This window comes from Microbulbifer maximicatervae (SeqCode) (assembly GCF_052468295.1).
The window spans coordinates 3,536,542-3,594,212 of sequence record NZ_CP174340.1 but is presented as its reverse complement, the minus strand read 5'-3'; the positions used below and the strand labels follow the sequence as shown (position 1 = coordinate 3,594,212).

51 protein-coding genes and 3 tRNA genes (2 of these 54 only partly in view) are annotated in these 57,671 nt (G+C 51.1%); 26 read left to right on the top strand and 28 right to left on the bottom strand.

Annotated features, from left to right (window positions below):
* The 4 genes from ACJJIQ_RS16045 to ACJJIQ_RS16030 form a co-directional block, all read right to left on the bottom strand.
* Positions 1 to 827, bottom strand: partial view of an autotransporter outer membrane beta-barrel domain-containing protein gene (locus ACJJIQ_RS16045; RefSeq protein WP_445362421.1) — the 5' portion only. Its footprint begins 478 nt before the window's first position; 827 of the gene's 1,305 nt are visible here — the first part of the coding sequence; it begins with the start codon at positions 825 to 827; the stop codon falls past the left edge of the window.
* A 476-nt stretch (positions 828 to 1,303) separates the two neighbouring features.
* A complete protein-coding gene (locus ACJJIQ_RS16040) occupies positions 1,304 to 2,728 on the bottom strand; it encodes a hypothetical protein (RefSeq protein ID WP_445362420.1) in 1,425 nt (474 codons plus the stop codon).
* 75 nt (positions 2,729 to 2,803) lie between these two features.
* A complete protein-coding gene (locus ACJJIQ_RS16035) occupies positions 2,804 to 3,745 on the bottom strand; it encodes an IS1595 family transposase (RefSeq protein ID WP_445362153.1) in 942 nt (313 codons plus the stop codon).
* A gap of 577 nt (positions 3,746 to 4,322) precedes the next feature.
* Positions 4,323 to 5,618, bottom strand: coding sequence for a hypothetical protein (locus ACJJIQ_RS16030; RefSeq protein ID WP_445362419.1), 1,296 nt, complete (start codon positions 5,616 to 5,618; stop codon positions 4,323 to 4,325).
* A 582-nt stretch (positions 5,619 to 6,200) separates the two neighbouring features.
* On the opposite strand from ACJJIQ_RS16030, the gene ACJJIQ_RS16025 reads away from it, so the two are divergent.
* A complete protein-coding gene (locus ACJJIQ_RS16025; RefSeq protein ID WP_445362418.1) occupies positions 6,201 to 6,359 on the top strand; it encodes a hypothetical protein in 159 nt (52 codons plus the stop codon).
* 585 nt (positions 6,360 to 6,944) lie between these two features.
* Positions 6,945 to 8,333, top strand: coding sequence for an MFS transporter (locus tag ACJJIQ_RS16020; RefSeq protein ID WP_413663192.1), 1,389 nt, complete (start codon positions 6,945 to 6,947; stop codon positions 8,331 to 8,333).
* Between the two features lie 35 nt (positions 8,334 to 8,368).
* On the opposite strand, the gene ACJJIQ_RS16015 is transcribed toward ACJJIQ_RS16020, so the two are convergent.
* Positions 8,369 to 9,730, bottom strand: coding sequence for a hypothetical protein (locus tag ACJJIQ_RS16015; protein WP_445362417.1), 1,362 nt, complete (start codon positions 9,728 to 9,730; stop codon positions 8,369 to 8,371).
* Positions 9,731 to 10,390: 660 nt separating this feature from the next.
* Here ACJJIQ_RS16015 and ACJJIQ_RS16010 point away from each other — a divergent pair.
* A complete protein-coding gene (locus tag ACJJIQ_RS16010; protein ID WP_444907373.1) occupies positions 10,391 to 11,551 on the top strand; it encodes an NnrS family protein in 1,161 nt (386 codons plus the stop codon).
* 82 nt (positions 11,552 to 11,633) lie between these two features.
* Here ACJJIQ_RS16010 and ACJJIQ_RS16005 read toward each other — a convergent pair whose 3' ends face one another.
* Together ACJJIQ_RS16005 and ACJJIQ_RS16000 are read right to left on the bottom strand one after the other, a co-directional pair.
* The gene (locus ACJJIQ_RS16005; RefSeq protein WP_445362416.1) at positions 11,634 to 12,056 is read right to left on the bottom strand and encodes a GFA family protein; all 423 of its coding nucleotides are present in this window, start codon (positions 12,054 to 12,056) and stop codon (positions 11,634 to 11,636) included.
* Between the two features lie 86 nt (positions 12,057 to 12,142).
* Complete coding sequence (locus ACJJIQ_RS16000; RefSeq protein ID WP_445362415.1) at positions 12,143 to 12,934, bottom strand: PhzF family protein; 792 nt, start codon at positions 12,932 to 12,934, stop codon at positions 12,143 to 12,145.
* Between the two features lie 195 nt (positions 12,935 to 13,129).
* On the opposite strand from ACJJIQ_RS16000, the gene ubiM reads away from it, so the two are divergent.
* The 14 genes from ubiM (at position 13,130) to ACJJIQ_RS15930 (ending at position 26,423) form a co-directional block, all read left to right on the top strand.
* A complete protein-coding gene (ubiM, locus tag ACJJIQ_RS15995; RefSeq protein ID WP_445362414.1) occupies positions 13,130 to 14,296 on the top strand; it encodes a 5-demethoxyubiquinol-8 5-hydroxylase UbiM in 1,167 nt (388 codons plus the stop codon).
* 288 nt (positions 14,297 to 14,584) lie between these two features.
* Positions 14,585 to 14,661: transfer RNA gene (locus ACJJIQ_RS15990), tRNA-Met, on the top strand.
* Positions 14,662 to 14,702: 41 nt separating this feature from the next.
* Positions 14,703 to 14,779, top strand: a tRNA-Met gene (locus ACJJIQ_RS15985).
* 37 nt (positions 14,780 to 14,816) lie between these two features.
* A tRNA-Met gene (locus ACJJIQ_RS15980) sits at positions 14,817 to 14,893 on the top strand.
* A 136-nt stretch (positions 14,894 to 15,029) separates the two neighbouring features.
* Positions 15,030 to 15,494 (top strand): ribosome maturation factor RimP, encoded by a 465-nt coding sequence (rimP, locus tag ACJJIQ_RS15975; RefSeq protein WP_108734364.1) that lies wholly within the window; start codon positions 15,030 to 15,032, stop codon positions 15,492 to 15,494.
* A gap of 42 nt (positions 15,495 to 15,536) precedes the next feature.
* Positions 15,537 to 17,039 carry a transcription termination factor NusA gene (nusA, locus tag ACJJIQ_RS15970; RefSeq protein ID WP_413663186.1) on the top strand — a complete coding sequence of 501 codons (1,503 nt, stop codon included), beginning with the start codon at positions 15,537 to 15,539 and terminating at the stop codon, positions 17,037 to 17,039.
* A gap of 64 nt (positions 17,040 to 17,103) precedes the next feature.
* Positions 17,104 to 20,004: a translation initiation factor IF-2 gene (gene infB / locus ACJJIQ_RS15965; RefSeq protein ID WP_445362413.1), complete on the top strand. Its 2,901-nt coding sequence runs from the start codon at positions 17,104 to 17,106 to the stop codon at positions 20,002 to 20,004.
* 90 nt (positions 20,005 to 20,094) lie between these two features.
* Positions 20,095 to 20,493, top strand: coding sequence for a 30S ribosome-binding factor RbfA (gene rbfA / locus ACJJIQ_RS15960; protein ID WP_108734361.1), 399 nt, complete (start codon positions 20,095 to 20,097; stop codon positions 20,491 to 20,493).
* 3 nt (positions 20,494 to 20,496) lie between these two features.
* Positions 20,497 to 21,438 carry a tRNA pseudouridine(55) synthase TruB gene (gene truB / locus ACJJIQ_RS15955; RefSeq protein ID WP_282931410.1) on the top strand — a complete coding sequence of 314 codons (942 nt, stop codon included), beginning with the start codon at positions 20,497 to 20,499 and terminating at the stop codon, positions 21,436 to 21,438.
* A 146-nt stretch (positions 21,439 to 21,584) separates the two neighbouring features.
* Positions 21,585 to 21,854, top strand: coding sequence for a 30S ribosomal protein S15 (gene rpsO, locus ACJJIQ_RS15950; protein WP_252083174.1), 270 nt, complete (start codon positions 21,585 to 21,587; stop codon positions 21,852 to 21,854).
* A gap of 263 nt (positions 21,855 to 22,117) precedes the next feature.
* Positions 22,118 to 24,241, top strand: a complete 2,124-nt coding sequence (pnp, locus tag ACJJIQ_RS15945; RefSeq protein ID WP_444911446.1) for a polyribonucleotide nucleotidyltransferase — start codon at positions 22,118 to 22,120, stop codon at positions 24,239 to 24,241.
* A gap of 114 nt (positions 24,242 to 24,355) precedes the next feature.
* The gene (locus tag ACJJIQ_RS15940; protein WP_444891926.1) at positions 24,356 to 25,006 is read left to right on the top strand and encodes a hypothetical protein; all 651 of its coding nucleotides are present in this window, start codon (positions 24,356 to 24,358) and stop codon (positions 25,004 to 25,006) included.
* Positions 24,999 to 25,403, top strand: a complete 405-nt coding sequence (locus tag ACJJIQ_RS15935; RefSeq protein ID WP_413663182.1) for a GFA family protein — start codon at positions 24,999 to 25,001, stop codon at positions 25,401 to 25,403. Before ACJJIQ_RS15940 ends, ACJJIQ_RS15935 begins: the two co-directional genes overlap by 8 nt.
* 51 nt (positions 25,404 to 25,454) lie before the next feature.
* Positions 25,455 to 26,423 (top strand): zinc transporter ZntB, encoded by a 969-nt coding sequence (locus ACJJIQ_RS15930; protein ID WP_445362412.1) that lies wholly within the window; start codon positions 25,455 to 25,457, stop codon positions 26,421 to 26,423.
* 55 nt (positions 26,424 to 26,478) lie between these two features.
* Here ACJJIQ_RS15930 and ACJJIQ_RS15925 read toward each other — a convergent pair whose 3' ends face one another.
* From ACJJIQ_RS15925 to dksA, 12 genes are all read right to left on the bottom strand, one after another.
* On the bottom strand, positions 26,479 to 28,041 hold the full coding sequence (locus ACJJIQ_RS15925; protein WP_444896205.1) for a hypothetical protein: 1,563 nt from the start codon (positions 28,039 to 28,041) through the stop codon (positions 26,479 to 26,481).
* 164 nt (positions 28,042 to 28,205) lie between these two features.
* Positions 28,206 to 29,243 (bottom strand): endonuclease/exonuclease/phosphatase family protein, encoded by a 1,038-nt coding sequence (locus ACJJIQ_RS15920; RefSeq protein ID WP_445362411.1) that lies wholly within the window; start codon positions 29,241 to 29,243, stop codon positions 28,206 to 28,208.
* 397 nt (positions 29,244 to 29,640) lie between these two features.
* On the bottom strand, positions 29,641 to 30,432 hold the full coding sequence (locus ACJJIQ_RS15915) for an acyl-CoA thioesterase (RefSeq protein ID WP_445362410.1): 792 nt from the start codon (positions 30,430 to 30,432) through the stop codon (positions 29,641 to 29,643).
* A 78-nt stretch (positions 30,433 to 30,510) separates the two neighbouring features.
* On the bottom strand, positions 30,511 to 31,323 hold the full coding sequence (panB, locus tag ACJJIQ_RS15910; RefSeq protein ID WP_413663177.1) for a 3-methyl-2-oxobutanoate hydroxymethyltransferase: 813 nt from the start codon (positions 31,321 to 31,323) through the stop codon (positions 30,511 to 30,513).
* Between the two features lie 5 nt (positions 31,324 to 31,328).
* Complete coding sequence (locus tag ACJJIQ_RS15905) at positions 31,329 to 32,015, bottom strand: deoxynucleoside kinase (RefSeq protein WP_444915629.1); 687 nt, start codon at positions 32,013 to 32,015, stop codon at positions 31,329 to 31,331.
* Between the two features lie 101 nt (positions 32,016 to 32,116).
* Positions 32,117 to 32,593 carry a 2-amino-4-hydroxy-6-hydroxymethyldihydropteridine diphosphokinase gene (folK, locus tag ACJJIQ_RS15900; protein WP_445362409.1) on the bottom strand — a complete coding sequence of 159 codons (477 nt, stop codon included), beginning with the start codon at positions 32,591 to 32,593 and terminating at the stop codon, positions 32,117 to 32,119.
* Positions 32,593 to 33,969: a polynucleotide adenylyltransferase PcnB gene (pcnB, locus tag ACJJIQ_RS15895; RefSeq protein WP_444934069.1), complete on the bottom strand. Its 1,377-nt coding sequence runs from the start codon at positions 33,967 to 33,969 to the stop codon at positions 32,593 to 32,595. The genes folK and pcnB overlap by 1 nt, the downstream gene beginning before the upstream one ends.
* Positions 33,970 to 34,781: 812 nt before the next feature.
* Positions 34,782 to 36,173: a sigma-54-dependent transcriptional regulator gene (locus ACJJIQ_RS15890; RefSeq protein WP_445362408.1), complete on the bottom strand. Its 1,392-nt coding sequence runs from the start codon at positions 36,171 to 36,173 to the stop codon at positions 34,782 to 34,784.
* A 129-nt stretch (positions 36,174 to 36,302) separates the two neighbouring features.
* Positions 36,303 to 39,266: an ATP-binding protein gene (locus ACJJIQ_RS15885; protein WP_445362407.1), complete on the bottom strand. Its 2,964-nt coding sequence runs from the start codon at positions 39,264 to 39,266 to the stop codon at positions 36,303 to 36,305.
* The gene (locus ACJJIQ_RS15880; protein WP_169337099.1) at positions 39,256 to 39,432 is read right to left on the bottom strand and encodes a hypothetical protein; all 177 of its coding nucleotides are present in this window, start codon (positions 39,430 to 39,432) and stop codon (positions 39,256 to 39,258) included. Before ACJJIQ_RS15880 ends, ACJJIQ_RS15885 begins: the two co-directional genes overlap by 11 nt.
* 142 nt (positions 39,433 to 39,574) lie before the next feature.
* Positions 39,575 to 40,498, bottom strand: coding sequence for a tRNA glutamyl-Q(34) synthetase GluQRS (gene gluQRS, locus ACJJIQ_RS15875; RefSeq protein ID WP_445362406.1), 924 nt, complete (start codon positions 40,496 to 40,498; stop codon positions 39,575 to 39,577).
* A 29-nt stretch (positions 40,499 to 40,527) separates the two neighbouring features.
* The gene (gene dksA / locus ACJJIQ_RS15870; protein WP_108734345.1) at positions 40,528 to 40,965 is read right to left on the bottom strand and encodes an RNA polymerase-binding protein DksA; all 438 of its coding nucleotides are present in this window, start codon (positions 40,963 to 40,965) and stop codon (positions 40,528 to 40,530) included.
* A 258-nt stretch (positions 40,966 to 41,223) separates the two neighbouring features.
* On the opposite strand from dksA, the gene sfsA reads away from it, so the two are divergent.
* Positions 41,224 to 41,925: a DNA/RNA nuclease SfsA gene (gene sfsA / locus ACJJIQ_RS15865; protein WP_445362405.1), complete on the top strand. Its 702-nt coding sequence runs from the start codon at positions 41,224 to 41,226 to the stop codon at positions 41,923 to 41,925.
* 18 nt (positions 41,926 to 41,943) lie between these two features.
* Here sfsA and ACJJIQ_RS15860 read toward each other — a convergent pair whose 3' ends face one another.
* From ACJJIQ_RS15860 to ACJJIQ_RS15840, 5 genes are all read right to left on the bottom strand, one after another.
* Positions 41,944 to 42,288 (bottom strand): Rieske (2Fe-2S) protein, encoded by a 345-nt coding sequence (locus ACJJIQ_RS15860; protein ID WP_444896214.1) that lies wholly within the window; start codon positions 42,286 to 42,288, stop codon positions 41,944 to 41,946.
* Between the two features lie 48 nt (positions 42,289 to 42,336).
* Positions 42,337 to 43,392 (bottom strand): S1C family serine protease, encoded by a 1,056-nt coding sequence (locus tag ACJJIQ_RS15855; RefSeq protein WP_445362404.1) that lies wholly within the window; start codon positions 43,390 to 43,392, stop codon positions 42,337 to 42,339.
* Between the two features lie 265 nt (positions 43,393 to 43,657).
* Positions 43,658 to 44,005 carry a hypothetical protein gene (locus ACJJIQ_RS15850; protein ID WP_445362403.1) on the bottom strand — a complete coding sequence of 116 codons (348 nt, stop codon included), beginning with the start codon at positions 44,003 to 44,005 and terminating at the stop codon, positions 43,658 to 43,660.
* 54 nt (positions 44,006 to 44,059) lie between these two features.
* Positions 44,060 to 44,944, bottom strand: coding sequence for a protease HtpX (gene htpX, locus ACJJIQ_RS15845; protein WP_282931439.1), 885 nt, complete (start codon positions 44,942 to 44,944; stop codon positions 44,060 to 44,062).
* Positions 44,945 to 45,118: 174 nt separating this feature from the next.
* On the bottom strand, positions 45,119 to 45,403 hold the full coding sequence (locus tag ACJJIQ_RS15840) for a TfoX/Sxy family protein (protein ID WP_108735343.1): 285 nt from the start codon (positions 45,401 to 45,403) through the stop codon (positions 45,119 to 45,121).
* Positions 45,404 to 45,649: 246 nt separating this feature from the next.
* Here ACJJIQ_RS15840 and ACJJIQ_RS15835 point away from each other — a divergent pair, with 246 nt between their 5' ends.
* From ACJJIQ_RS15835 to ACJJIQ_RS15825, 3 genes are all read left to right on the top strand, one after another.
* On the top strand, positions 45,650 to 46,369 hold the full coding sequence (locus tag ACJJIQ_RS15835; RefSeq protein WP_445362402.1) for a M15 family metallopeptidase: 720 nt from the start codon (positions 45,650 to 45,652) through the stop codon (positions 46,367 to 46,369).
* Positions 46,370 to 46,525: 156 nt separating this feature from the next.
* Positions 46,526 to 47,332, top strand: a complete 807-nt coding sequence (gene cysE / locus ACJJIQ_RS15830; protein WP_445362401.1) for a serine O-acetyltransferase — start codon at positions 46,526 to 46,528, stop codon at positions 47,330 to 47,332.
* 18 nt (positions 47,333 to 47,350) lie between these two features.
* Positions 47,351 to 47,827, top strand: a complete 477-nt coding sequence (locus ACJJIQ_RS15825; protein ID WP_444940860.1) for a hypothetical protein — start codon at positions 47,351 to 47,353, stop codon at positions 47,825 to 47,827.
* A 337-nt stretch (positions 47,828 to 48,164) separates the two neighbouring features.
* On the opposite strand, the gene ppa is transcribed toward ACJJIQ_RS15825, so the two are convergent.
* A complete protein-coding gene (gene ppa, locus ACJJIQ_RS15820) occupies positions 48,165 to 48,701 on the bottom strand; it encodes an inorganic diphosphatase (protein ID WP_282931443.1) in 537 nt (178 codons plus the stop codon).
* 162 nt (positions 48,702 to 48,863) lie between these two features.
* On the opposite strand from ppa, the gene ACJJIQ_RS15815 reads away from it, so the two are divergent.
* From ACJJIQ_RS15815 to ACJJIQ_RS15795, 5 genes are all read left to right on the top strand, one after another.
* The gene (locus ACJJIQ_RS15815; protein WP_445362400.1) at positions 48,864 to 50,237 is read left to right on the top strand and encodes a glutamine synthetase family protein; all 1,374 of its coding nucleotides are present in this window, start codon (positions 48,864 to 48,866) and stop codon (positions 50,235 to 50,237) included.
* 18 nt (positions 50,238 to 50,255) lie between these two features.
* A complete protein-coding gene (locus ACJJIQ_RS15810) occupies positions 50,256 to 51,662 on the top strand; it encodes an aldehyde dehydrogenase family protein (protein ID WP_445362399.1) in 1,407 nt (468 codons plus the stop codon).
* A gap of 105 nt (positions 51,663 to 51,767) precedes the next feature.
* Positions 51,768 to 52,952, top strand: coding sequence for an iron-containing alcohol dehydrogenase (locus tag ACJJIQ_RS15805; protein WP_444915641.1), 1,185 nt, complete (start codon positions 51,768 to 51,770; stop codon positions 52,950 to 52,952).
* 62 nt (positions 52,953 to 53,014) lie between these two features.
* Positions 53,015 to 53,608 (top strand): peptide-methionine (S)-S-oxide reductase MsrA, encoded by a 594-nt coding sequence (msrA, locus tag ACJJIQ_RS15800; protein WP_445362398.1) that lies wholly within the window; start codon positions 53,015 to 53,017, stop codon positions 53,606 to 53,608.
* Positions 53,609 to 53,633: 25 nt separating this feature from the next.
* Positions 53,634 to 54,677 (top strand): alpha/beta fold hydrolase, encoded by a 1,044-nt coding sequence (locus ACJJIQ_RS15795; protein WP_445362397.1) that lies wholly within the window; start codon positions 53,634 to 53,636, stop codon positions 54,675 to 54,677.
* A 279-nt stretch (positions 54,678 to 54,956) separates the two neighbouring features.
* On the opposite strand, the gene ACJJIQ_RS15790 is transcribed toward ACJJIQ_RS15795, so the two are convergent.
* From ACJJIQ_RS15790 to pdxR, 3 genes are all read right to left on the bottom strand, one after another.
* Positions 54,957 to 55,889: an ADP-ribosylglycohydrolase family protein gene (locus tag ACJJIQ_RS15790; protein WP_444940865.1), complete on the bottom strand. Its 933-nt coding sequence runs from the start codon at positions 55,887 to 55,889 to the stop codon at positions 54,957 to 54,959.
* Positions 55,890 to 56,089: 200 nt separating this feature from the next.
* The gene (locus tag ACJJIQ_RS15785; RefSeq protein WP_445362396.1) at positions 56,090 to 56,899 is read right to left on the bottom strand and encodes a right-handed parallel beta-helix repeat-containing protein; all 810 of its coding nucleotides are present in this window, start codon (positions 56,897 to 56,899) and stop codon (positions 56,090 to 56,092) included.
* 260 nt (positions 56,900 to 57,159) lie between these two features.
* Positions 57,160 to 57,671: the 3' end of a MocR-like pyridoxine biosynthesis transcription factor PdxR gene (pdxR, locus tag ACJJIQ_RS15780; protein ID WP_445362395.1), read on the bottom strand. 943 nt of this gene lie beyond the right edge of the window; the window shows 512 of its 1,455 coding nt (coding positions 944–1,455); the start codon falls outside the window, past its right edge; the stop codon is at positions 57,160 to 57,162.

Below are 57,671 nucleotides of genomic sequence, written 5' to 3'. Positions count from 1 at the left end.
ATCGATATGCTACCTAAATTGTCAGTACCGGTTTGCTGGATAAATGTATGGCTCTGTGTGCTATCAATTTGGCTTGAACTTCCTAAATTTAAACTTCCCACTTGATTAGAAAAGGTACTGCCGAAGCTACTATTTAAATTACTGGCTCCCCCTAGATTATCATCGCCACTTTGAATGACCGTGCTCGTCATAAATTGAGAGCCACTAACTTGCCCAACTCCCCCATTGTTCAGCGATCCATCCTGTAAGATGACAATACTGTTGTTCTCCGCATCGAAACTTGCGCCTGGAGAACTCGTATTTTGAGATCCGCTTTGGTTTACCAATATGGAATTGTTACTTGAATTGAAGGCATGAGCAGTAAAAGTTTCATTGTCTGTTCCTATCTGTATAACATTGGTAATATTAGACATGGAATTAAAATTATTGGTAGAGGTGAAATTCAATTCACCACTTTGAAAAATGAAATTGGTGCTCGCGGTATCATTTTGCATAAAGGAATCAACTTCGTTATTGTTACCTATCTGTATGACTGAGTAGATTGTGTTGGTGCTATTTTCTTGGCTTGCTGTGGCTAAGTTTCCATCTCCAATCTGGGTCTGACTGATCACTGCATTATTGCTATTTATGATTTGTTCTGCCTCAGCTGTATTATTATCACCATTTTGGGTTTGCACAATTAGGTTGTTGGCAACGGTGGGATCACTTTGATCCCCCATGGCAGTGTTATTGTTGCCAGTTTGATTGACTATGTAGGTGTTGCTCGCTTGTGCTAGCTGTATCACAGCAAGGGTGGATAATCCGGCAATTGTGGCTTTGAATTTCATTGTTGAGTTCCTTTCAAACTACGTTGTGACTGAGGTTTGGTTTAGTGGGTGACTTGGATTTATAGCTCATTGTTAAAGCTAAACTTAAAATCATCGTTGGTGCTGCCTTTTTGTATTGGCTTTAAACCATATTTTTGGCATTAAAACTTGACTATGCCAGGGGGACTCTTCGTTTATTTGGGATAAAGCTTAGAATCTCCAAACGTACACTGTACTGTTTTGTACTAAATTAAAGCCCATGATGTACTGCACTCATAAAGCAATAGTGACAATTGAAATGTTTGTTGCTGATATCTACCTTTAAATTGTCCCAAAAAATTATTGTCAATGAGCGGTGAGATGTATATAGGATAAAAGCACTGAGAAAGTAGTAAGAAAAACTCAAGCCGCTAATTACAAAACTGTCTTGTCAGTATTTGAAAGTCTAATAAGGTCTGATAGGGCCTGCAAAGAGGTTTGCAAGGCCCTTGGTTTTTTTACTGCATATAGGTGGCGCTGTTGTTGTCACCTAGTTGGGTGACACTGATTGTATCGCTAAAACCGGTCTGCGTTACCATTAGGAAATTACTATTGCCATCCTGAGACAATGTAGCAATATCTGAAGATCCACTCTGAGTCAGATCTATTTCGTTGAGATTGCCGCTCTGGTTAAGGGTGGCTGAAATACTGTCTCCGTCTTGGAGGGAATTAATCAAGTTGTCCTCGCCATCTTGTGAGGCGTAAAGGTCGGCATTGAAGTTAGTTTGCTCAGCATTTATTGTGTTTAATTCACTCATTTGAATTATCTCAGTCGAGTGGTTGGAGCCAGTCTGTGTCAATTCCACATCATTGCCATTACCAATTTGGCTGATGGAGTAGTTATTATCAGATACCGATTGCAGGCTAACAAAAATGTCATTGCTATCACCTTGTTGTAGGTTGGAGCCGACACTGTTATTAGCATTGTCATCTGAGGAGCTAAAGGAATTGTCATTTCCATATTGCTCAACTGTGGTAAATTGATCAGAACTTTGTCCTCGTACGGTAAACCCTGAATTGAAATTGCCGATCTGTGTTAATTGGACAGAAGTGTTTGAGCTGCCATCATCATCTACCCCTCCGCCGGTATTATCGTCACCCATTTGAAAAACACTGATACTGCTATTGAAGCTATCCGTTTGACCCGATGTGCCGACGTTTCTGTCGCCAATAGAAACTACGTTCAGAAATGCTTCATCCATATTGGTCTGTCCCGATGAACCAATATTATCGGTGCCAATCATGGTAAATTGCATCGAGCTATTGGTAGAGTCTCTTTGCAGTGAACTGCCAACACTACTTGTGCCGCTAATAGTGTAAATCATTGAAGTATTAGAAGTATTTTCCTGTAAGGAACTACCTATATTGTCTGTTCCCATAATGGTAAAACTCATTAAGGTGCTCGTTGTATTTTCCTGAATAGAGCCAGCACCATTATTTGTACCCATAAGGGTATTTATCATAGTTGTACTAGTAGTGCCTTCCTGCCTTGAGCTGCCAGAATTATCGGTACCGATAAATGTCTCTTGCATTACACTATTGCTGGTTGATATTTGGTCCGTTCCCGTTCCGTTATTGTCTCCTATTAAAGTAATTACTGCTGAAGAATTACTGCTTCCGTCTTGTTCACTATTCGCAAAATTGTTGTTTCCCTGTTGTATTTGAATAATAGTTCCATTGCTGTTGGCATTGAATTGTGTTGCTTCAGCATCGTTATTGTCGCCAATCTGAGTCTGCGTGATTAAACTATCAGTGGCACCAGTTTGGTCTCCCATGGCCATATTTCCGGTTCCCTCTTGATTGACAATATAAGTATTGTCACCGTATGCAATACCGGAAATGGCTAACGCTAAGGCAGTGATTGCAAAGATTGATGTTTTCATAAATGATTCCTTTCATTTAATGAGCTATGGATGGTGTTAAGAGTGATAAATCTCTTGGTTCTACCTAATTACCACTTATGCTAAGCCAATTTTTAGCAACCTTTCTGGCATCGGTGGTGTCCGAAGAGAGACGTAAATCAATCTTGGAATGAGTGCCGACAAATCAAACCTCCGATTAAAGCGATATTGAAATTCTGCCAAATAGCGCTGTGCATATTTCGGCCTAATAGCATGGTAAGTGCTACGTAGCGCACTCTTTAAATTACCAAGTACTGTATTTACCCAATAGAACTCAGGCTCTTCAACAGAAGCTCGGCCACCACCACAAACAATTTTGTCATGTACACAACCGGCCTCCTTAATGGCATTGAAGCATGGAAGACCATCTGAGATGACTGTGCTGCCACTGCAAAGGTACTTTTTACTCCAGGTTGAAATTTCACTGCTTTTGAAGCCCTTGATAATTGAGAGCTTAATACGGGTTGGGCGTCCCTCCTTGGTTGTTTCAACGGCCGCCACAAAGGGAGTTTTACCCTTGGCTCCGCGCCCGGGCTTGCATCCAGTACGCTCACCACCGAGATAGGCATCATCTAGTTCAATAAAACCGGACAGTTTGTATCGTTGGTCTCGCTCCATCATCACTTGCATGAGTTTCTGCTTCATACGCCATGCTGCGTTGTAAGAGATACCTAGATGTCGAGATAGCTCCATAGAGGAAATGCCCTTCTTATCCTGAGTAATCAGGAAAATACCGAGAAACCAGGTGGTGAGGGGGAGCTTCGTGGAGTCAAAAATTGTACGAGAGGTAATCGATGTCTGACGCCGACAATGGTTACATTGCTTAAGCTTGCGATAAGCGAGGTCGCAATGCTTGTCATGCCCGCAGTGAGGACAACTAAAGCCATTGGGCCAACGCCACTGCGACAGTGCATCGAAGCACTGTTCCTCGCTGCCGTACATTTTGAGGAATTGGGTCAAACTAATACCCTTCTGAAACTGTACCTTGTTGCGAGCCATGGCGTATTCCCTTGCAGATCAACGAGATAGCTGTATTTATATACAGTTACGCATAACTTAGCAAGAGTGGTAATTAGGTGGTTCTATATCGGTAATTAACGAATGAAACTTCTGTAGCTCAGTTAGGTTTTAATGAGCGCCAGGTAAGAAGTTTAAAGGCCATAAATGGTAAGAGAAGTAGTGAGAATGCTTGCTTGCACTGATCCCAAGCCATTTTTTGGCATTAATGCTTGGAGATGCCGAGGCTATATTCATTTTTGCTTCGATTGATATGAAATATTTATTCCAAATTTTTCACCTGTATTGGGTGATTTTACTATTCATTTAATTTGCTCCTGTTTGGTTTGTTGGTCGGTCAAAATGTAGTGAAGTGATAAATGACCCCTACTTACGGTATCGCTTTTAGTATTATTAATAAATAAGATAATTGGTATGAGATAAAAGCACTGAAATGCTAGTAAAAAAGTCTGATTTAACCAGTATTTTCATTGCAGAGTTATATTGATATTTGATAGTGGATAGAAGATGTATGGTTAGGAGGAGTCCATATATGGGTATACGGACTCCTATCAACTATTTACTGTGTAAAAGTGGCGCTATTATTGTCACCAAGCTGTGTAACATTAATGCTGTCGTTGAAGCCTGTTTGCGTGACCATCAAGAAATTATTATTGCCATCCTGAGATAAAATAGCGGTATCCTGCTGTCCACTCTGAGTTAAATCTATTTCATTTAAACTTCCTGTTTGGTTCAGAGTAGCTGACTCTGAGTCTCCATCTTGCAAGGAGCTAATTAAGTTGTCTTCACCACTTTGCACCGCGTATAGATATGCATCAAAACTGCTTTGTTCAGCGTCTATAGTATTCAAATCATCGATTTGTATGATTTCTGCATAGTGAGAAGACCCACTTTGAGCAAGTAACGAGTCGTTGCTATCTCCTGTTTGGGTCACTGAGGAATTACTATCAAAGGCTTGACTTAATAATGTATCAGCATTATTACTTGAGCCCTCTTGAATGATTGAGGCAGTGATATTTGCCGAGTCATTATATAGGATAAAGGAGTTATTTTGATCGCCTACCTGTAACAAATAACTTGTACTACCACTGGTGTTATTTGAAGATGACCCAGAAAAGTTGTCGTCTCCATATTGTTCAATTGTATCATTTTGGTTAAAGCTTACATCGTGAACAAAATTGATAGTATTTGAGTTTCCTTGCTGGATATTCACAACGCTATTATCAGCACTTCCGTCATCATCAAAACCACTAACAATATTCGAGTCACCAGTTTGTTGTATTACAATACTGGTATTGGAGCTATCTTCCTGAAAAGTTGATGCAATATTATCGTTACCATTGATATCAACTACCAAAGATACAGAGTCAGAGTTTTGTTGAAAGGAGCTACCAATGTTGTTATCTCCTGTTATCGTGAATTCCATTATGCTGTTTGAAGTTAAAGTTTGAAATGATCCGCCGGTATTATTGGAGCCAGTGATGGTATATTCCATCGTGGTATTACTAGTAGAGGTTTGCTGGGTTGCTCCCTGATTGTTATCCCCAACAATGGTCATGATTCCGCTGGAGTCAGTTGTTCCATCCTGAAAGGCAAAAACATCATTGGTATCGCCCTCTTGATACTGAATGATCACTCCATTAGTATTGCCATTAGATTGTGACGCTTCAGCAATATTATTATCGCCGATCTGGGTTTGCTCAATCAGGTTATTGGTAATAGTGGGATCACTTTGATCCCCCATTGCGGTATTTCCCGTACCCTCTTGATAGAGGATATATTCATTGTCATCTGCATGAACCAGACCACTGATGGCAAGGGATAGAGCGGTAACGGCTATAGGTAAAATCTTCACAAGTAACTCCTTTACTTCAACTCGTTATGGGGCATTGACTGCGCCCACAGTACTTCCTGTACAACACAGGTGAAATCTGTATCCAATCCCGGTGTAAACGAACGGCGACTACATTCCGCCTCTACCGTCCGCCGGGCATGGGGGATGATTTGATCGGCCCTAAATGGTGAGTGAAGTAGTGAGACTGCTTACTTGCACTGGCTCCAAGCCATTGTCATTGGCATTAGTACTTGGATATGTCGGGGCTAAGATCATTGGCGGATTTCTAAAAAAGACTCAATGATTCCAAATTCTGGTGGGCATAAGTGCTCACCGTTTGTCATAGATATTTCTCCTCTGTAATCCGTTTGATTGGGCTCTCCAAAAGTCGAAATCCAGCTCGTTTCAGATATTGGAACCTTGGAAAAAGTATTGACAATGAGACTCCTCAGGGGAATGAGATAAAAGCACTGAGATACTGGGACTAAAGTCGGGAAATACCTGATATTTTGAGTGTGTTCGGATGTGGCTGCTGGGAGGAGGGTTGGATGATAGATTCTGGGAGATAGCTGTCTGAACATACAAGTTCCTAGAGATTGGCACATGGCTTTACTGCAGAGAAATCGCAGTATTATTACCAAATTAAGTAGTGGTGATGCTATCGTTAATTCCTGCCTGCGTGAGCATTATTTAATTGTTGTTGCCGTTAAATTGTGTTGCTTCAACGTTATTATTGTCGCCAATCTGAGCTTGATTTATTAAGTTGTTAGTGGTTGTTTGTTCAATTTGATCTTCAGTAGCAGTGTTGCCAGTTCTTACTTGGTTGATGAGTAAGTACTGTTCGCCAGGGCCTGATGGCCATGATTGATCGAGAGAATGGTAATGGCTAAAGATAGCACCTTCATGGGAAAATCCTGTCAGTCTTTGATTTTTGATTTATAAGAATTGGAGAAGGGGCCCCGCTCAAGCCTGTCGATCAATCCTGGTTGATCATCGGCTGATAGCTTTAAATACTTCTGCTACCGGATACTGCTTTTGGACTGATTCGATCTGCTAAACATGGAATGAGGATTAGTGAGACTGCGGACTTACACTGACATCAAGCCATTGTTGTTGGCATTAATGCTTGTCTATGCCTGAGCTGGGGCCTAATCAGAGTATTGCGGAAGAAAGTAATTCTGGATATAGGAGAAAAGCACCGAGATTCTAGTAATAAAGTTTATGAGAACCCCATTGGTTCTAGGCTGTTACTTGGTGTTGCCTGATAATTTGCGCTGCAGTTGGTCCTTCATTGGTCCAAGCTTATATATCCATTGCATAACTTGCAAAGTGTGAAGTTTGGCATTTATGGCAGCCTCAAAGACCCCGCTATCGCGATCACAGATTATTGGCTTAACAGCATTGTCGTTGGCAGTCTTTTTGGTGGCCAATGATTTTACGGCCTTCTCCGTCGCTATCCCTGCAATGGAAAAACATTTTAACGCAGATATCTCCACCCTTCAGTGGGTGATTAACGGTTATGCATTGGTGTTCGGGATTTTTATAGTTACTGGCGGGCGCTTGGCGGATATGTTTGGTCGGCGCCGGCTATTTTTTGTTGGAACCTCAATCTTCGTCTTTTTTTCAGTTTTGGGTGGTCTGGCCGTCAATGAATGGATGCTGCTGGGAAGCCGGGCATTAATGGGTGTTGGTGGTGCTCTGATGTGGCCCGCTGTGCTCGGCATGACCTATCAGATCATGCCTGATGACCGCGCCGGTCAGGCAGGCGGTTTGATAATGACGGTGTGTGGCTTTGCGAACTCTGTAGGGCCACTGTTGGGTGGTTTTTTTACAGATTTTCTTAGCTGGCGCTGGATTTTTTTTATTAACTTACCCATCGCTTTGGCGGCAATGTTGGTGGGTTGGAAAGTAATTGAGGATGATAAGCCCGATGAGAGCAATGAAAAGGTTGACTATTGGGGGATGGCCTCATTATCAATTAGCCTTTTGGCTTTAATGTTATCTCTGGATTTTGTTATCGATGTAGGATTTAGAAGTCCTTTAGTGATTGGACTTTTAGTAACATCGGTGATTTTCTTTTTGGTATTTGCCTGGGTTGAGCCTCATACTCGCTCTGACCCACTTATTCCCCCGGATGTAGCTACTAATTGGCGCTTTTTTTCTATCTGTGTGGTGACTTTGCTTCTATCGGTCACTTTTGTATCTATGTTGCTTTATATTCCTCAATTTTTAATTAAGGAGTTGAGCTATTCTGCAGTTTGGTCTGGTGCGGGTTTATTGCCGGTGATGATTACCTATGCGGTAGTCTCATATATAGCAGGGTGGTTATATGAATTTTTGGGGGCTCGCCTAATTTTAGCGGGAGCGGCACTCTTTTTAGGTTTGGGTATGTTTTTACTTTCTGGCCTAGTGGTTCGCGATCACTATCTGCACTTGGTACCGGGAATGCTCACTCTCGGTATAGGATTAGGCTTATATTTTCCTACGATAACGACTACTGCGGTTACGGTATTGGGGCCTGCCAGGGCAAGCTTGGCGGCGGCCTTAATTTATATGTTCCAAATTATCGGCGGTGCTATTGGTCTGGCGATGAATACAACGGTTGTTGCGATGGCTCCGGAATTATCTGAAGGTATTGATCGGGCATTTACTGTTAATGCGTGTTTGGCTGCTGCAGCACTGATTGTAAGTTTGCTGTTTGTGAAAGGGGATGTTTCCCAGAAAGAAAAAATCTGAGCAATAAATAATATGGTTTTTCTTAGCCTCTTTCTCTACTGTATGTATATCGCAGAATTGTTACTGCCAATCTGTGAAATGGAGATAGTAGCACCAAAACTCAATTGAATTACCTGGAGAAAGTTGTCTGTACCTAGTTGTAGTAGCTCTGCACTATTAAAGCTGCCGGTTTGAGTGAGATTGATAGTGTTTAGCTCACCCAGTTGAATGATGTCCGCATCATCAATATAACCAGACTGCGTTGAACTTACTTGATTCTGTAGGCCTTGTTGCAGCAACTGTAGTCTTGCACTAAAGCCATCTTGAATGGCTATTAATGTGTTTTGATCAAATTCCTGGTCTATAGCTGCCTCAGAGACTGATCCACTTTGACTAATATCAGCACTATTATCCGATCCACTTTGTGTGACAACACTACTGGCCCCTTCAATAGCGAGTTGTATTGACGTGGCGCTATTACTTGTTCCTGTTTGTGTTATCTCGGAAAAATTATTGATGTTTATCTGGTTGATTGTGGACCCGTTGTTTGTTCCACTTTGAGATGTAAAGGCCTGGTTGTTTTGAGCAAGATTAACAATTATAGAAGCGCGATTACTCTGTCCTTGCTGGATGGAACTGTTAAATCCCTGAATAGAGTTGCTTGTTTGGATGCTAGTAGCACTGGAATCTGTAAGTTGTACTATTGAGTTGGTATTAAAGGCGCCGTTAGTATTTGTTATCCGGGCAGTGTTGTTATTGCCAAATTGTTGAATTTGATTATTGGTTCCCAGAGACTGTATCAGGATAATTCTAGTATCAATATTCTGGCTTCCACTTTGGATAATACTGGCAGAGTTTGCTATGCCACTTTCTTTATCGATAATCTCAGCTCTATTAAAATTACCTAACTGGCTAATAGAGACATCACTAAGAGCAACATCATCTTGGATAGATTCCGAAAAATTTAGGGTTCCTATCTGCGAGATGTTAGCAGTTGTACCAGTGGAAAGGTTTTGTATGCTCGTAATTTGATTTAGGGATTGTTCCTGACTGATGCTTATAGTGCTAAACAGTGTACTTGTCTGTGAGGTTTCGGCCTTGTTGAGAACATTAAGCTGGGAGACTGATGTCGTGCTGCCCAGGCTGCTGGATTGAACTGACATTAGCTCGTTTGATACGCCTCTCTGCAACTGGATAATAGATCCTTCAGTATTGCCGTTGGATTGCTGAGCCACCACATTATTAAATTCACCACCTTGTGTTTGCATGATGAGATTGTTAATGATGGTTGGGTCGCTTTGGTCCCCTATAGCCCGATTGCCAATACCCTGTTGTGACAGGATATAAGTGTTGGTTGCGAGGGCCTGGCAGCAGAATAGTAAGGTTGATGCCGCGATAAGATGGCCTGATATGGGCATAATTCCTCCACTGCACAGGCTGGCGTAAATCTCTAACTTAGGCTGTATCTTACCGGCACTGGGCACCGTGTGATGATTGCCATATAAAATTATGGTGAAAACTTAATGGATTTTATATGGGAGATAAGTACTGAATTACTAGGGAAATAGGTTCAAGCTTTATTCCTGGTTGAGTGTTTGTTTATTGGTGGCTCCGTGTATATTTCTGTAAATGGAAGTGCTTCCCAATCTGAGTAAACTTGTGAGATACTTCAAGTCCACTTCACCTTTGCCCAGTTTTTCCTGAAAATAGAAATAACCCTATAAAACGTGTGGTTTTTTCAGGTTATCTACACAGAAAAAGATTCTTCACCCCAGTTAGAATAATTCACAGACTACTCATTTTTTTGTTAACTATTTTTGTTAATTGAGTGAGAATAGGGCTCTTTCCCAATCCCTGGAAATGGAATCTCGGGCGATATCCCGCACTGATGCGGATGACTGAAAAGTCGGCGCTTTTGCCTAGGTTGCGGCGCCGCCGGACAGATAAACCCCTGTGTCCTGCTTTTTTTAGGACGCCTTTGATTCTCCAAGCAAAGCAGGCCTGTCGGGGTGGTCTTGTACTGCGAATTATTTGTGTAGGGAGCCCGGTGTTCCCGTAGTTGGTAAGGAGAATGGATTTTGATACCTATCGTTGACCGCGCGCGCGCGGAGTCTATTGCACCTATTTGGCGTATGCCGTTTCGCCCTTTTTTCTGGGGAGCTGCTCTGTGGAGTATGGTTGCCCTGGTTATCTGGCAGGGGCAGTTATTCGGTTGGCAGATGCCGGCTTTTCGAATGGGGGTAGTCTGGCACTCTCATGAGATGCTGTTCGGGTTCGCGGCTACTGTTGTTGTAGGTTTTCTCGGCACTGCCATGCAAACCTGGACCGGAATCCCCTCGCCAAAGGGAACCCAACTTATTGCTTTGGTCGGCCTGTGGCTCTTGGCCCGTTTGGGTTACCTGTTGGCGGCGGTCCCTATTTGGATGCCGGTGATTGCTGAAGTCTCCTTTTTCCTGTTCTCAGCGTTTTTGCTCGGAGCCAGGGTGTTGCGAACCAAGCAGTGGCGAAATATGTTTGTATTGCCTGCGATGCTGATGTTTGCTGCATTGTCCGCTAGCCACTGGTTGCTGCCAGGGGCACAGAGCCGAATCGCCTTGCTGGCTCTGCTGTTGGTGACGGCGATTATTTTGATAATCGGCGGGCGGGTTATACCGTTCTTTACGGCGCGCCGCTTTCACTTGAGCCCAAGGGATAAGATACCGGCTGTAGAGTGGGGTACCCATATTGCCGCGGTGGGCTTGTTACTGTCGGTGGCTGTTGGTTTGCCGCAAATGGTTTGGGCCTTTTTTGCGGTCTCTCTGGGTATTTTGCAGGTGATCCGGGTAGTTCGCTGGCACCCGACAAAAATATGGGCAGAACCGATGGTTTGGTCTCTGCATGTGAGTTACTGGTTGGTTATTTTGGGATGTTTTCTCGCGGCTCTGGCCTGGAGCCAAATCGCCCCTTCCTGGCAGAGTCCCGCCTTGCACGCATTTGCCGTTGGCGGTATCGGCGGGTTGATCTTGTCTATGACCAGTCGCGTCAGTCTCGGCCACACAGGTCGGATATTGAAGGCGCCGCGCTTGATGCCCCTGGCTTTTATGGCCCTGGCGCTGTCTGCTCTCGCACGTGTTTTTTGGGCTCCGGCCCCAAGTGGTTTGCTCGCAGCAATTATTGCCTGGGTAGTCGGTTATACGCTTTTCCTGCTGTATTACACCCCGGTGCTATTCCAGCCGCGCGTTGACGGTCATCCCGGCTAATTTTCTCTATGTGATCTTCAGTTGCTGCGAGAAACCTTATCATCGCAGCAACTGTGGTCGAGTAAAGCCATCATTAATAGGTCTATTCAGAGTCCGCACTGGCCACCTGGGGTAGTTTGTCTACTTTAGGTACGGTTTCCAGTTCCCGGTCCCACTCGGCTTTACTGGCCATAAAGATATGGGCGTTTGGCCTTACATCTATTGGGTGATCCAGACTGCCAGCGGGAACAGCTAAGAGGCCGACTTCAGGATCTTCTCGTGGCACTGCGGAACCGCATTGATTGCAAAAGCTTTTGCTGTGCCTTGTCCCTGCCAGCTTAAAGGTTTTGACTTGTTCTGCACCGGATAGCCATTCAAGTTTGGCTGATGCGAAGAATAGGTTTGCGGCATGAGCTGAACCGGTATCTTTGCGGCAGTAACTACAGTGGCAAAGGAAGAAGCCACCAAAGTCACCTTCAATTTCGAAGTTAATAGTGCCACATAGGCACGATCCTTTTTGTTCCATTGTTCAACGCTCCTCTGTTTAGTTGTACTTATCGTAATTGGGGAAATTGTGATTTACTTTGGATGTTTCGGTGGGTATTTGGGGTATCAAACCCGTATGCTCCCACTCAAATAGGGTACTGCTTTGCCTGAGATAATGACCCTGTCCCCGGCGATGGTGCAATTCAGCAGGCCGCCGCGCTTGGAGGCTTGATAGGCGATCAGCTCTTTCTTATCCAGAATTTGTGACCAGTAAGGGGCGAGCCCTGTGTGAATAGAACCGGTCACCGGATCTTCGGCGCCACCATTGGATGGCCAGAAATATCGGGAGACAAAATCGTACTTATCGGATTTTGCCGTGACGACCACATCGTAGGGGGCGAGCTTTCGCAGGCTGCTCGCATCCTGCTGTACATCCAATACTTCTCGCTCACTATTGTAGATGGCAAAGTAAGCTTGGTTGTTAAGTAACACTTGACTTGGTGTTATTGAAAGCCCCTCCAGTAATTCCGGCGGTATGCGATCTATGGGTTGTGGCTCCCTTCGTGGGAAGTCCATGGAAATAATTCCATTTTCTCCTCGGTTTATTGTCATTTTGCCCACAGCTGTCGCATGGAGCTGCAGTTGCTTGCATTGAGGGGTTTGAGAAAAAAGAACCTGGGCTGAGGCCAGGGTGGCATGTCCACAAAAATCAATTTCCGTTAACGGTGAAAACCAGCGAATTCCATAACTGGTATCTGGGCGTTTTACCAGGAATGCGGTTTCGGAAAGATTATTTTCTGCAGCGATGGACTGCATTAAATTTTCTTCCAGCCAATCCTCGGTAACAACAACTCCGGCTGAATTTCCGTGAAAGACTTTGTCGGTAAAAGCGTTAATGAAATGAATTTTAAGTTCCATATTTGAACTCCATGGTGCTCCAGTTTTTTCGGAAGCGCTGGTGGCGGGCGTGATATTTTATACCCCTAAAGTTCACCAATTTATACCTCTGTAGAGCGGCTTGGGATTGGCTTTAACCTGATCTGGATCAGTTTATCCCGGGTGTGAGTCACTAGAGTGACTTGTATTTGTTGCGTGCAAATCAGGGGTGTGAAAATGACGGAGTCCGATGTAGCTATCGTAGGTGCTGGACCGGCGGGGCTTTCCTTGGCGGTGATGCTCGCCCGCAAAGGGTGTCAGGTGGCAATTATTGAGCGTCAGGATAAGTCGGCGCTGTCCGCTCCCGTTGATGATGGCCGCGAGATTGCCCTGACACACAAATCCTACAAGCTGCTGCAGGAATTGGGGGCTTGGCAGAGATTATCCCCGGAAGAGATTAGCCCGCTAAATGCTGCCGAAGTAGTCGACGGCAATTCCCCTTCGACACTCCACTTTAGCCCGGGAGAGAGGGGGCCTCTGGGTTTTATTGTCTCCAACTCTGCAATCCGGCGAATCTTATATGAGACAGTTTTGGAGACTGAGAATATAACGCTGCTCGATAACTCGACTGTTACTGGGATGACATTGAGCGGTGCTATGCGTCATCTTGAGTTAGCAGAGGGGGAGGGCATGCGCGCTTCCCTGGTGGTTGCAGCCGACAGCCGTTTTTCTGAAGTGCGGCGCATGGCGGGCATTGGCGCCGATATGCGCGACTTTGGCCGAGTGGCGATTGTCGGCCCTGTACGCACCGAATTACCCCATGATGGTATTGCCCGGGAGTGTTTCCGCTACGGCTCGACACTGGCGCTGTTACCTTTGCCCAAGGCAAATATTTCATCGGCCGTGGTTACTGTTCCCGCCAGCCTCTCTGCCCAGATTATGGCGATGGGTAATGAAGAGTTTGCCGGGCACGTATCCCGCGAAAGCGCGTCCCAGCTCGGCGGTGTCGAAGCTTTTGGTGAGCGCCACTGTTATCCATTGGTTGCGGTATACGCACATCACTTTTTCACTGAGCGCTTTGCCTTGGTGGGAGATGCCGCTGTGGGGATGCATCCAGTGACCGCACATGGATTTAATTTGGGCTTGGCCGGTGCGGATACTTTGGCCCGCCAACTGGATAGTGTTAGCCGTCTATATAACCCGGCCAAGCTGACTCGGGCCTTGGCCCGTTACCAGATGCTGCACCGGGTTGAATCCAAGCCGATTTACTCTGGAACTAATAGGGTGGTGGATTTGTTTACCGACGATCGCCTGCCGGCCAAGTTGCTGCGCAAAATGGTGTTGCGAGTCAGTGATCGCTTTCCCCCAATTCGAAAAGCAATAGTGCACCAGTTAACTCGCTAGCTTATTCAGAGGCTTGTTAAGAGAGTTTTACTCTTCGTTCTTTTTATAAAAAGTACATGTGCAAGAAAGAAGACGGTATATGGAAGTGGCCTGCTTGCGGGATTTTCTTCCTTTTCTATACTGATTTGCGAGATGGTAGAGACGGCTTTAACCCCTCGGTGAAAACAAATGCCAATTACGGCTTGACTCACCGGGTCAGCACCAATAGAATGCGCAGCCTCTTGAGTGGTTGGGCAGGTCCCACCGCAGGGAAACAAAGATCAACCAGGCTTTGTTTCTTGGAGTTGTTGCGGGGTGGAGCAGCCTGGTAGCTCGTCGGGCTCATAACCCGAAGGTCGTAGGTTCAAATCCTGCCCCCGCTACCAATTTTACCTTCGGGTAAAATATTTGATTGCGCATTTGTTGTTGCGGGGTGGAGCAGCCTGGTAGCTCGTCGGGCTCATAACCCGAAGGTCGTAGGTTCAAATCCTGCCCCCGCTACCAACTTTCCTTAGGGAAACTTTGATTGCGCTTTCGTTGTTGCGGGGTGGAGCAGCCTGGTAGCTCGTCGGGCTCATAACCCGAAGGTCGTAGGTTCAAATCCTGCCCCCGCTACCAAATTTTGCATTCGTGCACACTGACTGCGCGAATGTGCGGTCAAAGCCCCGTCAGGGGCTTTTTCGTATCTGCAAGAAAAGTTGCAGATATTTTTCGAAGTGGGCCGTAGGCCCATTTTTTGTATGTGGTGACGAGAATGGCGAGCAAACGCGAATTGCTGGAAGAGCTTCTGGCGCCGGTGGTGGCATCGCTGGGGTGTGAGTTGTGGGGTATTGAGTACCAAACCCACGGTCGCAACGCGCTGCTGCGCATTTATATCGACTCCGAAAACGGTATTTCCGTTGAGGATTGCGAGAAAGTGAGCCGCCAATCCAGTGCTGTACTGGATGTGGAAGATCCCATCAGTAGTAAGTACACACTTGAAGTCTCTTCCCCAGGGCTCGACCGCCCTCTTTATAAGCTGGCCCAGTACGAGCGCTTTATCGGCGCCCAGATTGAAGTTCGCCTGCGTATGCCTCTGGATGGGCAGCGTAAGTGGCGCGGACTGCTGGCCGGTGTAGAGGGTGATGAAGTGGTTCTGCGTGTAGATAGTGAAAACGAATACCTTTTGCCGATCGACAGTATCGAAAAAGCAAATATCATTCCCCAATTTACCAAATAACCTGTAGGAGCCTGAGCTCAGGCGATTTTGAGGCACAGTTGCATGAACAAAGAGATCTTGCTGGTAGCCGAGGCGGTATCCAACGAGAAGGGCGTTGACCAGGAGATTATTTTCCAGGCCATCGAAGCGGCATTGGCAACGGCCACGAAGAAGCGCTACGACGAAGATTCAACCATTGAGGTTATCATTGATCGTCGTTCAGGCGATTACGAGACTTTCCGCAGCTGGGAAGTGGTCGGTGATGAAGTCTTGGCTGAGTTGGGTACCCAGTTCACCCTGGAAGAAGCCCACGAAAAAGATGCTGACCTGAAAGCAGGTGACGTTTTCCGCGAGCAGGTGGAAAATGTAGAATTTGGACGCATCGCCGCACAGACCGCAAAGCAGGTCATCGTACAAAAGGTACGTGAAGCCGAGCGCGCCAAAGTTGTAGACGAGTACCGCGATCGCGTTGGCGAAATGGTTAGCGGCACTGTGAAGAAGGTGACCCGCGACTTTATCGCTGTAGACCTGGGTAATAATGCCGAAGCGCGCCTGCCCCGCGATCAGCTGGTTGGTCGCGAAATTTTCCGACTCGGTGATCGCGTGCGCGCAATCCTGTTGGAAATCCAACCGGAAGCCCGCGGCCCCCAGCTGATGCTGAGCCGCTCCTGCCCGGAAATGATTGTCGAATTGTTCCGCATTGAAGTGCCGGAAATTTCCGAGCAGGTAATCGAAATTAAAGGCGCGGCCCGCGATCCCGGTCTGCGTGCAAAAATCGCTGTAAATACCAACGACGGTCGCATCGACCCGGTGGGTGCTTGTGTGGGCATGCGCGGCGCGCGTGTTCAGGCGGTATCCAACGAGCTGTCTGGCGAGCGCGTAGATATCGTTCTATGGGACGAAAACCCCGCTCAGTTCGTTATCAATGCGATGGCGCCAGCAGAAATTGAATCCATCGTAGTCGACGAAGACACTGGTTCTATGGACGTAGCCGTGGCAGAGGAAAACCTCGCAATGGCTATCGGCCGCAGCGGCCAGAATGTGCGCTTGGCCTCCGAGCTGACCCAGTGGCAGATCAATGTCATGAGCAGTGACGAGTGGCAGAGCAAGCAGGAAGCCGAGTCCAGCTCCATCATGCAGGTGTTTATGGATCGCCTGGATATCGATGAAGACGTTGCTGGTGTACTGGTTGAAGAGGGCTTCGCCTCTCTGGAAGAAGTAGCTTATGTACCCATCGAAGAGATGCTCGCAATTGAGGGCTTCGATGAGGATATCGCTGAGGAGCTGCGCGCCCGCGCCAAGGACACCCTGTTGACCCAAGCGCTGGCATCCGAAGAGAAGCTGGATGCGTCTGAGCCCCAGGAAGACCTTTTGAATATGGACGGTATGGAGCGCCAGCTGGCATTCCAACTGGCCAGCCGTGGTATTTCCACGATGGAAGACCTGGCAGAGCAGGCTGTCGATGACCTGCTGGATATCGAAGGTCTCGACCAGGAGCGCGCTGCAGCGCTGATTATGAAGGCGCGTGAGCCCTGGTTTGCCGATGACAGCGGCGAAGAAGCTTAAGTGCAGCGAAAAATAACTTACGTATAAGTAACCCCCTCCGACCAAGTGACTTTTAGGAGAGAGAATGGCCGAAGTAACAGTTAGTGAACTCGCCAAATCGGTTGGTGCCACCGAAGACCGTCTGCTCAAGCAGATGAAAGAAGCGGGTTTGCCTCACACCTCTGTGGATGCAGTGGTGTCAGACGAGGAAAAGCAGGTCTTGCTCAGTTTCCTGAAAAGCAGTCACGGGGAGCAGGGCGCCGCGCCGCGCAAGATCACCTTGAAGCGCAAAACCACAAGCACGCTGAAGACTGGCTCTGGCACCGGCCGCAAGACTGTGAATGTGGAAGTGCGCAAGAAGCGCACTTATGTGAAGCGCCCTCAAGCTGAGCTTGAAACCGTAGCGGCAGGCGAAGAATCGAGCAGCCCCGAGCAGGAAGCGGCAGTCGATGCCCTGCAAAATGAGCAGGAAAGACTGGAGGCCGAAGCCGAACGCGCTCGCGCAGAAGCCGAGGCAGAAGCTGCACGCCTAGCGGCGGAAGAAGAGGCGCTAGCCAAAGCCAAAGCCGAAGCCGAGGCGAAAGCCAAGGCTGAAGCCGAAGCGAAAGCCAAGGCCGAAGCAGAAGCAAAAGCCAAGGCTGAAGCCGAAGCGAAAGCAAACAATGAAGTAAAAGCCGATCAAGATGCGGCTAAATCAGAGGATAAGACCGCGGAAAACGTAGTGAAAAAGGCAGAGCCCGCCGCACCAATCCGCTCAAGCTACTCCGACGATATCGAGGCAATGCGTATTGCCGCGATGGAGCGTCGCAAGCAGCAGGCTGAGCAGGAAAAGCGTGAACTTGAAGAGAAGAAAGCTAAAGTAGAAGCTGACCGACGCGCAGCCCAGGAAAAGAAAGAGAAAGCTGCACAAGCTGCACAGACAGCCAAGGCTAAGCCAGCACCGGCAAAAAGTGCTGAGAAGACCACTGAGGTCAAGCCAGCTCTGCGTCGCAAGCTGGAGGCAGCATCCACTGCCCCCGCTGAAGCTGATCGCTCTGAGGACGAGCCGCGTAAGCGTCGCGGTCGCCGCTCCAAGTCCGGCCCGAAAAAATCCAGCAAAACCGCTCTGTACGAACAGGCGCTGGAAGTATTTGAGGAAGACGAAGCATCCAAGCGCAGCACGCGCTCCCTGTCTCGTCCGACCTTGAAGGTTAAACCTACGCACGGCTTTAAAAGGCCCACGGAGAAACAGGTGTACGAAGTACAGTTGGGCGAAACCATCACTGTTGGCGAGCTGGCCAAACAGATGAATGTGAAAGCCGGTGACCTGATCAAGCGCCTGATGAAAATGGGCGAGATGGTTACTATCAACCAGAGCCTGGACCGTGAAACTGCGCAGCTGATCATCGAAGAGATGGGCCACAAGGTGGTATTCCGCTCTGAAAGCGAGCTGGAGGAAGCGCTGGTTGCCGAGACCCAGTCCAGTGAGGGCACTGAGGTGTCCCGCGCACCGGTAGTTACCGTTATGGGTCACGTTGACCACGGTAAAACCTCCCTGCTGGACTACATCCGTAAGACCAAGGTGGCTTCCGGTGAGGCCGGTGGTATTACCCAGCACATCGGTGCTTACCGTGTGAAAACCAGCCAGGGCGAGATCGCTTTCCTGGATACCCCGGGACACGCCGCCTTTACCGCAATGCGCGCCCGTGGGGCCCAGGCAACTGACGTAGTTATCCTGGTAGTGGCTGCTGACGACGGTGTGATGCCGCAGACTGAAGAAGCTGTGAACCACGCCCGCGCTGCCGGTGTACCGCTGGTTGTTGCAATCAACAAGTGCGATAAAGAAGCTGCCGATCCCGATCGTGTTAAAAACGAGCTGGCTGCGAAAGATGTAATTCCTGAAGACTGGGGCGGTGATACCCAGTTTATCAATGTGTCTGCACACACTGGTGAAGGCATCGACGACCTGCTGGAAGCGATTTCTCTGCAAGCAGAGATGCTGGAGCTGAAGGCCAAGGTCAAGGTACCGGCAACAGGTGTTGTGATCGAATCCCGCCTGGAAAAAGGTCGCGGTGTTGTGGCGACCCTGCTGGTACAGAACGGCGAGCTGAAGCGCGGCGATATCGTACTGGCAGGCCAGAGCTACGGCCGTGTTCGCGCCATGACCAACGAGCTGGGCAAGCAGGTTAAAGAAGCTGGCCCTTCAACTCCGGTTGAGCTGCTGGGTTTGGACACCACACCCAACGCCGGTGACGAGTTCATGGTGGTTGCGGATGAGCGCAGAGCTCGTGAGGTAGCTGAACAGCGCGGTGATAAAGAGCGTCGCGAGCGCATGCAGCGCCAGCAGGCAGCCAAGCTGGAAAACATGTTTGCGAACATGGAAGCCGGCGAGCGCAAAGTACTGCCGGTTGTTATCAAAGCGGACGTTCGCGGCTCCCTGGAAGCTATCCTGGGCGCATTGGCGGATATCGGCAACGAAGAAGTTTCTGTCAACGTCGTGTCCAGCGGTGTAGGTGGTATCGCCGAGAACGATATCAACCTGGCCCTGACCTCCGGCGCTATCGTACTGGGCTTCAACACCCGTGCTGATGTGGCTGCCCGAAAGGTTGCTGAGACAGAAGGCGTAGAGATTCGTTACTACAGCGTGATCTACAACCTGCTCGACGAAGTGAAGCAGGCGCTGTCCGGTATGCTTGATCCAGAAATACGTGAAGAAATCGTGGGTATTGCCCAGGTTCGCGATGTATTCCGCTCACCGAAGTTTGGCGCCATTGCCGGTTGTATGGTTACTGAAGGTACCGTCTACCGCAACAAGCCGATCCGCGTACTGCGCGACAACGTTGTGATCTATCAGGGTGAACTGGAATCCCTGCGTCGCTTCAAAGACGATGTGCAAGATGTGCGCAACGGCATGGAGTGTGGTATCGGGGTTAAGGACTACAACGACGTTAAGTCCGGTGACCAGATCGAAGTTTACGATATCGTTAAGGTTGCTCGCGAACTCTAAGGAGTTCCGCAGCGGATCGAGGATAAACCCGCGCGGCGTTAGCCGTGCGGGTTTTCCTGTCTTTAAACCGCCATTCTCAATAGGTAAACAATGGCAAGAGAATTTCATCGCGCAGACCGCGTCGCCGACGCCATGCGCCGCGAGCTGGCCCAGCTGATCCAACACGAGATTCGCGATCCTCGCCTGGGTATGATCAACGTCAATGATGTTGAAGTCAGCCGCGACTTAACCGTTGCTAAAGTTTTTGTCACCCTGGTGGGTGAGGATGATCGCAGCAAAATTAATACCTCTATCGAAGTGCTGAACAAAGCCGCCGGCTTTTTGCGCACGCAGCTCGCGCGAGCAATCCAGATTCGCACTATTCCCCGTTTGCACTTCCGCTACGACGAGACCTCGGTGCGCGGCCAGGCGCTGTCTGCCCTGATCGACAAGGCGGTTAAAGAAGATCGCAAACACCAAGACGACGATAGCGACTCCAACGAAGATTAATCCATGGGCCGCAGACCAAAATGGGGCCGGCCGGTTCACGGCGTGCTGTTATTGAACAAGCCCGCCGGGATTACCGCCAATGACGCCCTGCAAAAAGCCAAACGACTCTTTTTCGCCAATCGCGCCGGTCACACCGGAGCGCTGGACCCCCTGGCAACCGGCGTGTTGCCGATCTGTTTCGGCGAAGCGACCAAGTTTTCCCAGTACCTACTCGATGCGGACAAGCGCTATCGCAGTACTTTTGTTTTCGGTATGACCACTGCTAGTGGCGATGCCGATGGCGATGTACTGGAAACTAAAGATGCTTCCGGTTTGACTGAAGAAGCCGTGCTGAAAGCGATGGAAGCCTTTCGCGGTCCTATCAAGCAAGTGCCGTCCATGTACTCGGCCCTCAAGCACAAGGGGCAGCCGCTGTATAAGTTGGCGCGCCAGGGCTTGGAAGTGGAGCGCGAGGCGCGGGAAGTAGAGATTTTTGAATTTGAACTGCTGAGCTTTACACCGGGCGCCCAGCCCCGTGCAGAAGTTGAGGTTCACTGCTCCAAGGGCACTTATATTCGCAGTATTGCCGAAGACCTGGGTCAGGCCCTGGGTGTCGGTGCCTATGTGGAAGAGTTGCACCGCAGCGCCGCCGGTCCCTACGTCGAGGCCGATTCAGTGACTCTGGATGAGCTCACCGAGGAGCGCGGTGAGGGAATGGCGGAGGAGTTGGATCACCACCTGTTATCGGTGGATTCTCCCGCCTCTTCGCTGCCCAAACTCACCCTTCCGGACGAGTCTGGTTACTATGTGCGTCAGGGGCAGCCGGTAATGGATTTGCAGGTCTACCGTATCGGTGAAGAAGGTGATATGGTGCGCCTCTTCCTGGAAAATGGCGATTTTCTGGGCGTAGGAGAAATTACTGACGACGGGTGTGTAGCGCCTCGGCGTCTGGTAAGTAGTACTTAAGCAGAAAACGCTATATTGGTGAGAGCCGATAGCGGTTGATGTGAGAGTATTGCAGTGGACTAAGTCCACAACAGTGAGTAGCTGGTCTGTAAATATGCACGGGCCAGCCGAATCTTTTAAAGCATATTACGACGAGGTTAATCGTTATGGCACTGTCTGCAGTAGAAAAAGCAGCAATCCTGAAAGAGCACGGCCAATCTGAAGGCGACACCGGTTCTCCGGAAGTCCAGGTAGCCCTGCTGACTGCCAACATCAACAAACTGCAGGGTCACTTCTCTGCGCACAAGCAGGATCACCACTCTCGCCGTGGTCTGATCCGCATGGTAAACCAGCGTCGCAAGCTGCTGGACTACCTGAAGCGCAAGGATCTGAACCGTTACGCACAGCTGATCGCTAAGCTCGGCCTGCGTCGCTAAGACCCTGGAATGCCCGCCTCTGGCGGGCTTTCTTCTTTAATGCTTGCTGAAAAGTGGCGCTGTTGTCACTTTTCGGCAGTTTCGCAACACAACCCCAGGGGCAAATATCCCGGCGGATGTGCTGCGTTTGCACCGGCCACCCGGGTCGGTAGCGGTACATCCCCGTATCGCTCTGGATTGAAGGTTTGGAACTTCTATCCAGGCAACCACTGTAGGGGTTACTGGAATGGGCCAGTAACCGTAAGGAAATAGGAAAAAAACTAGTGAATCCAGTAAGCAAAACTTTCCAATACGGACAACACCAAGTCACCATCGAGACCGGCCGTATCGCGCGCCAGGCTACCGGTGCTGCCCTGGTTAGCATGGGAGAGACTGTCGTCCTGTGTACTGTTGTCGGCGCTAAAGAAGCCAAGCCAGATCAGGGCTTCTTCCCGTTGTCCGTGCACTATCAAGAAAAAGCCTACGCGGCTGGCAAAATTCCCGGTGGTTTCTTCAAGCGTGAAGGCCGCCCGTCTGAAAAAGAAACCCTGACTTCCCGTCTGATCGATCGCCCGATCCGCCCGCTGTTCCCGAACGGCTTTATGAACGAAGTTCAGGTGATGTGTACTGTTCTCTCCGCTGAGAAGGACATGGACCCGGATATCGCTGCCATGATCGGCACTTCCGCAGCGCTGTCTGTTTCCGGGATTCCTTTCGCAGGCCCAATCGGTGCTGCGCGCGTGGGTTACACCCAGCAAGACGGCTACCTGCTGAACCCGGGCTACGAAGCTCTGAAGACCTCCGAGCTGGACATGGTCGTTGCCGGTACCAAAGACGCCGTACTGATGGTGGAGTCCGAAGCCCAGGAGCTGCCGGAAGACATCATGCTGGGTGCCGTACTCTACGCACACCAGGAAATGCAGGCCATTATCAAGGTTTGTGAAGAGCTGAAAGCGGAAGCGGGCAAGCCCCAGTGGGACTGGCAGGCTCCGGCGGAAAACACCGAGCTGAAAGCTGCCCTGGACGCTCAGTTTGGCGAAAAGGTTGCCGAAGCCTACCGCATCACCAACAAGCAAGAGCGCAGCACCCGCCTGGCGGAACTGCGCAGCGAAGCCGCTGAAGCCCTGGCTACTGAAGAAATTAGCGCCGATCTGGTAAAAAGCTACTTCGGCAAGCTGGAGAAGAAGCTGGTGCGCGGCGCTGTCGTTCGCGGCGAGCCCCGTATCGACGGTCGCGACAGCAAAACTGTACGTTCGATCGCTGTGGAAGTTGGCGCTCTGCCCAAGTCCCACGGCTCTGCGCTGTTCACCCGTGGTGAGACCCAGGCTCTGGTAGTGGCTACCCTCGGTTCCACTGGCGATGCACAGATCATCGACGCCCTGGAAGGTGAGCGCAAAGACTACTTTATGCTGCACTACAACTTCCCTCCCTACTCTGTAGGTGAAGCGGGTCGTGTAGGTGCTACCGGTCGTCGCGAGATCGGTCACGGCCGCCTCGCTCGTCGCGGTATCGCTGCAGTTCTGCCGAGCCCGGATAGCTTCCCCTACACCGTGCGTGTAGTTTCCGAGATCACTGAATCCAACGGTTCCAGCTCCATGGCTTCCGTATGTGGTTCCAGCCTGGCGCTGATGGATGCGGGTGTTCCGCTGAAGGCACCGGTAGCCGGTATCGCTATGGGTCTGGTGAAGGAAGAAGAAGGCTACGCGGTTCTGACCGATATCCTCGGTGACGAGGACCACCTCGGCGATATGGACTTCAAAGTAGCGGGTACCGCCTCTGGTGTGACCGCGCTGCAGATGGACATCAAGATCGAAGGTATTACCGAAGAGATCATGGAGACCGCTCTGGAGCAGGCTCTGCACGCGCGTCTGCACATCCTCGCGGAAATGAACAAGGTGATCGACTCTTCCCGTACCACCGTGAATGAGAACGCACCGCGCTACGCGACCCTGAAGATCCATCCGGACAAGATCCGCGACGTGATCGGTAAGGGCGGTGCGACTATCCGCTCCATCACTGAAGAGACCGGCGCCTCCATCGATATCGAAGATGACGGCACTATCAAAGTCTTCGGTGAAGACGGTGAGAGCCTGGAAGCGGCGGTAACCCGCATCGAGGAGATCACTGCGGAAGCTGAGATTGGCGCCATCTACGAAGGTACCGTGGTACGTATCGTAGACTTCGGTGCGTTCGTTAACTTCCTGCCGGGCAAAGACGGTCTGGTGCATATCTCCCAGATCGCTGAAGAGCGCGTAAATGCCGTAACTGATTACCTGAGTGAAGGTGAGAAGATTAAGGTTAAGGTACTCGACGTTGACCAGCGTGGACGTATCAAGCTTTCTATCAAGGAAGCCAAGGCCGATGCAGCTGCCGCTGAAGAAGCCAAGCAAGCTTCCGACGAAGCTTAAGTCTACGGACTGAAAAAACCCGGCTTTTAAGCCGGGTTTTTTTGTATCTGCCGAAGCGGAATTGTCGCTTATTACCGGTTTTCTATTAGAATTCTGGAAAAAAAGGGCAAAACATTGGACAACTTCTGGCTGATCGACATTCTCCTCACCCTCGCCGCACTGCTGATTGCCAATCAGTACTGGCGTCTTACCAATGCTCGCTTCCAATCAGCTGCACTCTTGGTGATGGCGGGCCTTCTATTTATCGCTGTCTCCGCGATTGTCGGTGCCTATCGCTACGGTATTGATCCCGGGGCAACCCAATTACACCGGGCTTTACTACAACTATCCGGGTTTAGTTCGCTGTTGCTAATTGGAATAGGGTTGGTTTGGGCACGTTTCGAGATAGGTATTGGACAGAGTACCCGGGGACCCGCTTATGTAGTGCTGGTGCTGGTATTGGCCTCGTCTATTGGCATCTCGGAAAGTGGCAGGTTATCGCCGCAGGAAGTGACAGAGGTATTTTCCGCCCTGGGGCTTCTATTGTGGTTGTGGGTTGCAATGATGGAATTGATGTCACCGCGACGACTATCGCCACCGGGTCCTTTGTTACTGGGGGCAGGGGCAGTAGTCATTGCAATGGATGGATTGTTTGTGGGTACCGGCGCTCCGCGAGTACTGGGCTTGGCGCGTACAAACTGGTTCCATCTGCTGCTGGGCCTTTCGCTGTTTTCACTGTTGGCTGCCCGCCCGTTATTTGAAAAGGAAAATAATTCAAATGAGTAAAGTTACTACTGAACTTCGCGGAGGTTGCCACTGTGGCGCTATTCGCTATCGGGCGCGGCACGAGCGCGACTCAGAGGAGAAACTGGTAGCCCATGCGTGCAATTGCTCGATGTGTGAGAAAGTGGGTTTTCTGCACGTCATTATTCCCGCTGAAAACTTTAAGCTGGAGTCTGGGGAAAAAGACCTGGATTGTTATACGTTTAATACGGGAGTGGCCAAGCACCTGTTTTGTCGCCATTGCGGCGTTAAGTCTTTTTATGTGCCGCGCTCAAACCCGGATGGCTATAGTCTTAATGCGCGCTGTTTTGATGAGAGACCCGGAGACTTGGAGGTGGAACCTTTCGATGGTCAAAACTGGGAGCAGAACGCCGCAGAGCTGGCCCATCTCAGTAAATAAGTCGCGCAAAGAAAGTGATGTTCCAATCAATATCAGGTGATATGAGAGCCTATGGAAACTGGTCTGGTCTACGCTGTCTTACTCGATCGCAAAGGCTCGGGCCGAGAGCTTTCCTGGGCAGAGGTGATATCCTGGCAACCTGATCAGGGAATTCTCTGGTTGCATTTTGACTACGACAGCACCAACACCGTCGAGTGGCTGCAACAGGATAGTGGACTCACAGCTACGGCGATAGAGACCCTGTCTGCGAAGACAACGCGCCCCTGTGTAATGACTGTGGATCAGGGGCTGATGTTGGCTATGTACGGCATTGAGCGAAAATCCAAGCCGCGCGCAAAGGATATGATCGCCATTCGCATTTGGGCCGAGGAAAACCGTATTATCAGTACCGGCCGACGGAAGTTGCTGTCAGAGGATGACTTGCTTTCTCGCTTGCGCAGTGGCTTTGGTCCCCGTGGAACTGCGGCTCTTTTGATGTCCCTGGCAGATCTGTTGGTCTTGCGTATGTGTGATCGGGCCGAAGACTTCGAAGAAAAAATCGATGACCTGGAAAACCTGTTATTAGATAAGGGAGGTTCGGAGCTCTCTTCCCTACTGGTTCGGCTGCGCAAGAGAACTATCGTATTGCGACGCTACTTATGCCTGCAGCGGGAGGTGCTCGGGCGTTTGCAGCAGGAATCCCTATCCTGGTTTGATGAGCACAGCCACGCCCTCTTGGGAGAGGTAAATGATCGGTTACAGCGCCATGTTGACGATATCGATGCGGTAAGGGAGCGCGCGGCAATCGCTCAGGAGGAATTGTTGAGTCGCACTTCGGATCAGTTGAATAGTCGTATGTATGTACTATCAGTGGTGGCAGCAGTTTTTCTGCCGCTGAGCTTTCTCACTGGATTGTTTGGGATTAATGTCGGCGGTATTCCCTGGGGACAGTCGTCCTTGGGCTTTATTGCTTTTTGTATCTTGCTGGTGGTGGCATTGGCTGGGCAGATCGCTTTGTTTTACTGGAAAAAGTGGTTGTAGTTATCTTTTGAAGTATCCTAGCTAAATAGGTTATTTCAGTTATCTGGGCTGCCAATCAGCCACGAAACCCTATAGACCTTACGATTCGATCAGCATTCGCCATAATGGTAAAGGTGATGGTTGAGCCTGCAATATTGGGAAAGTTGGCAGAATCCACAATATGGACATTTTTAAAGTGTGCCGGCCTTCCTAAGAGGTCTGAGCGGAATATCTCATGTTTTCCTCCCATCGGGAAACTGCCACCAAGGTGGAAGCTTTTGCCTGGTGGTAGTACGGTGAGAAAGAAGGGGGGGACCATACCAAGCCTTATCAGTGAACGCCTTATTAAAGACTGTGTTCTTTGGGCGATTTCTCGGGCTCTCGTATTTTCAATTCCTCTTATTTCTATTGAAGAGCTATCTGCTTGTTTGTCGGTTAAAGTTAGTTCCAATGAATCAGAATCCTCAGAGGACATAAAACCCTGAATTACGTATAAGCGATCCAAGGCGACTTGCTTTGGGAAAAGGGGGGGAAGTAGAGATGTTAATTGTTCTTCAATAATTTGGCTTCGACCATAAAGTTGGAGGTGTATTTGTTCAGGACTTATGTTTGGATTGTCAACTTCTAGAAAGATTTCTGCGAGGGTAAACTCAATCTCATAACGATACCCTTTGTAGAGAAAGAGGGGGAAGAAAAAATACTGGCTGTTTTTGATTTTGATTGGAGTATTTAATAGATTGAGGGATCTTGCCAGTATTGTAGTGGTGGCAAACTGGCCGGTTGCGAGAAAAACTTTCTGTGCGGTAATTTTTTTTATTTTGCTATTGGTTATATCAACTGCAATCACGTCTACGCCTTGACTTGTTTCATGAATCTCCAGGACAAGAAGACCTTTATGTATGGTGAGTTTGTCTTTTTGTAGTTTTTCAAACAAGTATTTAGGGTTGAAAATAGATTGGTATGGGCATCCGTCAAAGCAGTGGCCGCAATATCTACATCCATGCTCCCCCTTGCTTGCATCTACCGCTAAGCGGGCTCGACCAAATTCAATGCCATTCCTCTGGAGATTACTTTCAATAGCCTTCATTTTTTTCAATAAGAAATCTGTCGGCGCATTTCTTTTGATGGCAGTAAAGTTGTTAGGGAATAGTGGATACTCGTTGTTGAGATTGTCTATCTCCGCACTTATAGGCATATAGCGGAGTACATTTTTGTAGGATGGCGTTAGTTCATTTAAGGAAATAGGCCAATTTGCTAGCTGATTTTCACTGTAGGGCATGATAGCTGCACCCCATACGTTCCCAAGCCCACCAAAGCCATGGGAAAATTCTGTATTACAGTTTTTTGTCGTAATGCTGAGAGGTTTTGGTACTCTGTATGGAAAGTCAGACCCAAATAGATATCTTCTTTCCAGGCCTTTTCGGGAGGCTACTGGAGCTGGAAACAGTTTATCTTTGTCCTCCTGAGTCCATGCATCAATGTTTTTTTTGGATAAGATATTAACTTGGTATTTGATATCGTCTTCAAGGTCATATGAAACATCAACGACTTCAACTTCTTGCCCAATATCTTGCAATGCCTTGACTGTAGCGATACTCGCAGGACCACTTCCGACAACTAGGTTCTTAATCCTGTCCACTGAAAGCCCTTCCCGCCAAGCATGCGGTTTATGCGTGGGTTAAAGTTCTCCTCAATAAGCAAAATTGTAGCTGGATTGGGTTTTCAGTCCGGTGTCGTTCACTTTGTCGGTAAATTGGTTAAGCCCCTTCCGATCCCCTGCGGAAGAGGCTGTGTGCCGCTCGTTTAGTGTTTAACCCATGAGAAGTCTACAAATACTGGGTCGTGGTCGCTCAGCCCTGTGTACTCCGCGGAGCCAATGTAGTAATTGGTTACGTCCAGCGTGTAATTGGGGTTGTTATTAATAACGACGACATGATCGGTATCGTCCTGAAGTTCATCAGCACAGGCTTCCAAGCTGGTGTCGCTGCCAGATAGCATATATTGGCAGGCATGCTTGCCGCCGGTTTTGGCAAAAAATGCTTTCCAGGTTTGGTAGTTTGTACCGCGCCAGCCGTCGTCATTTTCATCAAACGCCATATTGAAGTCACCGGCCAATATGACTGTGGCATTACTTGAGTGGGCGACGATCATATCGGCAATCTGGTCGAGTTGCTTGGCTTTGGCATTTAGGTCATCGTCTTGGTGTCCTGCATCCATATGGGTGTTGTACACATGAACATGGAAGTTTTTGGTCACTTCAACTTTTGCTACGGTAAAGCCTTTTTCGGTATCACAGTCATTACCTGCGCACTTATCAAAAGTTTCCTCCTCATAAGTGGCGAAGGTGTAGTCGTCGTCATCGCGATTATCTCGGTCAAACGGAAACTTGGAAAAGGTCAGCAGGCCATTGCCAAAGCTGGTACCAGTGCCTTTCCAGTGTTTGGAGCGATAGGGGACTGTGTCGTTATCGAGCTTGTCGTCGTCGTCCAGATAATTGGCTTTGGTTTTGCTCCAAGCTTCCTGCATCAACCAGAGGTCTTTGGGGTTATTATCAAAAGTGTTAATAATCTGTTTGAAGTCAGATTTGCTGTTGCCGCCTATACACTCCAAAAATCCATCCATGTTGTAGACGATCATGTCAAAGCTGCCTGAATTGGCATCGGCAAATTCAGTGTCACCGTATTCATAGCCATCCAGGTCTTTTGAGCCGGTATCATCGACATCATCAATAAATTCAAACCAGTTACAAGAAGTAATTGCATCCCAAACGTCTTCAAAATCTACTGCTGCGGCGGAATGGCTGAATAGAAGTGTGAGTGAAAAAAGTATTCTTTTTATCATTATTGCTCTCCAACTTTGTTTTACCGACGGTTTTGTAGTGGGGTCGAAAATTGAGGCGTTTCTCTGGCGGCCCCTTTGTTTTCGAAGGAGGGGATGATGGATAGCGTAGATTACAAATTGGAGTAAAGGAGGTTTTTTTTATTTTATTTTTCTGTAAGGGCGGCGCGAATTATTTTTCCCATAAAAAAATAATAAAAATCACGAAAGTTGTATATTTTTATGCGGGTAATAATTGGTTCGTTAGGCGGGTTAAGCAGGATCGGGAAGTATTATTTAGAGTGGTCTGAAGGCCGCAGAAAAGTTACAAAATTCTTTAGGACCGCTTAAATGGTTCCATCCGTGGAGCCAAGGCACTCAATGAGTGGCGGAAAAGGGATAGTTGATCGACGAGTACAGGTTAACCAAAGATAGTGACCATTTGGCGGGAGAGGGCGGTTAAACGTCCATCGGCATCCCACAAGCGGGCCTGTATTACTGCGTAGCCATCCTCAGCCTGTTCCACTTCGGCCTCGTATTGCCACCAGTCAGAAGCGGTGCGCTCTGGGAGTGGCTCCATAAACTCCACTGTCCATGTTAATGAGCTGGCGGGGGCCGGCTCTTTCATCATCGGGAGTGTCGCCGGTGGCCAGGCATCGATCAGTGCGAGTAAGTGGCTGATACCAGTACGGCTCTCACTGCCATCCTTAAATCGTACCCAGCCACCTAAAACTCTCTCTTTCGCGCCGCTGAAAGGCAGGCCCCCACATGCGATACGGTAATCGAACTTCTGTGTAAATTCCGGCACTACACCTTCGATATAGGGCAGGGGCAGGCATTTATCCGGGGTGGGGTACTCCGGTGCTGAGGGACCTTTGGCGAGAACTGATGACTCCCTGCCGCGGCCAAAACTGGCGAGGCCCGCCAGCATAACGGCATCATCCTGATCGAGGTGCCCCTGCACCTGGGTGACAGAGCGGCCTGCGCGAAGGACATCCGCACGGGTGTTAATCGCCCCTGGGGCAACCGGGCCTACGAATGAGGTGGTAAAAGAGCGCAAGCTGCTGTCAGAAGGCAGCTCTGAAGCTATCTGCTCATACAGCATTGCGGCTACAAGGCCGCCAAATGTAGCCCGCCCCTGGGTCCAGCCTTCGGGCACAGAAGTGGCGCCATTGGTCGAGAGCCAATCCTGGATTAGTTGGTCGAAAGTCATAGTGATACCGCTTGAGAGCGGCAGGTGGGACCTGCCGCAGAAAAATACCGGGTGAGAAGCACCCGGATGAGGGGAGTATTATTTAAATATGTGTTCCTCGCCGGGGAAAACGCCTTGCTTGACGTCCTCGGCGTATTTGCGCAGGGCCCCGGGAATATCCTCGGCCTCTACCAGGAAGTTTTTGGAAAACTTGGGGGGCTGTTGGGTGAGGCCCAGGATGTCATTGATTACCAGTACCTGGGCATCGCAGTCGCGGCCCGCGCCTATGCCGATGGTGGGCATGGATACGGCTTCGGTAATACGCTTTGCCAGGTCGGCGGGAACACATTCCAGCACCAACAGATCAGCTCCGGCTTCGTCGAGTTGTAGGGCGTCTTCGAGAATTTGCTTGGCGTGTTCTTCGTCGCGCCCCTGAACGCGATAGCCTCCCAGTTTGTGTACTGATTGAGGGGTGAGGCCCAGGTGGGCGCAAACGGGAATACCGCGATCAGTAAGAATCTTCACGGTGTCGGCTAGCCAGGCGCCTCCCTCGATCTTCACCATATGTGCACCGGCCTGCATGATCCGGGTTGCATTCTGGAGTGCCTGCTCTGGGGTGGCGTAGGTCATAAACGGCATATCCCCCATAATCAGGGACTTCTTATTGCCGCGCGCGACCGCCTCGACGTGGTAAATCATTTGCTCCATCGTCACTGGCACGGTGCTGTCGTAACCCAGCACGGTCATGCCCAGGGAATCTCCGACGAGCAGTGTCTCAACCCCGGACTTTTGTGCCATCGCAGCCATAGGGGCATCGTAGAGAGCAACGGTAATAAACTTCTCACCATTCGCTTTCATTTTTCGCAGGGTTTGAACGGTTACGAGCTTTTCTAATTCAGAGGGTGCATACATAACGATTAACTTCCTGGGTTGTAATAGTGCCGGCCACTGGTGATCGTGAACAGATATTCGACCAGCTGTTGGTAGTCCTCTGGGCTATCGACAATGTCGATCTCCTCGGTATTGACGATGAGTAGAGGCGCCTCATCGTAAAAATGGAAAAAGCGGGTGTAGGCGTTGTTGAGGGTGGCGAGGTACTCATTGCTTATCGCCTGCTCAGCTGGGATTCCCCGATTGCGGATTCGGGCTTGCAGCACATCGAGGGGGGCTTGCAAATAGATCACCAGGTCCGGCTTGGGTGCTTCCAGGGTGAGATGTTTGTACACCTGTTGGTAGAGGTGCAGCTCATCCTTATCCAGGGTGACTTCAGCAAACAGCTGGTCCTTTTCGATCAAAAAATCCGATACCCGCACCGGCTCAAAGATATCGTCCTGCCGCAGTGCCTGGATTTGCTGTGATCGCTGTAGGAGAAAGTGCAGCTGGGTGGGCAGTGCGGCGTTTTGGGGGTCCCGGTAGAAACGCTCCAAAAAGGGGTTCTCCTCGGGTAATTCCAACAGCGTGTCGTAATTGAATGTGGAGGCCAGCTTCTTTGCCAGTGTGGTTTTTCCCACACCAATATTGCCTTCCACCGCGATAAATTTAGGCGGTGTTTTATTAGACAGGTTGAGTTCAGCTGTGCTGGTCTCGGGTTTTTCGATAACCACTTGAGCGACTCCTCTTTGTCTGGGGTCTTCCCTGATGAGTTGCAAACGCAAAAGTACTATTGAGAGGGCCGCCCGTCGAGTAGTTGGGGAGCCTCAGTCGATCAAACCTTTTCCAGGCGGTTTTCCGGGCAGCCCTGTAAGAGTGCTGGAAGGGCTCCCAATCCGGGCAGTTCCATCGCGGGAGCCAGTTCAGAAAGGGGTAGCAGTACGAAGTTGCGCTCGGCCATGCGCGGGTGTGGGACCTGTAGGCGGGGCTCATCGATTTGAGATTCCCCAAACAACAGGATATCCAGGTCCAGGGTGCGGGCGCCCCAGCGGATGGAGCGCTCGCGCCCGTGGGACAGCTCGATAGATTGGAGCTGGTCCAGTAGTGCAAGCGGGGACAGTGCTGTTTTCAATGCTGCGACGGCATTGATGTAATCAGGTTGATCGCCGGGGCCGAGCGGGGCGCTTCGGTAAAAGCTCGAACACCCCAATAATTCTGTACTGGGGATTCGTTCCATGGCCGATAGGGCGCTGCGCAGTTGTTTGCCGGGCTCTGCCAGGTTACTGCCCAGGCCGATGTATACCGTTTCCATTACTGTTCTGCTCTCGGCTTGCGACGGCGGCCGCGAGAGTTACGGTTGCGGCGCCCACCGCTGCCTGTGCGCTGTAGCTTGCGCACCATTTGCTGGCGCTGCTCATCGTCTGCCTGTTGGAAGTCGGTCCACCATTTGCCCAGGCCCGCTTCAATCTCGCCACTTTCTTCCCGCAGCAACAGGAAGTCGTAGGCGGCGCGGAAACGGGGGTGCTCCTGTAAGCGCTGGGCCCGACTGCCACCGCGCTGGGGCAGGCGCTGTTGCAGGTCCCAGATTTCCCGCATGGGGATTGAGAAGCGCTTGGGAATAGCGGTGTGGGCCAGCTGTGAACTGGTAACTTTTTGCGCCGCTTGGGCCAGCGCTGGCGCTGGTGGGGTGCCCTTGGCAATCAGCTTTTGTTGCTCGGTGCTCACCGCAGGCCAGAGTAGGGCGGCGTAGAGGAACGCTGGGGTAACACGCATATCGGCGCGGATACGTTGGTCCGTGTTCCGCAGGGCTTGTTGGGATAGTTTCAGGGCCGCGTTGTTGGCCTCAATTTGTGCGGCGTTATCCGGGAACAGGTGTTGCCAGAGCTGGTACTGGCGCAGCAGCTCAAAGGTGCGCTCTCCGTGGCCACTCATCAGCAGCTTGAGAATCTCATCGAACAGGCGAGCCGGGGCAATATTGCGTAACAGTGGCGCCAGCTCGTGCAGGGGAGCCTCGGTCTTGCCTTCAATAGTGAAATCCAACTTGGCGGCGAAGCGCACCGCGCGCAGCATGCGCACCGGGTCTTCCTTGTAGCGGACCTCTGGGGAGCCGATCATTCGAATCAGGCGCTTTTCAATATCCTCGACACCGCCGGTGTAGTCGTGGATTTCAAACCCTTTGGTGGTGTAGTAGAGCGCGTTGACCGTGAAATCCCGACGCATGGCATCACTTTCTAGGTCGCCATAGACATTGTCACGCAGCAGCATACCGTGTTCGGACTGCTTGGCCTCGTGGGTCTCGCCATCGCTGTGGTGACCGCGGAAGGTAGTCACTTCGATAACTTCACGGCCTATACGGGCGTGCAGGATGCGAAAGCGACGGCCGACAATGCGTGCGCCGCGAAAAAGCACCTTGGCCTGCTCTGGAGTGGCGTCGGTGGCCACATCAAAGTCCTTGGGGTGACCGCCGAGCATCAGGTCGCGTACACCTCCACCTACGATATACGCCTGGTATCCGGCATCCTGAAGGCGCTTCATAACTGTTAAGGCCGCGCGGCTGATTTCTCGGCGCGAGATGCTGTGGTCGTTGCGGGCGATAACCCTGGGGCCTTTACTCGCCGGCCTGCGCCAGCGTTTGATACTACTAATCAGGTTGTTGAGCATACGGCTGTCTATGTTGACTGCTGCCATTTAGGGATGGCCGGGAAAGCCCCGCTGTGCTTGGCCACGCATTAGTTGGCGGCCTGTATAAGTGGTGGTCCCTCTGGGGAGATTCACGATGGCACTGCTGGAGCCTCTATACCTGGGCTACCCCAGGAGCGAGTCCGGAAAGGAGCCTCAGCGGCTGTTTATCCTCAGAGATCGGGACTCGCGGGCGCGATTCTAACACACGCAAAGGAATGCGCCCGCAATATGCGGGTGCCTGTAAGTTCGGGGGAAAAGAAATATGGGAATTATTATTACCAGTATGAAGGCAGCGGCTTCCTTGCGCTCTCAATTTGCTTTCAAGCAAACACCCTCTCCCAGGTACAGTTCAGTCAGTTTGCAACGCGCTTGTTGTTATTCTTATTCTTCTTGAGTTTTATTGTTATTGTTTATTGTTGTTCTTGCGGTTTTGGCCACTCATTGCTTTTATTGTCGGCCGCCCCATTATTTTTATTATGTTTCGCCCCACTTATTGTTAGTTGTTATAGGGCTTTTAACAGTCATTTATTTTTATTGTTGGCTGTTTTCAATTTTTGTACTAAGAGTAAAGCACTTAGTATGCCAACTTTTAAAAACCTTTATAAATCAATAAGTTAAGATCTTTACGAAATTTGACGGAACTTTTCTGAGAGCTATTGCGTTACGGAAGGTGCGAGAGTTGTTACTTCTGGGTGGGTGTGGGTAACACTCTGGTTGGTAACCCCTGTGGGGGTGGGGTAACAAAGTGGTCGAAGGAGTTTGACAGGTGAGGACGGATTGGGAGCAGGGGGCGAAGCCCCCTGGGGATAGCGTTAGTTTTAAGCTTCTGCGGCGGCGCTGCGACGGCTCTTCTTGCGGGGGATGCCCAGCTTTTGGCGTCGTTCCCACAGGCATTTGCGGCTGACGCCGAGCTTCTTGGCCAGGTCTGTCTCACTCATGGTGTCCTGGTGCTCAATAACGAAGCGGGCGAAGTAGTCTTCCAGGGACAGGTCCTCACGGGGGTCGGTGTGCAGGCTGCGGGGGCGCGGGATGCCGTCGGTCTCTTCGATCGGCACCAGGTCCAGGTCGATATCCAAGGTTTTGTGGTCGATCTCGCGGCTGTTCTTATCCGTCAGGATTACAGCGCGCTGGATGGCGTTCTCCAATTCACGCACGTTACCGGGCCAGGTGTAGGTGGTAACAGCCTGGATGGCCTCCGGTGACAGGCGCAATAAGGGGCGCTCGATCTTGGTGCAGAACTTTTCCAACAGGTGCTCTGCCAGTGCTAGGACGTCTCTGCCTCGCTCGCGCAAGGGGGCAAGCGTCATTTGCACCACATTGATGCGGTAGTAGAGGTCTTCCCGGAATTTACGCTCCGCTGATAGCTGGCGCAGATTGCGGTGGGTGGCTGTTACCAGGCGCACATCCACTTTGCGGGATTCGATCGAGCCAATTGGCCGCACTTCGCCCTCTTGCAATACACGCAGCAGGCGGGCCTGAGCCTCCAGGGGCAGCTCACCGATCTCGTCGAGGAACAGGGTTCCTCCATCGGCTGCCGCTACCAGTCCCTCCCGGGAACTCTGGGCACCGGTAAATGCGCCTTTCTCGTAGCCGAACAGCTCCGATTCAATCAGTGTGTCGGGAATTGCGGCACAGTTGACGGAGATCAGGGGTTTGTTGGCTCGGCGGCTCTCCTCGTGAATAGCCCGGGCAACCAGTTCCTTACCGGTACCGGTTTCACCGTGGACCAGGACGGTGGCATCTGTGGGGGCAACTTTATGGATGCGACCGTAGAGCTCCCTCATTACAGGGCTGCTGCCAATCATGCCGGCGATAGTGCCGGTATTTTCTTTCTCGTTGACGGGCTGGGCGCGATTCTGCTCCGCTTTGCCTATGACTCGGCGGACGGTTGCGAGCATTTCGTCGTGGTCAAAGGGCTTGGCGATATAGTCGGCGGCGCCCATACGCATGGAGTCCACCGCAGAGCGGAGGCTGGCGTAACTGGTCATGATTAGCACCGGAATATCACCGGCGTGCTTGAGTAGGTCGGTGCCCGGTGCGCCGGGCAGGCGCAAATCGGAAATAACCAGGTCAACTTCATTGAGGCGGTACTTGGTGAGCGCCTCCTTTACCGAACCCGCTTCACTGATTTTGTAGCGGTGCCGCTCTAAAAGCTTGCGCAGCGCTGTTCGGATAATGGCTTCATCTTCGACGATGAGGATGTGGCTCATATGTTACGCCTGGTTACAAAATGCTCAGTAAGCGCCTAGTTTTACCCGGGCGCCGTTTCGATGCAACTCAAAAACGGTTAATCGGGTTATTTTTGCACAAATAATGATCGATTTGGGTGTCCAGCCATCTCAGTCTCCCAGGGGGAGTTGCACAATAAAGCGGGCGCCAGTCCCGGTTTCAGGATTTGCGGGACTGACCAATTCCAGCTGGCCGCCGTGCTCCTCGACAATGCTGTAAACCATTGCCAGCCCCAGTCCTGTGCCTTCCCCGGGCTCTTTCGTTGTGAAGAAGGGCTCCAGAATCCGTTCACGATGTTGAGCCGAAATTCCCGGTCCGCTGTCGGTGACAGAGACACAGGCGCTGCCGCTCTTGCGATAGCCCTCAATTACAATCTGGCCGCTATCGGGGCTGGCATCGCGGGCATTGCTGAGCAGGTTGATAAATACCTGGATCAAGCGCTGGTTGTCTCCCGGGGCGATCAGGTCTTCAGGTACCCGGTTCTCAAACTGGACCTCGGTCTTATCCCGTTGCAGGGACAGCAGGTTGACCGCCTCCTGTACACAGGCATAGAGATCTACCGGGGCCCGCTCGCTGTCTTCCTGGTTGCCGCTGTGAGAGAAGTTGACCAGGGAGTGGACGATACGGCTGATACGCTGGGTCTGGCTTAAGATCTGGTCGGCGGTTTCCAGGACTTCGGGGTTGTCACAGTCGTACTGGAGATTTTGCGCCAGGCAGGCGATCCCCGTGACCGGGTTACCCACTTCGTGGGCTACACCGGCGGCCAGGCGACCCACAGAGGCCAGGCGCTCGCTGTGGATAAGTTCCTGTTCCAAGACCTGGGTTTCGGTAATGTCTTCCAGCAACAACATTTGTGCATCGCCGCGCTCGTCGCGGGAGCGGTCGCTGCGGCTGCGTTTTTGCCGCGCCTTGTGCAGGTTGAGCCAGTGGCTATTGCCGTCGAGGCTCACCTGTTGCTTAAAGCGGCTGGCATCGGTGGATAGGGCAAATTCCCCCAGCAGGCTGCGCCAGGGTTCTGCCAAGTATTCCAGTTTAGAGCCGATTACCTCGCTGGCACTGATACCGGTGAGGTCCTGCATGGCGTAGTTCCACAGCAGGACTTCTCCGTCGCGCCCCAGGGAGCAAGCGGCCATTGGCAGCTCTTCCAGCATTTGGCGGTGATACAGACGCAGGTTATTGAGTTCTGCGGCCAGGCCAGTGAGCTGGTGCTTATAACGGCCCAATCGGGTCTCGATCAGGTGAATGTCCTTGTTCGCCGGCTGGTCGCTGTTCTGGAACGGGAAGTGTCGATCAATAATTTGCACCGCCAGAACCCGCCCCAACAGGCCGGAGAGATTGGATTCCAGCTTGTTGCGCAGTTGGCGCAGGGCGTAGGGGCGGCGCTCGTTGTCCGGCAGGTTGAGGGCGGCGAGGGCGCGTTTAACTTCTTTATTCGCAGTAGCGGCTCCGAGGCTTTCAGCCAAGCGCAGGCGAAAATCTGCGGCGGATTCCACATCCAGTCCCAGGCGCAGAGCCTGGGCGATGGTGTCGTCGCTACACAGATCAGCGGCGTACTGCTCCAGGCTGCTGGTGCGGGTGAACAGAGACAGGCCGACAAATAACAGGACATTGACTCCCAGTGACAGGGTGGTGATCTGTGTCCAGATAGACATTCCCAAGGGAATTTGGAGGGAAGTGCCGGGCAGGGTGATGCCGGTAATCCCAAAAATTGACGGAATTAACAGGCCGCCCCCCCAAAGCAACATGCCCGCCAGCAGGCCACCGACAAATCCGCGTCGATTACCTCGCGGCCAGTGGATTACAGCAAAAATCCCCGGCAGAAATTGGAGTGATCCGATAAATGCCAGCAGGGCCAGGTCCGACAGGGAGAGTCGGTTGTTGAGTAACAGGTAAAAGGCAAAGCCGGCAATAAATAGAGCGGCGATCAGCGCGCGGCGCAGCCACACCAGCTGCCGGTACATATTGTCTTCAGAGTGCCAGCGGGTGCCGGGCAGCAGCCAGTGGTTCATCACCATGGTGGCGAGGGCCAGGGTGATCATAATCAGTGCGCCAGTGGCTGCCGACAGGCCGCCGATAAAGGCCAGGGTGGTGAGCAGTGCCGAGCCACTGGCGCGGGGAACCGCCAGGGAGAAGTACTGCACCGGGCCGGCCACATCCAGGGCAAAGCCCGCCCACATGATGGGGAAGATAGGCAGGGCCATCAGCAGCAGGAACAGGGGGAAGCCCCAGCTGGCGGTGCGCATTGCCTGTCCGGTGGGGCGCTCGGCAATACTCAGGTAAAAAATATGTGGCATAGCCACGGCAGTGGCGATAAACACCAGTAGCAGGGTGTGGGATGAGCCCTGCTTGATGGGGGTGTAGAGCAGCTGGTGCATATCGGGGTTCTCCAGCAGCCACTCATCCAGGCCGGAAAATCCACCGAAGACGCCGTAAATGGCATAGCCGCCCACCGCGGTTAGCGCCACCAGTTTTACCAGGGACTCCAGGGCCATGGCACTGGCCAGGCCCTCGCCACGCTCGCGGGTGGCGCCGTACATACTGGTGAATACCGCTAGCAGTACGCAGTAAAAAAATGCGATTAGGTTTTTGCTCGATACACCGCTGTCCGGCAGTGCCAGGGCAGCCACACTATCCCGCGATAAAAGGGCCAGGGTCTCGGATACCGCCTGGATTTGCAGGGCGATCAGGGGGAGCAGCGCCAACAGCATAAACAGGGTGGCGAGAGTCCCCGCCTGGCGGCTGTGATAGCGGAACACCAGAAGATCTGCCGGGGAGTACAGCTGGTAGCGCTGTGCCAGGCGCGCCAGTGGTTCCAGGGCTACTGGCGCAAACAGGAACATGGCGCCGGTGCCCAGATAGTAGGCGAGTACCCCGTAACCATATTGCCAGGCCAGGTCGACGATACCGTAGAAGGTCCAGGCCGATAACGATACGCCCAGGGAGAGCACATAAACCAGTGGATGCCGCACCCAGCGGGAAGGCAGCCAGCCCTTGGAGGTGGCGAAGGCGACAAAAAACAGGGTGGCGATATAGGCCACTCCCACCAGGGCAATGTGGGCAATATCAAAGCTCATTCGATTTGCGCCTCCACTGGATAAAAATCGCCAGCAGGATCAGCACGAACCAGAGGATAAAAGGCCGGTACCAGGCGCCGACGGGATTGATCATCCAGGTGAAGATGGTGGGGGAGAATACATAACCCACCAACACCAGCAGAATTAATAGTGTGCGGTTACTCATAGATCGCCTTGAAAACCCGCTAGAGAAATTTGTTGCCCGCGCACTGTACCGGTGAGAAGTCATCCCTGTGTAATCGTCAACGCGGGTTATCAGCCGGACCCCTAAGGGCGGCTGGCGCGGAAATGGTAAGTGCAGCTTGGAATCAGTGCAATTGGCGGTTGCGCATATCTATCTGGTGGCGGCGCCAGCGTGCGGTAGCCCACTTGAGAATATGCTCGGGGGATTCTGTTGGGGCAGTGTTTGGCAGTTTGAAGCCGAGGAACTGTAAAGCCTTACACAGGTTACCGGAAGCCATGTTGTCGTCGATAGCCGGCGCGTGATTTTGTTTGCTGAGTTTTTGCCTGTCGTCAGGGCCCATCACCAGCGGCAGATGGCCGAACTGGGGGGGAGTGGCGCCGAGGATTTTATGCAAGCGCTGTTGTGCACCGGTGGTATCCAATAGGTCTGAGCCGCGCACCACCTGGTTGACCTGTTGGTCGATATCGTCGACAACGACTGCCAGTTGGTAGGCATAGAGGCCGTCGCGGCGCTTGAGAATCGTGTCTTCGCGGATTAGCTGCCGTTGCTCTCCGTGCCAAATATCCACAAAGCCTTCCTCGCCGCCTGCGCATTGCAATCGCAGCGCTGAGGGTTCGCTCACATCGTATTTAAGGCGACAGAAGTCGTTCGCATGTCCACCATTTTTCTTAATCTGGCTGCGTGAGCAGTCGCAGGGGTAAATCAGTTGCCGTTGGTGCAGTGTGGACAGGGTTTCCTCGTAGAGTGCGTAGCGCTTGCTCTGCCATTCGACGGGGCCGTGCCAGTGCAGTCCGTGAGCTTCCAGGGATTTCAGGATGCGGGTTGCCGCGCCGGGCTCTTCCCGGGGAGGGTCGAGGTCTTCCATGCGCAGGAGCCAGTGTCCGCCATGGGCAAGGGCGTCGAGGTAGCTGCCAACGGCGCACACCAGTGAGCCGAAGTGGAGCGGTCCACTCGGGGAGGGTGCGAAGCGACCAATATAGGGAGTTGTGCTGTTCAAAATGAATAGGGGCGATACATTGATCGCCCCCTCCGAGCAGGGCGATCGCAAGCGAACGCCGTGCCGCTATCGGTTGTGGATCAGCCGGAGATCTGCCGTTCCTTGATTTCCGCGAGGGTTTTGCAGTCCACGCACAGAGTGGCGGTTGGACGGGCTTCCAGGCGGCGAATGCCGATATCTACACCACAGGCTTCGCAGAAACCGTAGTCATCCTGGTCGATAAGCTCCAGGGTGGCATCGATCTTCTTGATCAGCTTGCGCTCGCGATCGCGGGTGCGCAATTCCAGGCTAAATTCTTCTTCCTGGCTGGCGCGGTCTGCGGGATCGGGGAAGTTTGCGGCCTCGTCTTTCATGTGGGAAACGGTGCGGTCCACTTCCGCCATCAGCTCGGCCTTCCAGGCCAACAGCAAGTTGCGGAAATGCTCCTGCTGCTTCTCATTCATGTACTCTTCGCCCTGCGTCTCCTTGTAGGGCTCAAAGCCGTGCAGAGATTCGGTGCTCGCAGCAGTTTTGGGCATAGTCGTTGCCTCTCTTTCTATACGGGCCCCCCTTTATGGGGGCGATACCACCAAATTCAATCTAGCCTAGACCGGAATCTTTCTAAGTGATGCTTTTTTCACCTATCAAATTCGCTGCGGTGTCAGGCTAATCCTGTTCTCGGTGCCGATACCCCTGGCGACCGAGAGCGAGGAAGCTATCAAATCTGCGCGATTCGCGCCACAAATAGTTGTCTGCTATTTTGTGGCGCCTGAAATTACAGCCAAGTGGTCCAGCCCGTGAAATTTACCCCTCAGTTGCAAAAGGCAACACTTTTGCGCCGATACAAGCGCTTTCTCGCCGATGTGGAATCTGCCAGTGGTGAAGTGTTTACCATCCACTGCCCAAATACGGGGTCTATGAAGAATTGTTGGGTGGAGGGGGGAGACTGCTGGTACTCCGATTCTGGCAACCCCAAGCGCAAGTATCGCCACACTCTGGAAATCTGTACGACCCCGGATGGAGCCCTGGCGGGGGTGAACACAGGCCGCGCCAATGCTCTGGTTGAAGAGGCCATTCTGTCTGGCGTAGTCAGCGAGTTACAGGGCTATGAATCCCTGCGCAGGGAAGTGCGCTACGGCGAGGAAAACAGCCGTATCGATCTGTTGTTGTCCGGCGCCGATGGGGACTGCTACGTGGAAGTGAAAAATGTGACCCTGGCAGATGGGGCACGGGGTTACTTCCCCGATGCGGTAAGTACCCGGGGCGCCAAGCACCTGCGCGAACTGCAAAAGCTGGCTGAGAGCGGAGTGCGGGCGGTACTTTTTTACTGCGTTCAACACAGCGGTATCGAGATGGTGCAGGCGGCGCGGGAAATTGATCCCGCTTATGCTGAGGCCCTGGATTCCGCTGTCGATGCTGGTGTGCAAGTGCTCGCATACCGCGCGAAGCTCGGTGATGAAGGCGTCGAGCTGGTGGAGGCCCTGCCTTTTCTCCCGTAAGGGAAAGGCAGGGGGCTGTCAGTCGGCCAGTAATGCGTAGAGACCGTCCTGTGCATATTCCACCGGTACTGGGGTCAGGGCATCACCAGTACAGGGCCCGGCGATACACTCCCCGGATTCAATCAGGAATAGCGCGCCGTGGGAGGCGCACTGAATAAGTGCGCCATCGGGATCGAGGAACTGGTCTTCCTGCCAGTCCAGATTGATGCCCCGATGAGGGCAGGTGTTTTTGTAGGCGTAGACCTCGCCATCTTTCATCACAGCAAACACATTGTCAGTGCCGGCGGCAGTGTCTCCGAGGGAGAACCCTTTGGATCGACCTTCGCTTAATTCGTCATAGCGACACAGGAAGTACTTCTGCATAGGTTTTCGGCTCCCGGCCTAATTCTTGTTCAGGGCGCAAGCGCCTGCTTATTCGGGTGCCGCGAGTCTAATGGACGTGTAGCGAATTGTCCCGTCACGCAGTATGCCGATAGTGATTTCGTCACCGGCACTATGCTTTTCAAGGGCATTGAGCAGATCGTCGTAGCTGCGAATCGGCTGCTGTTCTATTTCTACAATCACATCGCCCAATTCCCAGCCTCCACCCCGGGTGCGGTGGATACCGCGCAAGCCGGCTTTCTCTGCGGGAAGCCCGGGAGCGGTACGCAATACCGCCACCCCCTCAAAGCCGTAGCGGCTACTCCATTGGTCCGGGGCGGATTCGATACCAATAATCGGGCGCACCAGGCGGCCGTGATTGATCAGTTCCGGCACAATTTTTTTGACCGTATCCACTGGAATCGCAAAGCCAATACCGACACTGGCGCCACTGGGGCTGTAAATTGCGGTGTTGACCCCGATTAAACGCGCTTGGGAATCCAGCAACGGGCCGCCGGAGTTACCTGGATTAATAGCCGCATCTGTTTGGATAACATTGCGAATGGTACGGTTGTTGGCGGCTTCAATTTCCCGCCCCAGGGCGCTGACCACACCGGTGGTGAGAGTGGTATCCAGGCCGAACGGGTTGCCGATAGCCAGTACTTTGCGGCCTACCGCGAGATTGCTGGAGGTGCCCACAACCAGCGGTTTTAGCAACTCCCTGGGTGCGTTAATTTTCAGAACGGCCAGATCTTTTTCCGGCGCAGACCCCACCAGCTCCGCCGGCCACTCACTGCGATCCTGCAACGTAATCGTGACTTGCCGAGCCCCCTCGATAACGTGGAAATTGGTGACAATATGGCCCTGAGTGTCCCAGATAAATCCGCTGCCGGCGCCTTTGGGCACTGAGTGGAGGCGCAGGGTCCTGCGATCCCGCACCAGGGTTTCATTGGTGACATAGACCACTGACGGACTGGCAAAATTGAACACCTGCATGGTGTTGCGTTCGTCGTCGGTGGCAAAGGTTTCCGCCTGTGCAAATATTGCTGGCGTAAGCAGCAAAAAGGCTGAGATTAAGCTGGCGTGTAGAGTTTTAAGTAGAGTCATTAATACAATCCTCCCTTTGAACTGCCGGATTGGAAGAGCAGTGGATACTGTTGCCTTCCGCTTTTTGTCACTGTTTTAAAAAGTGTATCTTGTTCGAAATATCCGAGCGTTAATTGCTGTTTATGGGGGAGCGGAAGTGAGATTTAAAGTTGGAGCTGTTGTTGCTGCGTGATCAATGTACTTACTAGAACAAGTCATGCCCTGCGGCGCGATCTCAACCTGGCATTTTTAGCATGCTTTACCATGTCATCTGCTTGAGCCTGTTTTACATCTCCTGGATTTCAAATTTTGCAGCGTCGGGCCCATCTTCCCGAAAGGTTATGATAAACCGCTTAGCAGAATCTCCAGGATTAGCGATCCACATTTCTCGCCAAGCTCTTGAGTCAGCCCTACCAACAGGTTGTTGAATTACAAATTTAAGGATTTTTGCATCAGAGCTAATTCCGGCAACTCTACTTAATTCAGCGACTGTGTCATCAATAAGCTTTTCGTTTGCTAGAGATCCCTCTTCGGCAACTGACGGCTTAATTTGTGAAATTGGCGGTAATTCATCAGAGGATGCGTAGCTTGAAATGATCATCCATGAGAAAATTAATATGGTCAAAGCTTTCATCTTTTTTCCTTAGGTAACGATCGCCATGATTGATGGCGGCGATGCGAAAAATATCTAATTACGAAAATTTTGCAGGGCGAGAATACGATCATCCAGTGGCGGGTGCGTAGCCATAAGTGCTCCCATACTGCCGAATATACCGAAAGCTTTCATATTGCCGGGTAGGGGTTCCTCGTGGCCGCGATCGGACTCCACCTTGAGCCGTTGCAGCGCGGCAATCATGGATTGAGGACTGGCCAGTGTGGCGCCGGCATGGTCGGCCCGATATTCACGGCGGCGACTGAACCAGGCGACAATCATCATGGCGAAGAAGCCGAATATGATGTCCATAACAATGGATGTGACAAAATAGCCGATGCCCAATCCCTCTTCGTTGCGCAAGATAACCCGGTCTACGAAGAACCCAACCAAGCGGGCGAGGAACATCACAAAGGTATTTACCACGCCCTGGATCAGTGCCAGCGTCACCATATCGCCATTGGCCACGTGACCAATTTCATGGCCAATTACGGCGCGGGCTTCCTCTCGGCTGAAGCGCTGCAGCAGACCTGCACTGACAGAGACCAGGGCGCTGTTGCGATTCCAACCGGTGGCGAAGGCATTCGCCTGGGGCATTGGAAATATCCCCACATCCGGCATACCGATGCCCGCTTTGCGGGAGAGTTCCCGTACGGTTTCTACCAACCACTGTTCATCGGCACTGCGGGGCTGCTCGATAATTTGTGTGCGGGTACTGACCCGTGCGATGGTTTTCGATAAGAGCAGGGAAATAAAAGACCCGCCAAAACCAAAAATCGCGCACATCAGCAACAAGGCGCCGAGGTTGAGATCGACACCGTTTGCCTGAAGAATTCCCCCAATTCCAAAAATATTGAAAATAATGCCAACCAATACAAGGACAGCAAGGTTGGTCAGCAGGAATAGCCCAATGCGCAACATCGGATCTCTCCTTTGAGTGAGTGTCTTTACGGAATTATTCCGCGGCTCCACCGGTAAGTTTAGATAGGGTTGGCGCAACTTGCCTTACTGTAGATCGGCACAGCTTGGCCTGCTGTGCCGAGTCCGTCGAGTGCACGTGTCTGCGACGCTTTCCGTGGTGTTTGAGGGGAATTGCTAGTCAGAGTTTTGGGTGGCAAGGAGGCGGTCGACCTCGCTGGTGAGGTGTTGTTTCAGCTCCGGCTCCAGGTCGTTCCAGTGCACATCCATCAGCGCGCCCTGAAGAGCGTAGAGCATTACTTTGGAGGCGTTAATCCCCCGGTTGCGAATACTGATAAAGGCCTCGACAGGCCCAACCCTGCGTAGGTCATCGTGGGAGCGAATGCCAATAGAGTGGAGAATATTGACCGAGGCCAGGCCCAGGTTTTTTAGTTTTAATAGTTCTGATTGACTCGGGTGCATTCGGTTTTCCCTACCAGTTTGAGCGTCCGTTGTCGCAGTCAACTCCTCGACTGCGGCTTTGAACTTAACATAAATTAACAGGTGGCTAACAAACATTACCGCCAGATTATTGTGCGGCGCGCCTGCTTTTGGTGCCCCTGCTTTGGTGCCATAGTTAAGGGCGATTGTCTGCGCTCTGTTAAAGTAGGCATAGCCTGTTGAATAATTTAGCCTGCCCTTTGGAGTTCGCCTAATAATGAGATGCAAATGTTATCGACACCGCTGAAGCGTATGTTATTTGGACTCGGCGATGAGCATGTCATTGTCGACCCAGTTTCTGACCAGCTTTTACATCCCGAAGCACTGATCGCCTTCCAGCGCTTGAGTCGGGATGCCCGTGAAGAGGGGTTTGCCCCTAAAATCGTTTCCGGTTTTCGCGCCTTTGATCGACAACTGTTGATTTGGAATGCCAAAGCGCAGGGTCACCGCCCGGTTCTTGATAGTCACGGTACTCCCCTGGATATTGAACAGTTAAGCGAGCGGGAGCTGATCTTCGCTATCCTGCGCTGGTCCGCATTGCCGGGAGCATCCCGTCACCACTGGGGTACCGATTTCGATATTATCGATGCGGCGGCAGTCCCCGCTGACTATGCAGTCCAGCTCACCCCCCAGGAGGTGGCGGACGACGGAGTTTTTGGCGCCTTCCACCGCTGGCTGGATAACCAAATCAGCACGGGTAATAGTTATGGGCTGTTCCGGCCCTATGCAGAGGATCGCGGCGGAGTCGCACCGGAACGCTGGCACCTGAGCTATGCCCCCAGGGCCCGAGAGCTTCAGGAACTTCTCAGCGTGGAGCGCCTGTCCGAGTTGCTGCAGGAGTCAGAACTATCCCTGGGCACTGCGGTTTGCGAGCACCTTCAGGAAATCTATACGCGCTATATCTGGGTTCCAGATCACTGCTACCCCCCATTTAATGGGCAACTATAGCGGCCTGTTGAGATAGGTTGGTTACAGTTCATTACCACCTCAATGGGGGGTGGCAAGAAAGCTACTTTGCGATGGAGGCTTCCTCTTGAAAGGGGCTAGTGATCCTGCCAAGCTGCGCCGCAGTGAATGCCCTGGGGAATATAAGGGAGATGAATTATGGGTGAGGAAGCGGCCGTTCAAGGGCAGCGGGATATCTGGCAGGCGATGCGGGCTGAAGCCTCAGAGGCGGCTGCTGGCGAACCTATCCTGGCAAGTTATTTCCACAATACCATTTTGCGCCACAAGTCTCTGGGTGATGCTATGGCGGATCACCTGGCTTCGGTGTTGGAGCACAATGCCCTCACGGCAACCGCGCTTCAGGAAGTGATTGCCCTGGCTCTGGCCAATGACCCGAGTATTTCCCGCTGTATGGGCGAGGATATTTGCGCTTGGTATGACCGGGACCCGGCTTGCGACCAGTACCTGACGCCTTTCCTGTATTTTAAGGGTTTTCACGCCCTGCAATCCCACCGGATAGCGCACTGGTTGTGGAATCAAGGCCGCCATACCTTGGCGCTCTATTTCCAAAGCCAGGTATCGGAACAGTTCTCGGTGGATATCCACCCAGCAGCGCGATTTGGCTGCGGCATTATGATCGATCACGCCACTGGATTAGTGGTGGGGGAGACCTGTGTGGTTGAGGACAATGTCTCGATTCTCCACTCGGTGACATTGGGCGGCAGTGGCAGCGGCAGCGGCGATCGCCATCCGAAAATTGGCCCCGGAGTGATGATTGGCGCCGGTGCTAAAGTACTGGGTCCGGTTAAGGTGGGAGAGGACGTCAAAATTGCCGCCGGTAGCTTGGTCTTGCACGATGTGCCCGCTCATACAACCGTCGCCGGTGTTCCCGCCCGCCAGGTAGGAGGGCGTGTTGAAGGGGCTCCGGCTTATACCATGGACCAGACTCTGGATTCGGAAGAGTAACTCAGGGAAATATTATTGATGTCGCAATCTACCTACAGTTTGGTTTTTCGCGGTGATTTGGTGGCGGGTTTTACCGCTGGTGATGTAAAGGCCAGTATGGTGCGCCTGTTTAAAAGCAATCCCCAGGCGATAGAGAAATTGTTCAGTGGCCGACCGCTGATACTGAAGAAAGGGTTATCTCTGCCCCAGGCACAACAGTTTCGTGCAAACCTGGCCAAAATAGGCGCACAGGTCAGCATTAAGGATGAGAGCAGCGGAGCAGCTGTTGCTGAGCAAACCAAGCCCAAGATGGAAGCTGCGGCTAGCCCGCAGTGGACCTTGGCGCCCATGGAGGGAAACTTGGTTAAGGAGCACGAACGCAAGTCGGTGGAACCGGTCAGCGTTGAGGTAGAGCACCTCAGTTTACGTGCAGCGGAGGGCCAGCTTCTGGATGAGAGTGAGCGCAAAGGGGAGGAGCTATCTCCTGTCTCTGTTCCCAATTGGGAAGTTAACTGACAGGGTCTCTCCTAACAGGCAATAAAAAACCGGCACTAGGCCGGTTTTTTATTGCTAAAGGAGCCTCTGAATAACTCCGTGATGCCTCTGGCTTGCAGAGCGGTTCACAATCAAGGCGCGGCTTCGCAGGAATGTCTAGACCTTTCAAGAAGTCGCAACGCGGAGTGTGAATCGCTCTGCAAGCCCCGAAGGGCGAGCCTTGAAGGCCACAGCTGCTGCGTTGCAGCTCTTGCAAAGGACTAGGGCCATTTACTGCGAGCTGCGCCTAACATCTGCAGCCTTCAAGACCCGCAGAGGTATTGCGGAGTTATTCAGAGTCTCCTTAAAGAAAAGGGGATTAGCCTTCTTCTTTCAGGTAGCGCTCGCGGGAAGCCATAACTTCTTTGCGTGCAGCTTCGGCGTCAGCCCAGCCTTCTACTTTAACCCACTTGCCCGCTTCCAGGGCTTTGTAGTTTTCGAAGTAGTGCTCGATCTGCTTGATCAGCAGCTCGGGCAGGTCGCTGATTTCTTCAACGTGATCGTACAGCTTGGTCAGCTTGGTGTGCGGAACGGCCAGCAGTTTGGCATCAACACCGGATTCGTCGGTCATGTTCAGAACGCCAACAACACGAGAGCGGATTACAGAACCAACCATTACCGGGTAAGGCGCTACAACCAGCACGTCCAGGGGGTCACCGTCTTCAGACAGAGTCTGGGGCACGTAGCCGTAGTTTGCTGGGTAGAACATGGGAGTGGCAACGAAACGATCCACAAATACTGCGTCAGAGTCCTTGTCCACTTCGTATTTGATCGGGTCGTGGTTGGCAGGGATCTCGATGATTACGTTGATATCGTTGGGCAGTTCTTTACCTGCCGGGATCTTTTCGAAGCTCATTGCTGGTCCTGAATGAATAGGTAACTGAAAATCTGGAGCGCGGATTATATATGCTGAGGGGCTCGGCTGAAAGTCACGCCTGCGCCGGGTTTTTGGCGTCGAAGCTCGTCTGGCGGGTCTATCCTGTAACTCGGAGATAACAACAACGGGGCAGGACCAGTCATGGTAAAGGCACGGGAGGTAAAAACCGCTCAGGAGGCCCGCGCAATTGTCGAAGAACGAGGCCTCAGTCATGTCAAAGTGGGCTTATTCGATACCGATGGTGTAATGCGTGGCAAATATATGAGCCGCGCCAAATTCCTCTCATCCCTGGAAAAGGGCTTCTCGTTTTGCGATGTGGTCCTGGGCTGGGATGTTAAGGATCAGCTCTACGACAACACTCGTTATACCGGTTGGCATACCGGATATCCAGACGCCCCGGTACGTATACTCCCCGATAGCTGCCGTGATGTGCCTTTTGAAGGCGATATGTTGTTGTTTCTCGCGGAGTTTGATGGTCGAGCCCAGGCGCTGTGCCCCCGCGCAGTTCTGCGCAGGGTGATTGAACGCTGTCGCTCATTGGGATTTGATCCCTGTGCCGCCCTGGAATACGAATTTTTCCTGTTTGACGAAACGCCCGATTCAGTGCGGAACAAGGGTTTCCGTAATTTAAAGCCTTTTACCCCCGATGTGTTTGGCTATTCCATACTGCGAAATTCCGTACACGGAGAGCTGTATCGGGAAATCCTGGAGCTGAGCGAGCGCATGGATTTCCCCTTGGAGGGCTTACACACGGAAACAGGCCCGGGAGTTTTAGAGGCGGCTATTGCAGTGGATGGTGCTGAGGCCGCTGGAGACAAAGCTGCCCTGTTTAAAACCTTTATAAAAGTGCTGGCACAGCGGATGGGTTTGATGGCTACTTTTATGTCCCGCTGGTCCAGTGAGTACCCGGGGCAAAGCGGGCATATTCATTTGTCACTGCGCAATAGTGGCAGCGGTGATTCCGCCTTTCTCGATTCGAGCCAGCCAGATGGTATCAGCCAGATAATGCGTCAGTTCATAGCTGGGCAGCAAAGGCTGATGCCGCAATTCCTTGCCCTGTTGGCACCGACCGTTAACAGTTATCGCCGCCTGGTACCAGGTTTTTGGGCGCCGACGGGAGCCAATTGGGGGGTGGAAAACCGCACAACGGCACTGCGTGCTATCCCCGGCGGCGACACTTCCCAGCGCGTCGAATACCGCTTGGGGGCCGCCGATGCCAACCCCTATTTAGCACTGGCAGCAGCTTTGGGCTCGGGTCTTTACGGTGTTATGCAGCAGTGGCAGCCCAGTGAGCCTGTTGCCGGTAATGCTTACTCGCTGGAGTTGGAAAACGAACAAGTGCTGCCGGGCACACTGTGGGAATCCACGCAGCAATTTAAGGCGTCAGAAGCAGCACAGGAATTATTTGGCAGCGACTTTGTTGAACACTTTTCTGCCAGTCGCGAGTGGGAGGAGCGGGAATATCGCCGCCATGTGAGTGACTGGGAGTTGGAGCGGTACTTCGAAATTATTTAATTGGGAGTATCGACGCCGATGAAGACTACAAAAATCATGCACCATCTTCAGTGTATTTCTCCTATTGATAACAGTGTTTATGTAGAGCGCGCTCTGGCGGGAGAGGTGGAAATCCGTGTAGTGCTGGATCGGGCCAGTAAAGCACAAAAAGCATGGAGGCGAACTCCCCTCAATGAGCGCATCGCTATTATCGAGCGGGCTGTGGAAATATTTTCCGTTAAGAAAGAGCGTTTGGGGCGGGAGCTGTGTTGGATGATGGGGCGCCCAATCCGTTATGCAGGAGGGGAAATTAGCGGGTTTATGGATCGTGCGCAGACCATGGCACAGCTTGCTACTGAAGCCCTTGCTGACATTCAGTTACCTGAGAAGCCGGGTTTTACCAGGTTTATCCGCCGCGAGCCCTTAGGGGTCTCCCTGGTAATTGCCCCGTGGAATTACCCTTACCTGACGGCGGTTAATGCAGTGGTACCGGCACTGCTATCGGGCAATGCAGTTATTTTAAAACACTCGGCACAGACACCCCTTTGTGCTGAGCGAATGGTGGAGATTTTTCGCGAGGCGGGACTGCCCTACGGTGTTTTTCAGTTTCTTCATTTAAATCATGCTTATACCCAGCGATTAGCTTGTGCGGGGGAAATCCAGCATGTTGCCTTCACCGGCTCGGTTGGCGCTGGCGCGAATCTAGAGCGCACAGTTGCCGGTCGATTTATTCAAGTGGGACTTGAACTGGGGGGAAAAGATCCAGCCTATGTTCGCGCCGACGCCGATATTAGCCAAGCTGTGGCAGCGGTAGTCGACGGCGCCTATTTTAATTCCGGTCAGTCCTGTTGCGGTATTGAGCGGGCCTATGTGCATGAAGATATTTTTTCTGAGTTTATTTCCCAAACGGTCGACTTACTGCGTGACTATCGACTGGGGCGCCCGGATCAAGTGGAGACCACTTTGGGGCCTTTGGTGCGTGCGGAAGCTGCCGATCGGGTTCGCGCGCAGGTGGATGAAGCGATAGCGGAGGGCGCGAAGGTTCACTTGGATGTGAGTGAATTCCCAATGGACAAGCGGGGTACCCAATATATGGCACCGCAACTGTTAACCCGGGTGCGACACCACATGCGAGTGATGCGCGAGGAGACTTTTGGGCCGGTGCTGGGGGTGCAGAAAGTGCACGATGATGGCGAAGCTCTAGAATTTATGAATAACAGCCCATTTGGTCTAACTGCGGCTATTTTTACCCGCGATGAAGATGTTGCAATGGAGATGGGAGGGTATTTAGAGGCCGGCACTGTTTTTTTAAATCGTTGTGATTACCTGGATCCGGAATTGGCCTGGACGGGTGTCAAGCAATCTGGTCGCGGATGTACGCTTTCTAAAATTGGATTTGAGAATTTAACCCGTCCCAAGTCATTTCATTTTAAACATGATGGTTAGCGGGAACGGTTGCCGGATGCAGAAAGTGAAATTGTCTGCCTGTTTTCCGAAAGGTCACAGCCTATTTTGAATATGCAAAAGTGACAGAACGTCAGAGAGGAAATTGTGGATAAATACCATGTCAATTGGAATTATCCCACGACCGTTTGGGTTGGCCCCGGTCGCATTACTGAATTGGCTGAAGCTTGCCTGGAGCTGAATATTCACAAGCCTCTGTTAGTTACTGATCCTACAGTCGCCGCATTGCCACTGGTCGATAGTGCGATTAACCCATGCCAACAGGTGGGTCTGGAAGTTAGCGTTTTTTCCAAAATCAAAGGTAATCCCAATGAGATAAATATCGCCGATGGGGTGGCCAAGCTGCGTGAGCAGAAGTGCGATGGTGTCATTGCCTTGGGCGGGGGATCGGCCCTGGATGCGGGCAAAGCCATTGCCCTTATGGCGGGACAGCAGCACAGTATTTGGGATTTTGAGGATATTGGCGACAACTACAGGCGTGTGGACCCAGAGGGTATTTTACCGCTGATTGCCATTCCCACGACGGCTGGCACAGGTTCTGAAGTTGGCCGGGTTGCGGTAATTACCGATGAGAAAGCACAGGTTAAGAGGCTGATTTTCCATCCGCGCATGATGCCGGACATTGTTATTCTCGATGCTCAATTGACTATGGGGTTGCCGCCAGACCTCACTGCAGCGACGGGAATGGATGCGCTGTCACACAATCTGGAGTCTTTTTACTCCCCTCAATACCATCCTATGGCTGAGGGAATTGCCCTGGAGGGGATGCGCCTGATCAAGGAGTATTTGCCTCGAGCTTATGCTATAGGCGCAGAACTCGAGGCGCGTCAGCAAATGTTGGTAGCTTCCTGTATGGGGGCTACGGCTTTCCAGCGGGGCTTGGGCGCTATCCACGCTCTGGCACATCCATTGGGGGCCCTGTACGACAAGCACCATGGTTTGTTAAATGCGATATTGATGCCCTACGTTCTGATCGCCAACCGTCCAGCCATCCAGGTGCCTATGGGGCATCTGGCACTTTATCTACAACTGGCCGGTAATGAGATGTTTGATAGCGGATTTGATGCGGTACTCAACTGGTTACTCGGATTGCGCAAACAGCTGGGGATTCCCCACAGCCTGTCGGAGATTGGAATTGATGACACTGATGCCGACAGAGTTGGGAAAATGGCATCGGTGGAGCCTTCCGCTAGTACTAACCCGATGCGTTTTAACGGGATAGAGTATCGGGATATTTTCTTGCGCGCCTGTGAAGGTACCGTCACCCTGTAATAAATTCCTGCGAATAGACGACAGAAGAGAATGTGTTCCATCGACAATCGGTAAAGGACTGAATGATGCGCAGTATTATTACTCTCTTGTTCCTCTCATTGGCCAGTATTTCCCTGGCTCAGGATTCATCGAATATTCGCACGGCTATTTTTGCAGGAGGGTGTTTCTGGTGCATGGAGCCGCCATTTGACAAGGTCGATGGCGTCCTGGAAACCACCTCAGGATACAGCGGTGGCCATGTCAAAAACCCGACCTATGAACAGGTATCTTCCGGTGGTACGGGGCATGCGGAAGTTGTCCAGGTAAAGTACGATGCGAATAAAGTCAGCTATTCCGACTTACTGAATATTTTTTGGCACAACGTTGACCCTTTTGATTCCGGTGGTCAATTTTGCGATCGCGGTGACCAGTACCGAGCCGAGATTTTTTACGGCAGTCAAGAAGAAAAGGTGTTAGCAGAGGAGAGCAAGAAAAAGGTAGAAGCGGAGTTGGGTAAAAAGGTGGTGACACAAATAAAACCCGCTGCAACCTTTTATCCCTCAGAGGCCTACCATCAGGACTATTACCAACGTAATCCCCTGCGTTACAAGTATTATCGCTACCGCTGTGGGCGTGATAAGCGCTTAGAGGAGGTCTGGGGGAAAGCGCCAAGTTAACGGATTGCCTCTCCGCAGGGTGAATATGGCACCGAGTCCCACTTTGTTTGACGGGGAAGTCCTGGAAACAATCAATGATTTTCCAGTGCTTTACCGTTATATTCCGGCGGTTAGTACCAATCCGCTAATGGTATTTATTCCAGGCACAGCACATCTAGCGCGTATTTTCTACGGCTATCCCGGTGGCCGCTCAGATGATTTTATAAGTCACTGGGTTAATCGAGCGGGTTTTCCCTTCCTTGCTATTTCTTACCCTGTGGAAAATGCCGTTTTTTGTAGTACTCACCCGGAGTTTACAATTCAAGATTGGGGAGATCAGGCTGCAGAAATTATTGCCAAGATTTTGTCTGAATATAACCTTCCAAATTCGGTAGTGGTGTGCGGCTGGAGTATGGGAGGGAAAATCGCTGGGGCTCTAGCGAGGGCGGCGAAAGCCTTGAATTTTTCGATTGAATGCTTTGTGGCTATGGCCGCAGAACCCGCGTTGCCGGGCTTTCTTCCCGAAGCTAATGCCAAGGCCATCGAAATGACAGTTGATGGGATGGCCAGTCGAAAGGGCATATATCCTGCCTTTTTGGCCGCGCTTGATGAGCAGAATTCCTTAAACCAACACACAATTATTCCCAAAGATATCTATCGGGAGGCGTTCCTTGGAGCAATTCCCATCGCGCTTATTGGCACTGGATTAATGTATGATGGGCAAGGGTTTAAGGAAGATCTTTCCAGGGCATTGAAAACGGCAAACACCTTTGACTTCTTGGACTATCCAATTCCCGTTGTTATTCAGAGTGATTCAATGGGGGATTTGGAAAATGTGCTGTGCAATATTGATGATTGGGCATTTATTCGCAATCGAGTTCTTGCCAGTAAACTTTTAGGAGGTGCATCTCCAGAGCAGATTCCAAGGGAAAGGTGGGAGCTAGTACAGCTTATAATCCGCTCGTCTTCCGCTTATTTTTCACAGACCGTTACAGGTAACCATTTCTTCTTTGTTGGCGCTATTGGGGCGCGCACTACTGTTGATAGTATCGAAAAGCTTTTGGCCAGGGTGAGAAGTATCCAGTCCTAATAAAGCACTTCTTAATAGCCTTATGGTGCTCTGGTTAAGCTGTCAGAGATTTTTAAATTAACATTTTGGTTATTTTACGATCCGCTCTACTTTTTTAAGGCTTACTACTGGGGTGAAAGGAAAGAATACACCGCACTCGAGACTCACTGCGAATACATCCCTGTAAGCTTCTAATCGGCATCCATGCCTCATAGGGTCCAAGCGCGGTGTATTCTTCCCTTTTCCCTTTTCCCTTTTCCCTTTTCCCTTTTCCCTTTTCCCTTTTCCCTTTTTAGTAGGCTATGCGGGTTGTAAGGCTTGTTCATGCTGATATTGGGTGAAATAGAGTTTCTCAGAAAGCTCAGTAATAAAATCGATGTTTTCGACCTTGTCGGCCATGCTTTCCATTCGGTCTTCTCCATTTAATGCTCCCCAAATGCTAGCAGCCATGGCACCCAAGGTATCTGTGTCACCACTTAAGGAAAAAATATTAGCTAATACAGACGTTAAAGGAGAGTTTCGATACTTAAGTCCAAAATAAATGGCAGTGATACAGGACTCTGGCGCGGTAATACCATTACCTAGCCATTGCTTGATTTGCTGCGGATGTGGAATCTTCTGGTTAAACAGTAGAGTCGCACACTTTTCCAGTTTGTAGCGATATATTTCGGACTTACAACTTACTTCAAGTTTGTTCAATATCTCTCTGTTTGAATGGTCTTGCAGGGATTCACAGATGGTTATAGCGATCAAGTATGCTCCCTCGACAGCAACTGGGTGGGCGTGGGTGATTTCAGACACCGATTGTACATATTGCTTGAGGCGATAGTCATTTTGGGGGTGGCAGAGGGCAATAATAGGTGCTCTCATGGCGGCCCCATTGCCGATAGAACCGTGCTTAAATTTTTTTCGGTTTAAATCTTGCCAGCGTTTACCATCCCTGACGCCTTTGAGTAGTTTCGCTGCACTGGGGCCATACCCTCTGCTCCAGCGATAACTTTGGGCAAACTTTTTGGCTATGTGGTCCTGATCAAGGTAATTATGCTCAAGAAAAGAGGTCGCAATATCAATAGACATCTGCGTGTCATCGGTGTAACGCTTTTTACCCTGTTCGGTTTTCCCGATAATTTTCCAGAGTTGTCTTTCTAGAACGCCACCCTCGTACGGGGCGCCAAATGAATCGCCGATGGCTATTCCTTTAAAGCAACCTCTGTATTTACTGAGCTTTATCATTCTTTGATTTCTATACCTTATTCTCAGGGGAAGTCGCTACTAGCTATAAGGATCACTATTAATTGCTGTTATAAGTAATGATTTTATTCTAGAAAACATCTATTGGTAGTTGATGGCCCGCGAGGGGAATGGTTTTATTTTAGGCGAGAGCGAGCCGATATTTAAAACTAATCGGCTCGCCACTAAAGTCGCTATATTATTTAATTAATACAGGCATCGTTAGCACTGCCAAAAGTATTTCTAATCCATACATTGCCAGTGCAAGCAGGGTGGTTGTGGTCAGCAAGATCTGCACCGGCATTATTTTCTGCGGTATTGCCAATGATCAAGTATCCGACTTGACCCAATCCCAACATCATAATGCCGTTAACACCGTTATTATCTGATAGATTATTGGCAACAATGCCGCCATCCCCACTATCAATTACAATCCCACTCGATGTATTGAGAATCGTCTCATTGAATCTGATGAGAGTATTGTCACCAACGATCTTTATTCCTTGGAGACCGTTACTTGATGCATAAGAGTATCTCACACGATTACCGTCACCCATAACGCGTATACCCATTCCCCCATTGCCGCTAGCATCGGTGGCTTCAACTGTATTACCTGGACTCCAAAGTGCGATTCCTGCAATAGAGTTTGATGAAGCAGTGATATCAAAGATTTGATGGCTGCCATCACCTTCGGCTGATACGCCATTGTTACAGTTTGTGATAGTGCTTCCACCAACAGTATCCTCAAGGACTCTATCACTGTCTTTCAATTGAATGCCAATTCCGCTGCCATCGCAACTGAGGTGGTAACCCGCCATATCGAGTGATCCGCCAGCATCTATCACGAGTGCAGGATGGCTTGCGCAGCCAAGAATATCGCCGGTGAGTACTTCTGCTGTTGTAATGGTATCTCCACAGCTGACAGCTGAAGCGACGGCGGAGAGCGATAGTGCGGCAATACCGGATACAGCGAGTAATGATGCTTTTATAGAATTCATATTTCTATTTTTCATATCAAATTTCCCTAATTATCTGAGTAATTAAAAAAGAGAGTGAACACCCAAAGCCATGGAGATTGTGACCTAGGTTTGAGAAAGAGCCATAGGAAATTTTTCCTAATTTATTGGGTTTTATTTGATATTTTGGTGATAATAGATTGTTTTTATTCTATTAAAATATTTACTTTTTTATTTTAGGTGGAGGCGCTTAATGCTAGTGCGAAGAATGAAGAAACCTGCATTATAAAAATAAGTTTCGTTTGGGTTTGTTATGGCTACTTTTTCAGGGTTTTTGCGAGAATCTTTGCGCAATCTGCCCTCTGTTCGAAAGTTGTGTTGGCAAACCCGAGCACCAATCCTGGATCTTCAGTTTTATTGGAATAGAAGAGCGATAGTGGTGTGCTGCCAAATCCGTATTCGCGTATTTTTTTTGAAAGGGTGATGTCGTCGTGTCCCGGTGTAGATATTACCAAGTGCATACCGGCACTACTGGCAATTAGTCCGGCTGGAGGTGGTATTTCTTCTCGAATAAGCTGACAGAAATGTTCCCATTTCTTCATATAACTAGCACGCATTTTGCGAAGATGTCGCACAAAATGCCCCTCATCGAGAAAGTCTGCCACGACAGCTTGTGTGACTAAGGGGGAGTGGCCAGATAACATTTCTTTGGCTTGGGTAAATGCCGCTACTGTAGATTTAGGCACCACTAAATAGCCCAATCGTAGGCTGGGTAGAAAGGTCTTACTAAAGCTCCCCATGTAAAGTACAGGTGTATTTTCTCCCATCC

What these genes read in the sequence shown, in the direction of transcription:
- ACJJIQ_RS15890 (WP_445362408.1), bottom strand. Translation starts at nt 36,173, where the DNA reads ATGAGCCACATCCTCATCGTCGAAGATGAAGCCATTATCCGAACAGCG.
- truB (WP_282931410.1), top strand. Translation starts at nt 20,497, where the DNA reads ATGGGCCGCAGACCAAAATGGGGCCGGCCGGTTCACGGCGTGCTGTTA.
- ACJJIQ_RS15920 (WP_445362411.1), bottom strand. Translation starts at nt 29,243, where the DNA reads ATGATAAAAAGAATACTTTTTTCACTCACACTTCTATTCAGCCATTCC.
- infB (WP_445362413.1), top strand. Translation starts at nt 17,104, where the DNA reads ATGGCCGAAGTAACAGTTAGTGAACTCGCCAAATCGGTTGGTGCCACC.
- ACJJIQ_RS16020 (WP_413663192.1), top strand. Translation starts at nt 6,945, where the DNA reads ATGGCAGCCTCAAAGACCCCGCTATCGCGATCACAGATTATTGGCTTA.
- ACJJIQ_RS15795 (WP_445362397.1), top strand. Translation starts at nt 53,634, where the DNA reads ATGGCACCGAGTCCCACTTTGTTTGACGGGGAAGTCCTGGAAACAATC.
- ACJJIQ_RS16040 (WP_445362420.1), bottom strand. Translation starts at nt 2,728, where the DNA reads ATGAAAACATCAATCTTTGCAATCACTGCCTTAGCGTTAGCCATTTCC.
- ubiM (WP_445362414.1), top strand. Translation starts at nt 13,130, where the DNA reads ATGACGGAGTCCGATGTAGCTATCGTAGGTGCTGGACCGGCGGGGCTT.
- ACJJIQ_RS15785 (WP_445362396.1), bottom strand. Translation starts at nt 56,899, where the DNA reads ATGAAAAATAGAAATATGAATTCTATAAAAGCATCATTACTCGCTGTA.
- ACJJIQ_RS16000 (WP_445362415.1), bottom strand. Translation starts at nt 12,934, where the DNA reads ATGGAACTTAAAATTCATTTCATTAACGCTTTTACCGACAAAGTCTTT.
- rpsO (WP_252083174.1), top strand. Translation starts at nt 21,585, where the DNA reads ATGGCACTGTCTGCAGTAGAAAAAGCAGCAATCCTGAAAGAGCACGGC.
- nusA (WP_413663186.1), top strand. Translation starts at nt 15,537, where the DNA reads ATGAACAAAGAGATCTTGCTGGTAGCCGAGGCGGTATCCAACGAGAAG.
- ACJJIQ_RS16025 (WP_445362418.1), top strand. Translation starts at nt 6,201, where the DNA reads ATGGCTTTACTGCAGAGAAATCGCAGTATTATTACCAAATTAAGTAGT.
- ACJJIQ_RS16005 (WP_445362416.1), bottom strand. Translation starts at nt 12,056, where the DNA reads ATGGAACAAAAAGGATCGTGCCTATGTGGCACTATTAACTTCGAAATT.
- cysE (WP_445362401.1), top strand. Translation starts at nt 46,526, where the DNA reads ATGGGTGAGGAAGCGGCCGTTCAAGGGCAGCGGGATATCTGGCAGGCG.
- msrA (WP_445362398.1), top strand. Translation starts at nt 53,015, where the DNA reads ATGATGCGCAGTATTATTACTCTCTTGTTCCTCTCATTGGCCAGTATT.
- ACJJIQ_RS15885 (WP_445362407.1), bottom strand. Translation starts at nt 39,266, where the DNA reads ATGAGCTTTGATATTGCCCACATTGCCCTGGTGGGAGTGGCCTATATC.
- ACJJIQ_RS15815 (WP_445362400.1), top strand. Translation starts at nt 48,864, where the DNA reads ATGGTAAAGGCACGGGAGGTAAAAACCGCTCAGGAGGCCCGCGCAATT.
- ACJJIQ_RS15860 (WP_444896214.1), bottom strand. Translation starts at nt 42,288, where the DNA reads ATGCAGAAGTACTTCCTGTGTCGCTATGACGAATTAAGCGAAGGTCGA.
- folK (WP_445362409.1), bottom strand. Translation starts at nt 32,593, where the DNA reads ATGGAAACGGTATACATCGGCCTGGGCAGTAACCTGGCAGAGCCCGGC.
- rbfA (WP_108734361.1), top strand. Translation starts at nt 20,095, where the DNA reads ATGGCAAGAGAATTTCATCGCGCAGACCGCGTCGCCGACGCCATGCGC.
- ACJJIQ_RS15930 (WP_445362412.1), top strand. Translation starts at nt 25,455, where the DNA reads ATGGAAACTGGTCTGGTCTACGCTGTCTTACTCGATCGCAAAGGCTCG.
- ACJJIQ_RS15855 (WP_445362404.1), bottom strand. Translation starts at nt 43,392, where the DNA reads ATGACTCTACTTAAAACTCTACACGCCAGCTTAATCTCAGCCTTTTTG.
- ACJJIQ_RS15915 (WP_445362410.1), bottom strand. Translation starts at nt 30,432, where the DNA reads ATGACTTTCGACCAACTAATCCAGGATTGGCTCTCGACCAATGGCGCC.
- ACJJIQ_RS16035 (WP_445362153.1), bottom strand. Translation starts at nt 3,745, where the DNA reads ATGGCTCGCAACAAGGTACAGTTTCAGAAGGGTATTAGTTTGACCCAA.
- htpX (WP_282931439.1), bottom strand. Translation starts at nt 44,944, where the DNA reads ATGTTGCGCATTGGGCTATTCCTGCTGACCAACCTTGCTGTCCTTGTA.
- ACJJIQ_RS15810 (WP_445362399.1), top strand. Translation starts at nt 50,256, where the DNA reads ATGAAGACTACAAAAATCATGCACCATCTTCAGTGTATTTCTCCTATT.
- ppa (WP_282931443.1), bottom strand. Translation starts at nt 48,701, where the DNA reads ATGAGCTTCGAAAAGATCCCGGCAGGTAAAGAACTGCCCAACGATATC.
- ACJJIQ_RS15850 (WP_445362403.1), bottom strand. Translation starts at nt 44,005, where the DNA reads ATGAAAGCTTTGACCATATTAATTTTCTCATGGATGATCATTTCAAGC.
- ACJJIQ_RS15835 (WP_445362402.1), top strand. Translation starts at nt 45,650, where the DNA reads ATGTTATCGACACCGCTGAAGCGTATGTTATTTGGACTCGGCGATGAG.
- panB (WP_413663177.1), bottom strand. Translation starts at nt 31,323, where the DNA reads ATGTATGCACCCTCTGAATTAGAAAAGCTCGTAACCGTTCAAACCCTG.
- pcnB (WP_444934069.1), bottom strand. Translation starts at nt 33,969, where the DNA reads ATGGCAGCAGTCAACATAGACAGCCGTATGCTCAACAACCTGATTAGT.
- ACJJIQ_RS15790 (WP_444940865.1), bottom strand. Translation starts at nt 55,889, where the DNA reads ATGATAAAGCTCAGTAAATACAGAGGTTGCTTTAAAGGAATAGCCATC.
- rimP (WP_108734364.1), top strand. Translation starts at nt 15,030, where the DNA reads ATGGCGAGCAAACGCGAATTGCTGGAAGAGCTTCTGGCGCCGGTGGTG.
- ACJJIQ_RS15840 (WP_108735343.1), bottom strand. Translation starts at nt 45,403, where the DNA reads ATGCACCCGAGTCAATCAGAACTATTAAAACTAAAAAACCTGGGCCTG.
- ACJJIQ_RS15880 (WP_169337099.1), bottom strand. Translation starts at nt 39,432, where the DNA reads ATGAGTAACCGCACACTATTAATTCTGCTGGTGTTGGTGGGTTATGTA.
- ACJJIQ_RS16015 (WP_445362417.1), bottom strand. Translation starts at nt 9,730, where the DNA reads ATGCCCATATCAGGCCATCTTATCGCGGCATCAACCTTACTATTCTGC.
- ACJJIQ_RS15935 (WP_413663182.1), top strand. Translation starts at nt 24,999, where the DNA reads ATGAGTAAAGTTACTACTGAACTTCGCGGAGGTTGCCACTGTGGCGCT.
- dksA (WP_108734345.1), bottom strand. Translation starts at nt 40,965, where the DNA reads ATGCCCAAAACTGCTGCGAGCACCGAATCTCTGCACGGCTTTGAGCCC.
- ACJJIQ_RS15825 (WP_444940860.1), top strand. Translation starts at nt 47,351, where the DNA reads ATGTCGCAATCTACCTACAGTTTGGTTTTTCGCGGTGATTTGGTGGCG.